This is a genomic window from Yersinia bercovieri ATCC 43970 (assembly GCF_013282745.1).
Taxonomy (GTDB): Bacteria; Pseudomonadota; Gammaproteobacteria; order Enterobacterales; family Enterobacteriaceae; genus Yersinia; species Yersinia bercovieri.
Genome location: NZ_CP054044.1, coordinates 4260744 through 4318414, shown reverse-complemented (window position 1 = coordinate 4318414; position 57671 = coordinate 4260744). Strand labels below are relative to the sequence as shown.

Genomic DNA, 57671 nt, shown 5'->3' with positions numbered 1-57671 from the left:
CAACCTCTCTTACAGAGAAACCATATTGACTTTGAACCGCAGATACATTCAACTTTGAGTATAACTCTGCATCTAGATCTAAATAAACCCCGCCAATATGATATAGAATCAATAAGCGTAATATATCTGATGCTGCGGCATAATTCCTATAGGCGCCAATAGACTCACGTATAAATGCGCTGTAGTTTCTTACGTTTACCTCTTTTAAATACTCGCCAATAACTCTAACTTCTATGTTATTTACAAAGTACAGTTTACTCTCTCTTAAGAAAAAATCCGCATATGAATTTGCATCTACAATTACCGCTTTTAGACGATAATATTCTGAATAACTATCAGTCCAGATAATGAATTTAAATCCAATGGAATTTTTGACAACATGATTAATCACTCTGCAAATTTGATTTGTATTTAATGGTGAACCTAACCAAATATAATGTATGATTGAAGGAACCGTTGTGTTCACTGGCATAATTGGTGGGTTATAAGGTTTTTCATTGGTTTTTTTGTGTTTTACATTCTCAGTCTCACCAAAACTAATACTTATTGGTCTTTTCATTGTAATTTTCCATTCATTGGTTTCTAAAACTAAATTGGCATAGTCCTATTAGTTACACTACAAACGAGAGCATATATTTAATAGGTTAATTGTCTGTGGCGTCAGATTATTTACCAGATTGAGATAATAAAAAAAGGTCTCAGTTGATAAGGTTTAGTCACACATTTTACGCCACTCGTCATTTTCGGGGGCCTCCACTGGAACCTTATTTCAATCATACAGCCAGCGGCTTGCCTTGGCTGATTCGATAAGCATATGGACTGTAAGCGGCTCAGGTTTATGACGGTCTGATTTTAAGCGCTCATGAAGAATACTATTAGGCAAAAAAGGAAAAACCACCTGGGGAAAATAACGCCTCCAGTATATTTTGCTGCAATCGACATTAAACTTTTCAGAATATTTATCCATTAACTCATAGATATCTTCGGGAACTGTTTGATGTTCACCGGTACTGAGCGATGAATCTATCTGTAACTGACAACAACGCAACTCATCTTTGACGAATTGTAGTACCGCCTCATGAGTGTTCATTCCAAACGATCCCTTGACGAAACAATGAGGTTGTAACGGTGAACACTTCTATACCCGATAATACTAATATCATAAGCTGTAATGGCTACACCTAGCCAAGGTATCCACCTACCGATGAGCCCACCCAAACTTGTCGATCTTGCCCAGCCTCCACCAATTAATGTCTTCCATGTTGGTGATCTCCAGCGATTGTTAAGGCGACATGAGATCATGCGACGAAGGGATAAATGATAGAAGGCTAGTGCCGGGGGGGCTGTATGTGGCTTACCGGGGACGGGAATGATGTTCAATCCTCCAAGAATGAAAGCAAAAGCAACGATATCTATCCCGTTGAATTGCTTTTCAACTTCATCAACAGTGACCCAAAAAGCTAATTCACCCTGAGACAGATTGTGCATTTCTTTAAAATAATAACCACTTACTTGCTCAACCGTATCCATAGCCTTCCCTGATTGTTACAGTATTGTTTCAATCATATTGGGTTTTATCTAATTACTCCTAATGATTTAAGCTCCGAATGTTCTGAAAATAGAGTGGTATTATGGACGCAGCCCGAAAGACTGCGTACCAGTTATGTTAATTTCACTAAGGCTGAAACCAATCATCAGCGCTTTCCCACGTCTCCTGCAAAATCTCTTCGACCGTCTTTTTATCCTCGCTAGCCCCGCCCAGCACTGTTAATTCATCGGCACCCGCAAATCTAACCTTCACGTGAATATCGCTAAATTTACGACTGAGGCGTTTTGTTAATTCTTCCGTCAGTGCATTGGTATAGCCAAGAGGAAAACTCTTGGCGTTCAGCTTATCTATCGTCACTTCGACACGCAGCATAAATTCCCCTCAAGTTAAATATCGATAACCAGCCACTGTTCGGCTTCATTAAACATTTCCTCAACCAGTCGATTGATAATAGCTTTAGTGCGGTCCTCTTCTGACATTCTGTGCAATAGTATTCTGAAAATGACAGCAGTCGCTGCATGTGTATTGAGTTACGTAAAATAGACTTACATTTTGAAAGTTCTCATTCGTATAACTAGTGCGGTAGTCTGTGCTAGCTGGGAACTCGTAGCGAAGTAGATTATTCCTATTTTATCCACACTGAATAATGAAAGGACAACATTATGGCGGATAGCAACCTAACACTCACGACTAACCACAGATTACTTAATATTATATCCCGAGATACAAATATTATTTTTTTTAACAATGTAGTTCATTTTATAAATGGATTAGATATCAGACAGTTGGACGTTTTTGTGGGTACTTTAAATTCTTCAGCTCGGACATTCAGATTATTAAAGAAATATGCTGGGGGAAATGCTGATGCACAGAAAATTTTGGATAATATGTATGGCGGGATTATTTCTCACATGTTTGAACCAAGAGGAAGTGCTAACTATAAATATTATATTTACGACCCCATAACAAGTGTTATTTCCTTCTTTTCGCATAATCTTCGGGAATGTTTGCCAAGTTCGATATCAAATGTATTGTTCTATTTTTGCGGTGATATCTATCAAACATACACTAGAATTAATGAAAATACGCTTTTAAATACTTTCCCACAAGCGGTATCCATTGGTTCGGGTTTGGCATCTAATTTACTAGCTACTGTAACACATGATTATAATAAGGATTCTTCTACTGCCACTCCTGCCGCTCCTACGGGTAATACTACCTTCATAATTGATAGTGCTTTTAAAGCAAGCGTAGCCGTTTGGTTCGTCATGTCTGCATTGAGTAATACTGCAAAATCTTATTATACTTATAACGAAACTCGCCTAAAGATGCTTGGTGATATAGCCTCACTAAGGCAGAGTGGTATAAAATTCTTTAATGATATAAATGAAAAATATTCATCAAAAGATGATGTTCTGTTGGACTTAATAAATCATCATAATGATTATATAAATTATAAGGAACCTTTAAGTCGCATACTTAATTCAACATTATATGTCCCCGACAATGCAGGTACTTATCAGTTAGATATGGATAAGGCCTTTTATTTAGGTGGTGTTGATTATACTTATGAGCAAGCCAAGATATGGGAAGCTCTATTGATAATGGCTACGACTCATACAGTACCCACAGCCCGGAACCAAACAAGATCGCAGATCCCCAGACCAGTAGTCATACCACAAAATGTAAGCCCTCACAGGCCTAGGGCAAGCACACTGGGAGTCCGACCCGCCTGGAGATAATTCTGAGTCATTGCCAACTGAACTCGATAATAAAATGACTTATTGCTAGCCACCAGTTATGGGGTGGCATATTCCATTTTTTATGATTTCTTGCCATGCCACCTCCCATTAAGTTGCTGCTTGTATAAACAGTAATTAATTCTTTTTCTGTTGAAAAAGCTTTCTGCAAAACTATTTTTCTTTACTTGATAATCAATAAGTTACAAAGACCACTTTTAAATATTTTTTACGAATAAAAGGGTCAGCATCCATTGATAAATCATATGATTGTTGGCCCTTGGTGTATCTAAGTAATTGGTATATCGATATGTGATTAGGAAATAAGTTTTAATCCCAATAACAAGGGCGTGACCGGCACGCCCATAGATGATTATCGTGATGGTTGAATAAACTGCTCGCGGTAGCGATCAACCCACATTGCTGTGGCACCGCAGACTGCAACTGGCATAATCACCAAATTGAGAAAGGGAATCATGGTGAATAAGCTCACCAGTGCACCAAATTGCAGGTTATCGACTTTATTCTGGCGTAGCGCACTGCGCATCTCCTGGAAACTCACTTTATGGTTATCAAAGGGATAATCGCAATATTGAACTGATAGCATCCAGGCGCTGAATAAGAACCACAGAACCGGGGCCAGTGTTTGACCGATGCCCGGAATAAAGTACAGCAGCAGTAACACTAAGGCTCGTGGCAGGTAGTAGGCCAATTTGCGCCATTCACGCGCCATAATGCGCGGCAGATCTTTCATTATGCCGATGATACCGGTGTCTGGCAGGGGCTTACCGGTTAGGCTAGCCTCCAGTTGCTCGGCCAGTAAACCGTTAAAAGGGGCCGCGATAAAATTGGCAAGGGTACTGAACAGGTAACTGAATACCAGCAATACCGAAATCACCATAATTGGCCACAGCAAATAGCTCAGCCACTGTAACCAGTCGGGCACATGGCTCATCAATTGTGGTACCCAGTCACCTATACGATTGAATAACCACCAGAAAGCGCCTCCCATCAGCAGAATATTCACCAGTAACGGCAAAATAACAAATCTTCGGATGCCCGGACGAGAAATCAGCTGCCATCCCTGGGCAAAATAGTGGACACCACTGACCTTTTTTACCGCTTTTTGCGTATACGCCATGCCATTCAGTTCTCTATTTGCTTATCGACCCGGGTATCATATCGGTATGATTTCCCACTGCATAGTCACATATTGTGCGAAAAGTGAGCGAAACATCTAGCATAATCATCTTTCTTCGAAGAAAATTGAGCACGGACTTGCACTTGTGTTCGTTGGGAAATAGAGTTAAAGGGTGAATGTTTGCCGCGGTGGCAATGTATTGGAACAACAGAGATAGTAATGATGCAGGATTTGCGTCTGATATTAATCGTTGTTGGCGCGATCGCCATAATAGCGTTGTTATTGCATGGTTTATGGACCAGCCGTAAAGAACGCTCATCACTTTTTCGCGATCGCCCAGTTAAACGTCTGAAACAAGAACGTGTTGAAACCCCGATCGAGAGTCTCGATGAAGGGGTAGGAGAGGTGCGCGTCCGCACCGCTCATCCACAGGAGAAGCCTTCGTTTAGTCATACTGATGACGATGATGAAGAAATGCCGGTTATTCAGCATGATGATGCTAAGCCGGCTCAGGTGAAGACAGAATCTCGTCAGCAGCCTTTTGCTTCCGTGCAAACAGAATATGACGACCCTCTTTTGGGTGGGCTATCTGCTGAGCAACCACCGCATGAGTCACAGCGTGATCCTTTGCTTGGATCGGTTGACGAATCCTATTCACAACCGCGACACGTAGAGCCACAACATGCGGCAGAACCGGCACCTCGTACGGTTCCACAGCCCGAACCTGTTGCTCCTGCTCCTGAGGTGAAACCGCAAAAACTGAAAGAGACCGTTTTGGTGCTGCATGTTGCCGCGCATCACGGTGGTGCGCTAGGTGGCGAGTTGCTGCTACAGAGTGTTCTTCAGTCTGGTTTCCAGTTTGGCGAGATGGGCATTTTCCATCGTCATCTTAGCCCCGCAGGCAGTGGCCCAGTACTATTTAGTCTGGCGAATATGGTCAAACCCGGCTCCTTTGACCCCGATACCATGGCTGATTTCTCAACGCCGGGTGTCTCAATGTTTATGATGGTGCCGTCTTATGGCGATGCACATCAGAACTTTAAGCTCATGTTGCAATCAGCCCAACGTATTGCCGATGATGTCGGTGGTGTGGTGTTGGATGATGAACGCCGTATGATGACCCCGCAAAAACTGGAAACGTATAAGGCGCGCATCCGCGAAGTGCTGGAAGCAAACGCAACCGCCTAATCACGTTGCCTCGCAATGAACCGAATTAACCCGAACCCCCGCATGCCGGGGGTTTTTTATCTTTGATGGTGAGCTATGGAATCGATAATTCAGCAAATTAATCAACTAAGAACCTCATTGCGCCATCACGAACATCAATACCATGTGTTGGATGCCCCAGAGATCCCTGATGCTGAATATGACCGCCTGATGCAGCAACTGCGTGATTTGGAAAGCCAACATCCCGAACTGATTACCAGTGACTCACCGACGCAGCGGGTGGGCGCAGCCCCTCTTGATGCGTTTGAGCAAGTTAAGCATGAAGTGCCGATGCTCTCTCTCGATAACGTGTTTGATGAAGAGAGCTATTTGGCGTTTGATAAGCGGGTGCATGATCGCCTGAAACGCACCGAGCCGCTGACCTTTTGCTGCGAGCTGAAGTTAGATGGTCTGGCGGTCAGTTTACTGTATGAAGATGGCGAACTGGTCAGGGCGGCAACCCGTGGTGATGGCACCACCGGTGAAAATATTACCGCCAATGTGCGCACCATTCGTGCTATTCCGCTGCGTTTACACGGGGATAACATCCCACGTCGGGTTGAAGTTCGTGGCGAAGTCTTTATGCCACAGGCCGGTTTTGAGCAACTGAATGACGAGGCGCGCCGTAAAGGTGGCAAGGTTTTCGCTAACCCACGTAATGCCGCCGCGGGATCATTGCGCCAGCTTGATCCTCGCATCACGGCGAAACGGCGATTGGCTTTCTTCTGTTATGGCGTTGGTTTGTTGGATGGCGGCGAGCTGCCACGCAGCCATATTCAGCGCCTGATGCAATTTAAGGCCTGGGGCTTACCGGTCAGTAATCGAGTGCAGCTCTGCACCGGTAGTGAGCAGGTTATTGCTTTTTATCGTCAGGTTGAACAGGATCGCGCCGGTTTAGGCTTTGATATCGATGGTGTGGTTATCAAGGTTGATGATCTCGATTTGCAAGAGCAGTTGGGCTTTGTGGCGCGCGCCCCTCGTTGGGCAACCGCGTTTAAGTTTCCAGCCCAAGAGCAGATAACACAGGTCCGCGAAGTTGAGTTTCAGGTGGGGCGCACGGGGGCTATCACGCCAGTTGCCCGTCTGGAACCGGTGCAGGTGGCGGGTGTGATTGTCAGCAACGCGACCTTGCATAATGCCGATGAAATTGAGCGTCTTGGCTTGCGCATTGGCGATACCGTCATTGTGCGCCGTGCTGGCGATGTGATCCCGCAAGTGGTGGGGGTGGTGATGGAGCAGCGCCCGCAGGATGCGAAAGAGATCACATTCCCAGAGCACTGCCCGGTGTGTGGTTCTGATATCGAGCGGGTAGAAGGCGAGGCGGTTGCCCGCTGTACTGGTGGCCTATTCTGCGCGGCGCAACGCAAAGAGGCGCTTAAGCACTTTGTCTCCCGTCGGGCGCTGGATGTGGACGGCATGGGCGATAAAATTATCGAGCAGTTGGTGGAGAAACAGTATGTCGAGAACCCGGCGGACTTATTCGAGCTGACGGCAGGTAAACTCACCGGGCTGGATCGGATGGGGCCAAAGTCGGCACAAAATCTGATTGTGGCATTAGAGAGAGCAAAACAGACCACCTTTGCTCGCTTCCTGTATGCCTTGGGTATCCGCGAGGTGGGGGAGGCGACGGCAGCTAACCTGGCCGCTCACTTTCGCAATATGGCAAACCTGCGCGCAGCTGATATTGATGAACTGAAAAGTGTGCCAGATGTCGGTGAAGTGGTGGCTAAACACGTGTTGAACTTCCTCGGCGAGGAGCACAATCAGCGAGTGATCGAAGCGCTGGAGAAGGTGATCAGTTGGCCAGAGCCGCAGCAGATTATTGCTGAAGAGATCGACAGTCCATTTGCCGGTAAAACAGTGGTCCTGACTGGCTCACTAACGATCCTCTCGCGGGACGAAGCGAAAGATCGCCTGACTGCCCTAGGGGCAAAAGTGAGTGGCAGTGTCTCCAGGAAAACCGATCTGGTGATAGCCGGTGAGGCTGCGGGGTCAAAATTGGTGAAAGCGCAGGAGCTAGGGATAACAGTTATTGATGAAGCTGAGATGATCCGTTTGCTGGGTGAATAGTTCTAACATCAGAGGACAGTATGGAAAAAGAGAATCTGATTGAGATTGCCAATACTCGGATGCCTTTTGGTAAATATCAGGGGCGAGTATTGATCGATCTGCCCGAAGAGTACTTGCTGTGGTTCGCCCGCAAAGGTGAATTTCCACAAGGTAAGCTGGGGATGCTGATGGAACTGACGCTGACAATTAAGGTGGAAGGGTTAGAGAGCTTAGTTATGCCGCTTAAACGGGGCTAAAACATGGCGGTGGGCGTAATCTGTCCATCGCCATGGATCGGTTTTATCGGGTACAAACAGCTTAAATATAGACGTCAATCTGGTTTTGAGTAGAAGGGCGGTTGACCCCATCACCTGTCGGCGTACTCGCGCTTAGGCTATCGTTTTTACCCTCTTTGGCTTTTTCCGCTTCCTGCGCCTCAATACTGGCGATTTGAGCTTGCAGCGCGACAATTTGATCCTGAATCTGTCGCTGCTGTTTTCGCAACTCATCAGCCGTCAGACCAGAGTCTTTTAAGGTGCTTAATTTCTCGGTCAGCTTTTGGATCTGCTGATAAATAGACTTAATCTGTGCGGCAGCGCTGCTGTCGGAAGAGCTACTGCTGCTTACTGACGCAGATGCTGCTGAAATCGTGTTCGACATCATGACTCCTTAGAAAAACGTGGGTGGAGTAATGCTTATCGACGACAGAGTATTAACCTTTAATCTTCTATGGCTGTTTTACATAATCTTATCACTAACTTATCACTTGGCGTTTTTATGAGCGCCTAAACAGGGTTCTAAGCGGCTAAACCACCAAACGCAACTCAGGCCAATGTTGTTGCCAGCCTTTACTGGTTATTCGTTGGTGATAGGTGTCGATTTCACCGTTTTTAGGATTCAAAGTAATAGTTCGGGTAAATAGCGCATCCAACCCCCACGGAGCCACCAATTCGATATCCCCACACTCTTTGAGCCTGGCACCAATCGCCGTTTCCACTTCAACCCAATAGCTGATGGCATCTTCTGTGCTGCGATAGGGCTGACGACCACTGCGCAGGTGCATTCTGGCCTGGTTTTTTACTGACCAGGGGAAGGAGGCGTGCTGAGACGCGGCGTTTTGCCGTAACTGCGCCTCTAGCTGTAAATCATGCCGCTCGCTGATGTTTTGCTTATCAAAATAGACTAAATCAATATCATTGAGTGGTGTAGGAGAGTGATGACCGTGGAGCTGATCCCACACGAGATTGCGGACAAATCCTGCGGCCAGACACCACTGATTTAGCCCGAGTTCGCGGGCAATAGACAATGCCTGCATACGATAAGAGTCAGCATAGAGCCATTGAATGATTTGTTGCTGCTGATCCATACCCTATTCCTAAAGTCATCAATGCATTTAGAGTGTGCAGGATAACAGGGGTCAATGACAAAACGGAGGTGCATTTAAAACGAGGCGCGTGACAAGGATGGGCGCTGGAAAGCAAAAACCGGCCATGAGCCGGTTTTTTAAAGAGTGGTGGAGCTAGACGGGATCGAACCGTCGACCTCTTGCATGCCATGCAAGCGCTCTCCCAGCTGAGCTATAGCCCCACAAATGTGGTTGTTCGTGCTGATTTATCTCTGTGCCACCCATTTAACCCATCTGATTAGGCGATAAAGCGCACTGATCAAAAAGGTAAAATTTGGTGGAGCTAGACGGGATCGAACCGTCGACCTCTTGCATGCCATGCAAGCGCTCTCCCAGCTGAGCTATAGCCCCAATGCGCACATAATAAATCGTGTGAACGGGGCGCATGATATGAAACCGCTGAAACAGTGTCAACGGCTAATTCTATTTCTCGTGTTAAGCGCTGAAAAAGCCGCCAAATCAGTCAACAAACAGCAGAATAAATGGAATCCTGCTCACAATTAATGATGCTATCCATATAAAAAAGGCGGCTGAGTAGCCGCCTGATCATATTAAGAATGCTCAGTTATTGCTGTTGCGCTTCGCGTTCGCTGATAAAGGCCAGTGCTTTATCAATTCGGGCCAGTGAACGAGCCTGACCGATAGCATGAACGGTCACATCCATACCCGGTGATTGGCCGGCACCAGTGACGGCAACACGCAGCGGCATACCCACTTTGCCCATACCTACAGCTAACTCGTCAGCAGTGCCCTGAATGGCATTGTGCACGTTTTCCGTGGTCCAGTCAGTGATAGCGGCAAGTTTAGCTTTGACTGCTTCAAGCGGCTGGCGGGCAACCGGGCGCAGATGTTTTTTAGCGGCGTCAGCATCGAACTCATCAAATTCTTCATAGAAGTAGCGGCAAGATTCCGCCATCTCTTTCAGTGTCTTGCAGCGCTCACCCAGCAGCTTAACAATTTCAACCAATTCAGGGCCGTTACGGGTATCGAGACCCAACTGCTCGATATGCCACGACAGCTGCACGGCAACATGTTCTGGCGGCAAGCTATTGATATAGTGATGGTTCAACCATTGCAGTTTTTCAGTATTGAAAGCACTGGCTGATTTGCTCACCGCATCCAGTGTGAATAGCTCGGTCATTTCGGCAACCGAGAAAATCTCTTGATCACCATGAGACCAGCCCAAACGCACCAGATAGTTCAGCAGTGCTTCTGGCAGGTAGCCGTCATCACGGTATTGCATGACGCCAACCGCGCCGTGACGTTTAGAGAGTTTTTTGCCGTCATCACCGAGGATCATTGAAACGTGGGCATATTCAGGAACAGGTGCTCCCAATGCTTTTAGAATATTAATCTGGCGCGGGGTGTTGTTGATATGGTCTTCACCACGAATAACATGTGTGATCTCCATATCCCAGTCATCAACTACCACGCAGAAGTTATAGGTTGGTGAACCATCAGTACGGCGGATAATTAAGTCATCCAACTCTTGGTTGCTGAATTCGATCGGCCCACGGATTTTATCGTCGAAAATGACCGAACCTTCCTGCGGGTTACGAAAACGCACTACCGATGGCTCATCAGCACTGTGGGTACAGTGGCTATCGCGGCAGCGGCCATCGTAGCGAGGTTTCTCGCCATTGGCCATTTGAGTCTCACGAAGCTCATCCAGGCGCTCTTTAGAGCAGTAGCAACGATAAGCGGTGCCTTTTTCCAACATTTGGTCAATCACGGCATTGTAGCGATCGAAACGTTTAGTTTGGAAATACGGGCCTTCGTCCCAATCCAGATTCAGCCAGTTCATACCGTCCATAATGGCATCAATAGCTTCCTGGGTTGAGCGCTCAAGATCGGTGTCTTCTATGCGCAGCACAAATTCACCGCCTAAATGACGGGTGAATAACCAGGAGTAGAGCGCGGTACGTGCGCCACCGACATGGAGATAGCCAGTAGGACTGGGTGCAAAACGGGTTTTGATTTTCATTGGGATCGATGCCTTATTACGCTACGCCGACCAGCAGACGCCGGTTGTTGCTCGAAATTCGAAAAAGTAGGCGCCATTCTACCACCCTCAGGTAATTCCTCAACGATGTTACCAGTAGGCAATCGATGATTACTGACAGATATAGCTAAACAAACGTTCATAGCGGCGATAAATATAGCATCCTGTCTAAATTTGCGGCGAACGGTTGTTTTCGTTTTAAAAACCGTTGACTCACTTCGAACTATCCCTATAATGCGACTCCAACAACACGGCGGGGCGATTAGCTCAGTTGGTAGAGCATCTCCTTTACACGGAGGGGGTCATCAGTTCGAATCTGGTATCGCCCACCAAACTCGGCGTGTTGTGAATAGAAGCAGTAAGTGAGATAGATGAGGGCGATTAGCTCAGTTGGTAGAGCATCTCCTTTACACGGAGGGGGTCATCAGTTCGAATCTGGTATCGCCCACCACTCGTCACTCATGGTTTTAAGTATTAGGTTTCAAGTAGTAGAAGTGGGCGATTAGCTCAGTTGGTAGAGCATCTCCTTTACACGGAGGGGGTCATCAGTTCGAATCTGGTATCGCCCACCACTTCTTTTACTCGTATTATCAATATAGTGGGCCGTTAGCTCAGTTGGTAGAGCAGTTGACTTTTAATCAATTTGTTAAAGGTTCGAGCCGAGCGAAGCGAGACAGCAACGCGCTAGCGTTGACCCGAAGGGCGAGTCTGCAGGAGGAGTAATCCCGCACGATGAGCATCGAATTGTCATTAAGCAGTAAATACATAATGGGCCGTTAGCTCAGTTGGTAGAGCAGTTGACTTTTAATCAATTGGTCGCAGGTTCGAATCCCGCACGGCCCACCATTATGTAGCAGTACAAGTTATCCAGCACGACCCATGATTATTTCAAGCACCCAATTATCCCCCCCAAAAAAACACTCCATACCCTCAAACTGCTTCCAACTAATCAATGTTTCCATCAATCCTGACATTAAATTCCTTCAGCACATATTCTCCAGCCTGTCAGTTTCCAAATAAGTCATCACTCAAACAGATTCCTCAGCCCTGAATCGCAGACATAAAAAAAGGCGCCGTAGCGCCTTTTTAGCGAGTTTTTTCTGAAGCTTAGAGCACCAGGCCCGCGATAGAGGCGGACAGCACACTGACCAGTGTAGAGCCGTATAGCAGTTTCAGGCCGAAGCGAGAAACCACGTTGCCTTGATGTTCATTCAGACCCTTAATCGCACCGGCTACAATACCGATAGAGGAGAAGTTAGCGAATGAAACCAGGAATACGGACAAAATACCCACGCTACGTGGTGACAGTGTTGATGCGACTTTCTGCAAATCCATCATTGCCACGAATTCGTTAGAGACCAGTTTGGTTGCCATGATGCCACCGACTTGCAAAGCTTCATGAGTCGGTACGCCCATGACCCAGGCAAACGGGAAGAACACATAGCCCAGAATCCCCTGGAAGCTAATCCCGAACAGCAAGCTGAATAAGGCATTCATTGCGGCAATTAATGCGATGAAACCAATCAACATAGCAGCAACGATAATGGCTACTTTGAAACCAGCCAGGATATATTCACCCAGCATTTCAAAGAAACTTTGGCCTTCATGCAAGTTGCTGAGTTGTAACTCCTCTTCATCTTCCGCTTTATACGGGTTGATCAACGACAACACGATAAAGGTACTGAACATGTTAAGCACCAGTGCTGCGACCACGAATTTCGCGTCCAGCATTGACATATAAGCACCGACAATCGACATAGAGACTGTCGACATTGCGGTCGCCGCCATGGTGTACATGCGTTTTTCAGACATTTTGCCCAAAATGTCTTTATAAGCGATGAAGTTTTCAGACTGGCCCAGAATCAATGAACTGACGGCGTTGAATGATTCCAACTTGCCCATGCCATTAACTTTGGATAATAGAGTCCCGATAATCCGAATAACGATCGGCAGCACTTTGATGTATTGCAAAATACCAATCAGAGCAGAGATAAAGACGATAGGGCATAACACTCTTAGGAAGAAGAATGCGAGACCTTTATCACCCATATTGCCAAAGACAAAATCAGTACCGGTAGCGGCAAATCCAAGTAATTTGTCGAATAGACCGGCGAATCCTTTCACAAAACCTAATCCAGCTTCCGAATGAAGGAAGAAGTACGCCAATAACACTTCAATAACCAGCAATTGAATAACAAACCGAATGCGAATACTTTTACGATCTTTACAGATCGCCAAAGCTAATATGGCCACCACGACTAAGGCCAACGCAAACTGCAGAATATGGGACATGTGTGCTCCAAATTTGAGGCAGGCTAGATTTTGGTGGACATTTTATGTAACGGCTACATTAAAAACGAGATGTAAGTTGCAAATATAGAAATTCGTTTTCATAAATGCAAACAAATTAGTGGGGTTGGTCACAAAAAAAACGCTGTTAATCATTTGCTGTGGCAGTAGGTTAGCTATGCTAGCTTGAATAATTGTAGCGCCTGCCTTGAAAATAGTAATGTCACATTTAGCTCAACTTTTTAGTAGCCAAAAGCCAATGATGACGAGATGGCTGATTAATTGGGATCGCCTATTAAAGAGATAATTTTTGCCGATCTAAATGCGCTTGATAATTATTATCATTTAGATATTATGGATAGCAAGTAAAGAAGGCCTCATTTTCCAAGGGTATTACTGAATGCTAAATAGCCGTGTTGTCGATACCTCCCGCCGTACATCAAGGAGAGTTAAACTTTCCCTGATGGGGCCTGCTTTTATCGCCGCCATTGCTTATATTGATCCCGGTAATTTTGCGACTAATATTCAGGCCGGTGCTTCGTTCGGTTATACCTTGCTGTGGGTGGTGGTGTGGGCCAATGTGATGGCGATGTTAGTTCAGCTGCTCTCCGCCAAACTCGGTATTGCGACGGGCAAGAATCTGGCGGAGCATATCCGCGACCGCTTCCCCCGACCCGTGGTTTGGGCATATTGGGTGCAAGCTGAGATTATTGTGATGGCGACCGATCTGGCTGAGTTTATCGGGGCCGCCATCGGCTTCAAATTGCTGCTGGGCGTCACGCTACTGGAAGGGGCGGTGCTAACCGGGATTGCCACTTTCCTGATTCTGATGCTGCAAAATAGGGGGCAAAAGCCTATCGAGTTAGTGGTCGGCGGCTTGCTATTGTTTGTCGCGGCCGCCTATATCGTAGAGCTGATTTTCTCTCAACCCAATATTGCCGCACTTGGTCGTGGGATGCTCATTCCAAATTTACCCAATGGTAACGCCGTATTTTTAGCCGCCGGTGTGCTGGGGGCGACCATCATGCCGCATGTTATTTATCTGCATTCAGCATTGACTCAGGCGGAAGGGAGCGAGTCCAAAGCTCAGCGCTATGCTTCGACCCGATTTGATGTGGCGATTGCGATGACAATCGCCGGTTTTGTCAATCTGGCGATGATGGCAACTGCCGCTGCGGCTTTCCATTTCAGCGGTTATCAGGACGTCGCTGAGATAGAAGAGGCCTATTTGACCCTACAGCCGCTGCTGGGTAATGCCGCTGCCACTGTTTTTGGTTTGAGCTTAATCGCGGCGGGGCTTTCATCGACGGTGGTGGGTACGATGGCGGGGCAAGTGGTGATGCAGGGTTTTGTGCGGTTTTATATTCCAATGTGGCTGCGCCGCTCGGTGACCATGTTGCCCTCCTTTATTGTCATTTTGGTAGGAATAGATGCAACACAGATATTAGTGATGAGCCAGGTATTACTGAGTTTTGGTATTGCGCTGGCACTGGTGCCACTGCTGGTTTTCACCGGTAATAAAGAGTTGATGGGGGATTTGGTCGATACAAAACTCACCCAAATTCTAGGTAAATTAGTCGTCTTATTTGTGATTGGGCTAAATGCTTATCTGCTGATTAGCTTAATTTAACCTCTGGAAGCTGGCGGGGGGCAACAACGCGCCAGCGCCCCTTTAGTTAATCATCGCCGTGATGACCGTGGCCATGGCCTTTACCCTGATGATGTTTTTTACCTTGATAATGTTTTTTACCGTGTTTGTCATAGTGCTTATCGTATTTCCAGTAGCGCCCTTCACGGTAATAGTAGTTCTTCTTCCACCAGTCTCTACCTTGCCAGCGATGTCCATCCCAGTAGTGTCCATGGCGGTTACGTTCGCCTAAATCCCGCCCTTGATGATCATGCCACCATTGGCGGTCACGCCAGTCATAACCATCCCAATAGTTACCGCTGCGATCTTGCTCGCCAATGTTTAAAGTGACACTGGGTAATAACTCAATGCTCTCAGCATTAGCCATCGGAATGAGTGGTAGCCAGGCTAATATGGTTATCAGCAACAGCGGTTTTACCCTTCTTGGTCTTACGACACTCAGTTTCAGCATTGTCGATTGAAACGCGGCCACTTTTAACATGATTGATCCTTACTAGGCCTTATTGGCTATGACGTTATCTTAAACAGTTCGCCAACCTCTGGGATTCGGATAAAACTGTAAAATATATATTTAGGATTTATCTGTGGGAGTGATGGGGGCGAATGGAGCAGGGGTCGTGAGTACCCCTGCCAATGTTTTAAAAAGAGAGCGTTTACACCAAAATGGCTTCGATTATGCTGATCTCTTCAGCGCTGAATTCACTATTCGCCAACATCCCCATGGCGTCATCAATCTGGCTGGTTTTGCTGGCACCAATTAGTGCTGAGGTCACCCGCCCATCACGTAATACCCAGGCTAAAGACATCTGCGACAGTTTCTGCCCACGGGCAAGCGCCAGCTCATTGAGTCGACGAACTTTAGTCAGTTTTTCTGCCGTAAGCTGCTCAGGATTAAGGAATTTACTGTTGCTGGCGGCCCGAGAGTCCTGCGGGATACCCGCTAAATAGCGATCCGTCAATAACCCGCCAGCCAGTGGGGAGAAGGCTATCGACCCCACGCCGTATTCGTCCAGCACATTTTGCAGATCGGCTTCAATCCAGCGTTCAAACAGGGAGTATTTAGGTTGGTGGATCAGACAAGGTGTACCCAGATCCGCCAGAATCTCAAATGCCTGACGCGCTTGCTCAGCAGGATAGTTAGACAAGCCGATATAGAGTGCTTTCCCCTGGCGCACCAGCAGATCTAAGGCGGCCATGGTCTCTTCCAATGGGGTATTAGGGTCGGGACGGTGATGATAGAAGATATCAACATAATCCAGCCCCATACGTTGTAAGCTCTGATTGATGCTAGCGACCAGATATTTCTTCGAACCCCAGTCACCGTAAGGGCCGGGCCACATGGTGTAACCCGCTTTGGAGGAGATAATCAACTGATCACGATAAGGGCGCAGATCCTGCTGTAGGATTCGACCAAAGTTCAGCTCAGCAGAGCCGGGAGGTGGGCCATAGTTATTCGCTAAGTCGAAATGAGTGATGCCACTATCAAAAGCACGGTGAATGAGATTACGGCTATTTTCGTACAGCGTGCTGTCACCAAAGTTATGCCACAGGCCCAGAGAGATGGCGGGGAGCATTAGCCCACTACGACCACAACGATGATACTTCATCTCCTGATAGCGGGAGGACGCTGCTTGATAGACCATGATGCCCCTGATTGAAGAGAGTAAATGACACTTTAGTGTATGCGCTTTCACTCATTGATGAAGTTGGCAGGATCACAGAGTTGATCAGCAGTGCTGCGCCCCAGAATAGGGAGGGCAGTAAATGATGACGCTGTTAGCTAATCAAAGTGCTTGCGGCTCGGAATGGGGCTATCTGATATCACCGGTTAACTGCTCCAACAACCAATAGCCTGCCGGGCCGGGTGGGCTTTTTTTCGACCAAACGGCATCAATAGAGATCATTTTTGGCCAACCAAGGGTCGATAATGCCACCAGTTTTCTGTGGCTGTATTGCTCAACCAACCAGCGAGGCAAAATAGCCCAACCGAAGCCCTGCTCAGCCATTTCCAGCAACATTAAATAACTGGGGGCCGACCAGATTAATCCCTGTGGCTGATTGCGTTCAGTGCGATTGTAGGTGTTGAGGCAGAGTTGGCGGGTGGTGGCCAACTGCTCACGGTGAACCTGGGGCAGCTGTGCCAGCGGGTGATCAGCTTGCACAAATATCGCCATTTCAGTTTGAGCGGATAAGCGGCGAGCCGCAATGTCCGGCGGATAGCTGTTTTGCACCTCCACCACACCAATGTGCGCGCGTCTGAGCTGTAATAGATCAATCACGTCGGCATCTTCGGCGATCAGGCACTCAAATTCGATATCAGGGTAGCGCTGCTCAAAACGGCGCAGCAGATCTTCATGATGTGTCGGCTGGTAGGTGTCGGAGAGCACAAAGGTCAGGCGGGTTTCAACCTGGCCTGCCAGACGAATTGATAGCGAATCCAGCCGTTCGCTGGCGGCCAGAATCTCTTGCACGTGGGACAGCACTCGGCGGCCATGATCCGTCAGCACTGGCTGACGCGCCTGCCTATCAAATAGCGTCAACCCCAGATCTGCCTCCAGATTGGCGATGGCGGTGCTGATCGTCGACTGACTTTTGCGTAGCTTACGGGCGGCGGCCGAAAACGAGCCGAGTGCGGCGGCTTCAACAAAGGCAATCAAAGCTTCAGGAGAATAGTGCATAAACTATCTATTTTATCGATGGGTTCTAATTTCAATCTATCTTAAAAAACGATGATAATCACCCTCGATAATCAGTTATCAGTTAATTAAATAGGTGTTTTATGCAAGTTCATCACAAATCTCTCTCTGAACGGTTTATCCATGCTATTGGTTTTGAAGTGATCGCCATCGCGATTTGTGCCCCGGTTGGGGCATGGCTGTTGGATCGTTCAATACTGCAAATGGGAACCTTGACCATCATGCTCTCTTCCGTGGCGATGCTGTGGAATATTGTTTACAACAGTTTGTTCGACTACTTCTGGCCCGTCAGTCGGGTCGCCAAAACCCTGGGGGTGCGAGCGCTCCATGCCCTGGGCTTTGAAAGTGGCTTTATCCTGATTGGCTTGCCGATTGCGGCTTATATATTGGGTGTTTCGTTGCTACAGGCATTTATGTTGGAGATCGGTTTCTTCCTGTTCTTCCTGCCTTACACCATTTGCTATAACTGGGCCTATGACGGTTTACGGATGCGAATTATCCGTGCCCGCCAGCCTGCGATGTTGGCTCCCGCAGCAGAAAAAGGTCAAGACACATCTGAGCGTTAATCACCTTTTTTCCCCTTCAGCAGCGGTATTTTGCCGTGGCTGAAACGTTTTTATGTGATCGTCATCGCAAAGCGAAAGGGTTTACAGCTTTGAGATTGTTGTTTCTCCAACCTAATTTTACAGTGGTAAAAGTAGAAGTTAAGCATCCCTGTAACGGAGAAGTTTCTGATGACGAGCTATGCCCTGGTGGGTGACGTTGGCGGCACTAATGCCCGTTTGGCGCTTTGCGCTGTGGCGACGGGCGAAATATCACAAGCAAAAACATATTCAGGGCTGGAATACGACAGTTTGGAAGATGTTATCCGGCAATACTTGTCAGAGCATACCGCGACGATAACCGATGCCTGTATCGCCATTGCTTGCCCGATTACTGACGATTGGGTGGCGATGACCAACCATACTTGGGCATTTTCGATTGCCGCCATGAAGCAGAATTTGGGGCTGAATCATTTAGAAGTGATCAATGATTTCACCGCGGTATCGATGGCAATCCCGGTGCTGTCCGAGCAAGATGTGCTGCAATTTGGCGGTACTGCACCCCAGCCGGGTAAACCGATAGCAGTGTATGGTGCAGGTACTGGGTTGGGGGTGGCGCATTTAGTTAATGTCGATCGCCGCTGGATAAGCCTGCCGGGTGAGGGCGGGCATGTCGATTTCGCGCCAAATAGCGAAGAAGAGGACCGGATCCTGGCAGTATTGCGTCAGGAACTGGGCCATGTCTCTGCCGAGCGGGTACTCTCTGGGCCGGGGTTGGTTAATCTCTATCGGGCGATCGTTATCTCTGATGCCCGCCTGCCAGAGAATCTGGCACCGAAAGATGTGACAGAGCGGGCGCTGGCGGATAGCTGCACTGACTGTCGCCGCGCATTGTCGCTGTTCTGCGTCATCATGGGGCGTTTTGGCGGCAATTTGGCGTTGAATCTCAGCACCTTTGGCGGCGTATATATCGCGGGCGGTATCGTGCCGCGCTTTATGGAGTTCTTTAAAGCCTCCGGTTTCCGTGGTGCTTTTGAAGATAAAGGCCGCTTCAAAGATTTCCTGCATGACATTCCGGTTTATATGATTACCCATCAGCAGCCGGGATTATTGGGGGCGGGGGCTTATCTGCGCCAGACGCTAGGTCATACCCTTCGTCCTTGAAGCCGCAGGGGTATTAGCTACGCTCGCTTACCCGAATCACTGACTTGGGTCAGCTCATCGGGATGCGTTCGCTTGCTGCCTACCTGCAACTCCAATGACTTTGGGTATCTTTTGTCCTTGAAGCCGCAGGGGTGTTAGCTTTCGTGTTACCCGTTGAAGCAAGCAAAGCTTTGGATCTGCTTCAGACTGATAACAAATCTCGACGACTCGATCTCAAGAGGTGAGGGCAGATAGAAGAGTAAAGCGTCCGCGCCAGGGAGGGCGCGGTTCGAGCCTCCATGGATGGATTTACGGCGTCTTTACGATCTACCTGCCCTCTCCGCCGCTGGCACTTTGTCAATAACCTCAAGCAGAGCTAAGGCTCTGCTTTTTTATGCCGCCGACTTAAACTATACTCAAGTTGAGCATAGTCATGTGAAAGGTTATGGATAGACGAGGAGATAGAATGGATGCTGTATTTATAGAACTACCGCCATTCGAGCGCTTTAGAGTGGGCTATTTATCGGACGATGAATATAGAACTTTGCAGATTACGTTAATGAATAATCCAACTGCTGGGGATGTTATCCAACAGACCGGCGGTTTGCGCAAAATGCGATTCAGTGATGCAAAAGCGGGTAAAGGCAAACGTGGCGGTGTCAGAGTCATTTATTATTGGTGGGTAGAGCGTTTTCAATTTTTACTCTTCGCCATTTATAGCAAAGGTGAGATGTCTGATTTAACCAATGCACAACGGAAAATACTTAGTAATCTTCTTAAATGCCGTAAATCTGAATGATATCTATCGAGGTAATATATGGAAAAAAGAGATTTATTTTCAGAGTTGGTTGAGGGAATGGATGCATGGGAAGAGGCCAATACGGGTAAAAAAACACTGAAAACGCACAAGGTCTCAACTGAAAGTAGCCTAACACTGACCTCTGAGGAGCTACGTCACATTCGCGAGACTTTGAATATTTCACAAGCGCTGTTTGCTCACTATTTACAGGCGGGAACTGCAACCTACCAGAACTGGGAGCAAGGCCGCGCTAAGCCAAATAAGCAGGCTATTTTGCTGATTAGAATGGTACAAAAAGACCCCCATACCTTGCACACTCTGGCTGAGTTGTACTCGTGATGAGGGCCTTTTCAGTCAATGATTATCAAGCATGGCTACTGGCGGTGGGGCCGGCAGGGGCGGGAATAGTGCTTTCTGCCTCGGTGGCGGCACCTTTTGGTGGCTTGATAATGAGAGTCAGCAGCAAGGAGAGCACTGATAGCACCGCGATGACGATAAAGGTGGCGTGATATCCCCCCAGCCGCGCGGCAATAAATGAACCTGCCAATGCGCCCAAACCAAAGCCCTGATAGATGACCCCGTAGTTTTTGCTGTGGTTTTTCAGGCCAAAGAAGTCGCCGACGATGGCGGGGAACACAGTGATATTGCCGCCGAAACAGAAAGCAATGGCCCCAACGCACAGGAAGAATAGGGCGTGAGTTAGCGGCACAAAGGTCAACACGGAGACCGCCAGGGTGGTGACTAGCAAGGTGAAACTAATCACCCGCAGGCGGCCCACTTTATCTGATAGCGCCCCCAAAATAATTCGTCCGGCGGTGTTAAAGATGGCGATAGCTGAAACAGTATTCGCCGCTGTAGCTAAATCCATCCCTGCCAGTTGCACACCTAAGTCTTTCACGATACCAATCAGATATAGGCCACTCATACAGGCGGTGAAGAAGATGATAAACAGGAAGTAGGACTCTTTGACCGCCAGCATCTCACCAACACTAAAATCACGGCCCGCGTTAGCGGTTGGCTGGCTGTTGGCAACGGGTGGCGTGGCCACTTTCTCCCGCAGCAGGAGAGAGCCGGCCCCAACCAATAGCATCACAATAATGCCCCAGTAGAAGAATGCCAATGACACGCCCTGATTGGCAATTAAGCTGGCATTCACATATTTAAATAGCAGGCTACCGGTGCCAAATGCCCCGACGGAGATACCTGAAATCAGCCCCTTGCGTTCCGGGAACCACTTAATCAGATTCGACAGCGTGGTGATGTAGGCGGTGCCATCGGCAAAACCAACCACAATCCCCGCCAGCAGATAGATCATCCCCAGCGAGGTGGCAAAGGAGCTGGCAATCAACCCCAAACCGAGGATGATGCCGGAAATCAGTGTCAGCTTGCGGATACCAATACGCTCTTGCAGGCGGCCAGCGAAGAGTGTCGCAATAGCCAGAGAGAAACTGGTGATAGAGAAGGTGGTGGCTACCGCCGCCAATGACCAACTGAACTTCTCCCCCAAGGGCTGATTAAATAAGCTCCAAGTATAGATTGTGCCCAGACCCATCTGAACAATGATAGTACCTACAACGATTAGCCAACGATTTACCGGTTTACTGCTCATGCCGGACTCCTTAAACATCAATGCAATGTGGCCCGAATATGGCTATTGATAGCGATAAATAGCGTCGGAAGCCTAAAAGTTACGCGCTGATGGAGCACCGGAAATCTTGTGTTGAGGTGTTATCAGCCCGCCGAATGAAACCAGTATACGGGCGGGCTAATAGCTATAGATCGAAAGGGGAATGAGCTGCACTCCAGCTGGAGTGAAATGCATTTAAAGGCGCATCAGTTGCCTAAACTCTTTTATCTTGCTGCGGCTGACCGGGACTTCAAAGTCCAACTCACTGAGCCGCAGGATGTAAGTGTTGTTAAACCAAGGGACGATTTCACGGATTTTGGCTAAATTGACGCAATAAGAGCGGTGACAGCGGAAGAAATACTCCTCCGGCAAGCGGCTACAAAACTCAGTGATATTCATCGGCATGATGAATTCTTCGCGGCGGGTGTAGACCAGCGTGACCTTCTCCTGCGCCGCCGCATAGTAGATATCATTGATGTCAGTGACGATGATGCGTTCGTCTTTCATCAGATTGATGGTATGCGCTGCTGCACGGGGGGTGGGGCTGCTAGTTTGCTCTCTATTTTGACCATCACGCTGATGCAGTGCTTCCAACTTTTGCAGCATGGTGACGATACGTGACTCATGGTAGGGCTTCAAAATATAGTCGAATGCTTCAATCTCAAATGCTTCAACCGCATGCTCTTTATAGGCGGTGATAAAGATAATATAGGGTTTATGGGTAAATTTGCTAATGTTCTGAGCCAGTAATACGCCATCTAGTGACGGGATATTAATATCGAGAAAAATAGCATCAACCTGATGATTTTGCAGATATTTAAGCACATCCAACCCATCGTCAAAAGTGGCCTCAATGGTGATGTGGCTGTGCTGGTGAATCAGGTAGCTCAACTCTTCCTGAGCCAGAAACTCATCTTCAACAATGATTGCTTTCACGGGTTAAACTCCGGCTGAAATGCTGGGTTCTGCATGGATTTTGCCGCCATTTTTGCTGATATAAAAAGAGATTTCAGTGCCCGGTTCCATGCGGCGGATCTGTAAACCCTCGCCATAGAGTAATTTCACCCGATGATGCACATTCAGTAAACCGATTTTATTGCCCGGCATTTCATTATTAGCGACGCGCTCAATGGTTTCTGGATTAATACCATTGCCGGTATCTTTCACTGAAATCTTAATTTGATCACCATGCTCTTTGACCGCAATGACCACCACGCCTTTGCCACGATAGGGCTGAATGCCATGCACAATGGCATTTTCCACCAAAGGTTGAATCAGTAGGCTAGGGATTTTCAGCGCAATATCGTCGTCAATATCATAAATCACGGTCAACTTGCTGCCGAACCGGGCCTGCTCAATGGCGATATAGTCCTGAATTTGATGGAGTTCTTTGCGGATGTCGATTTGCTCATCATTCAGCTCAAGGTTATAGCGCAAGTAGCGAGATAAATTGATGATCAATTGACGGGCGGTGTCTGGATTAATACGGATTGACGACGAAATCGCATTCAAAGCATTAAATAAGAAGTGCGGGTTAATTTTGCTTTGCAGTGCGCGCATTTCCGCTTTATTCGCCATTTCACGCAGTTGCTCGATGCGGGAAACCTCAATTTGTGTTGAGATAATCTGCGATAAACCCACCGCCATGACTTTCAGCGAATAGGTGATTTTATGGGCATGGCAGTAATAGATTTTCAGCGAACCGGTGACTTCACCTTTTTCCCATAACGGGATAATAATCAGCGAGTGAATTTGCGGTGTACGGTGAACTTCATCGTTATTGCGGATGGTAATTTTACCGCGCTGAATACTCTCTTTGGTAATATCACTGATAATCTCATAGCCGATATCGTAGGTTTCGACCCCGACTCCCACATAAGCCAAAATATTCTGGGTATCGGTGATAGCGACTGCATCCGCCTTGATATCGTTGCGAATAATTTCGCATACGCTACGTAAGGATTCGCCATTAATATTGCGGAAATAGGGCAAGGTTTTATTGGCGATATCCAGGGCGAGTTTGGCCTGCCGTGCCGCAATCACCTCTTTTTCATCCTCAACACTCTGCACTAGCAGCACAATCAGCCCGATACACACCGCCCCTAAAATCATCGGAATGGCAATTTTAGAGACAATATCGATGCCTAATGCTGTCGGTTTGGCCCAGATGACCACCAATAGCATGGTCAGTGATTCGCAAATCATGCCCGCTAAAATACCGACCCGCCATTGCCGCTCTTTCTTCACTTTCAGATTGATATAGCCCGACATCAGGCCAGCAATAATACTGGTAATCAGGCAGGGAACTGAGGTAATACCATCAATATCAATTAAGTAGCGGTGAGATCCGGCGATCAATCCGGTAATGATCCCGACCCATGGGCCAAAGAGAATTCCGCCAGACATGACGGCAATAACACGGACATTGACCAACGAACCTTCGACATTAATACCGGAATAAGTACCGAAAATTGCGAATAGTGAGAAAATTGCCGTCACGGCAGCCAGTTCCAGCGGGGTGTGCTTCTCTTTTTGCAGCAACTGACGGAACAGGCGGGTGCGGGTCAGGAAGAACAGGCAAATTAGCATTAGCGCGGCGCGATCAAACACCGCCAGTAGCATTTCAAATATCTGGTGCACGCAATTTTCTCTTGGCTACGGCCTGGGATCTTAGGTCGAAGATAATCAGATCTTGAGGTGAATAAGCGGCTAACTATAAGGAAAAGGGCGGTTGACTGCTACTTTATCCGTGCTATCGAGGGGCTGCCGGAGGTCAGGCTCCGGCAGGGAGAGTGGCGGGATACAATTATTCAGTCATTCCCAGTTGCTGCTTGCCTATCGGGGTCAGGTTTTCGGCCGTCGCTCTGCCTGAGAAATCGACTTCAAAATCATCGGCGGCGAAGTCTGGTGGCGAGCGGCCATCAATAAAGCTGGCTAACTGGCGCGGCAAGTAGGCGGCGTTTTTTTCGCACCATGGGGCGGCGGCGATGTACATCACGTTGCTGTCAAACTCACCATTATGCTCGTTTTCTACTGAGTGAATCACATCGCAATGCCAAAATACGGTGTCGCCCGCCTCCAAATCAGGAATAGGGGAAATCGCTTCGATTAAAAGAGGATGCCACTGTTCGGAAGCTGACAGTGCGCGACCTGGCGCGGCACCACAGAGGTCATCGTCGGCAACATCATCCTGAATGGCCCGCAACAAGATATAGGCCATGGCATTGGCGATTGGAATAACGTTTAACGTCCCCGCATGGGTACGTTGAGGTGTCAGCGCGGTCCAGCCCTGGAAGGTGCGGAACATTGAGCATACCGCCGGTGACGGGAACTCGCGCACTTCTGGGCGGCCCTCTGCCGCGAATGGATCATACTTCTGCCATTCACCAGAGAATACGTGGCGATAGACATGGCGGAAATTTTCATCCAGCCAGCGCTCAATGGAGCCGCCATCCACATGGGGTGACAAGCCCAGAGAGGAGGATTTTGGCGGGCGGCGACGTGTGCGGTCAGCATAGGTCACGACGCGGTTAGCATCAAAATGCTGCTTGCCGTTGCTCTCGGTGTGCCACAGATTATTCAAGAATATCTGTACCGCATTCATGCGCTGATCCTGACGAGCTTCAACTTGCGGTGTTGACCAATAAATGCCGTAAATTTGTGGCTTGCTGGCAGCCAGAGTGCCAAAGTAATTATCTTCGGCGGCATTTTTCAGCCGCTCGACAAAATTATTACGATCCAGATAGTTACCGATTTCACGGTTCCAGGCGGCGGCTTTTTCTATCGGAAAAACACCAAGAATGGCACAACATCCCCGCTGCTTTATTTGTGCTTTTTGTTCATCAGTCACTTTGCCGTTGATAATATCATCAGCATGAATGCGTGGGACGGGGTTTTCCCCCTGCGCCAGAGTGCGGCGAATTTCGGTAACTTGCTGGCGAATGTTCTCTTCAACGGCTTGAAACACCTGCTGGTAATCCGGTAGCGCCTGACGTAATTGCTGTTTCACCGCTTTGATTGCTGCGGGAATATCGTCTATTTGTAATGAAGCCATAATGCTGATTCTCCGATAGCTGTAGGGTTGAGGCGGTGGCATGGGTCGGCTGGTACTGACCATTTGTTTGTTTTTTGTTACTTTGGAGTAAACATTATTCAAGTAAAATGGAGAAGAATAAAGGGATGAGGTTATGACAAAATTTCCCCTTTAATTTTCGATCCTCTTTTTCTGGCTAACATCTTAATTTGAGAGAAAAATGGCACCTGTGATTCAAATGTTCAGTCGTTCTCCCATTTCACTAAAAACACCACGGCTGCTGCTCGATAGCCTTAACGAGCAGGATTGGCCGCTGTTTTTAGGTCTATATCAAGACCCGGAGATTCAGCGTTTTATTGCTGATCCGATGGATTTAGCTGAGATTCGTGCGCGGTTTGAGTCACGTCTGATGCCATGGGAAAAGAGTGCCAACCATTGGCTCTGCCTGGTTATTCGCGAAAAGAGAAGCGGGCAACCTGTGGGATTGACCGGATTTTTAGCTGAATGGTCGCCATTACAGCAAGCTGAGGTGGGCTATGCCATGTTGCCCTCTTATCAAGGCAAAGGTTTTGCCAAAGAGTCGCTAATGGCCGTATTGGCGTTTGGCTTCCAGCACTGTTTGTTCCATAAAATGAAAGCAACAGTCACGGTGGGAAATCATGCTTCTCGGGGGCTGCTAGAGCGCTGTGGTTTTCAGTTGGAGGGCACTTTGCGGGATAACTATCAGTTGGCTGGGCAGTGGTGTGATGATTGGGTTTTGGGGATGCTTAACCACGAATTTCAGCCGTAGTCACTTCTCCGATGAGTGAGATATTTATGAGCCGCCACTCGACACCTATGCGGCGCTGGGATATGTTCATAAATAGACCATTTGCTGGTCTGCGTCGCTCGGATGGTCCGGGCGCTCACGTATCCCGAGGAAATTATGGCTGAATACCCTTCCAAACGTCGTTTTACCCGAATTGAACGTCTTCCCCCTTATGTTTTCAATATCACCTCTGAGTTAAAAATGGCGGCGCGCCGTCGTGGTGAAGATATTATTGATTTCAGTATGGGTAATCCGGATGGCCCGACACCGCCACATATCGTTGAGAAAATGTGCAGTGTTGCGCAACGTGAAGACACCCACGGCTATTCAACCTCCCGTGGGATCCCCCGCCTACGCAGGGCCATTTCCCGCTGGTATGCCGATCGCTACCAGGTGGAGATTGACCCGGAAAGCGAAGCGATTGTCACTATCGGCTCGAAAGAGGGGCTGGCGCATTTGATGCTGGCAACACTGGATCACGGTGATACCGTACTAGTACCGAACCCGAGCTACCCGATTCATATTTATGGTGCGGTCATTGCTGGTGCACAAGTGCGTTCGGTGCCACTGACCGAGGGCATTGATTTTTTTGGTGAGCTAGAGCGCGCGATCCGCGAAACCATTCCTAAACCAAAAATGATGATCCTCGGCTTCCCCTCTAACCCGACGGCACAGTGTGTCGAGCTGGACTTTTTTGAGCGGGTGGTGGCGCTGGCGAAGCAATATGATGTGCTGGTGGTGCATGATCTGGCCTATGCCGACATCGTCTATGATGGCTGGAAAGCGCCCTCAATCATGCAAGTTCCCGGCGCAAAAGAGATTGCGGTTGAGTTTTTCACCCTATCCAAAAGTTACAATATGGCCGGTTGGCGCATTGGTTTTATGGTGGGCAATCCTGAACTGGTCAATGCGCTGGCGCGTATTAAGAGCTATCACGATTACGGCACTTTTACCCCACTACAGGTTGCGGCTATTGCGGCGCTGGAGGGGGATCAGCAGTGTGTGCGGGATATCGCCGAGCAGTATCGCCAACGCCGTAACGCTTTGGTGCGCGGGCTGCATGAAGCGGGTTGGATGGTCGAAAACCCGAAAGCCTCAATGTATGTTTGGGCTAAAATTCCAGAACAATACGCGCATTTAGGGTCGCTCGAGTTTGCTAAACGTCTGCTCTCTGAAGCGAAAGTTTGTGTCTCGCCGGGGATTGGATTTGGCGATTACGGTGATACCCATGTTCGTTTTGCGCTAATTGAGAACCAAGACCGGATCCGTCAGGCGGTGCGCGGCATTAAAAGTATGTTCCGCGCTGATGGCTTGCTGAAACCAAGTAAACCGACATCAGAAGAAACGGCGTAACTTAGCCATGTAATCACTATTCTGGCTGATTGCTCATGGTGATCAGTCAGAATAACCGTGCTCTTCTGCCGAATGACGCAAATAACACCTTAATGTTCTCTTCAGCTGTGATACACCATACTCATCATTAATGAATCAATTTATTGTGACATATTGGAGTGGGCGGCTATGAGAGAACGCTATTCGTTACCCCAAATAACCCTGCATTGGCTAACCCTATTGATGCTGATTTTGACCTATGCGGCCATGTTGCTCAGTGACAGCGTGCCTGACGAAGATCGAACATTAGTGAAAAACCTGCATTTCAATTTTGGTATTTCTGTCTGGCTATTGATGCTGATGCGCCTTTGGTTGCGCCATCGAAATGTGACACCCGCTATCACCCCGAAATTACCGGATTGGCAGCTGTTAGCTGCTCATATTTTGCATTGGGGGCTGTATCTGCTGTTCTTATCCTTGCCGATACTCGGCGTACTGGCGCAAGCTTACGGCGGGAAAACCTGGTTTTTACTGGGCTGGCAGGTGCCGCAGTGGGTGACACCAAATGATGAAGCGCGATCCTACCTTAAGCAGACCCACGAGCTAATCGCCAATTTGGGCTATTTTATGATTGGAGCTCACGTTCTGGCGGCTCTCTATCATCACTATATTCGCCGTGATGATACATTGCGCAGAATGATGCCAGGTAAATGAGTAGCTAAAAATCAGAATGATAAAGGGCGCGAATGCGCCCTTTATACGATGTCAGATGGTGGATGGTTCGAGCCAATCTTACTCGACCATCATCATGAAGGTGCCAATCCAAACCACCAACATGATTGAGATACCCATAAAGAAATATTTCACTGAACAACTCCCCTTGGAGCTACCTCGCCAGTAACGATCCCAATTGCTGTGCTGAGTATCAAATGGATAAATAGGATCGCGCTAATGTAATCCCAACAAGGAGAGACTTACAATACTGTAATTTTATGCATTAGATCACAATTTCACACATAAATGGCAAATATTGTTAGCCAATGTATTGAAGTGTGAAGCTATTAACGTTTTTTTTAATTATCTATAGATAACAATTTGTTACTTTGTTGGCTGAATTTTAAGCCACCTAACGGCGTGTTAGGCCATCAACTGATCTTTCTGACCGCGACATCTGCCTCAAAGCCCAGTAGATACAGGGCTTGCTCCAGTGCTTCAACTTTAGAGGCGTAATAGACATCCAACAGGCGATCCATCTGTGCCGCATTCAAACCGAGCTTGCGAGCCATATCGGCTTTGCGGGTATGGGTGGTGAGCATGGCATTGTGCAATTCAGCTTTCAGTCGCACCAAAATTGGCACGTGGACGGATATATCACCAGCTTGCAGCGCCGACGGAGCAGGGACTGGGCGATGCTCTTCCATCTCTGCGGCGATGCCATTTTTAATGCCATCCTGTGCTTCCAGCTCAATATCTTCCAGGGAGTAGGTCACTGAGGCCAATTCAGGGAAGTCGCGATACTGAATGTGGTATTCGCCGCTGGCTTCATCAAGGGTATAACTGGCGGGGTAGTGGAACACGGTGTTACTCCTGTGGGGGAAGGTGGTACTCAAAGTACTGGCATTGTACTGACATCAGCCACCCAAGGTTACTTATTTAACGTATTGATCCAAATGATGGCGATTTATCAGCATTAGCCGAAATTTATTATTCTACCCGCTAATTATCTTGTTTTTCAGGCGGCGCAGTAACGAAAAAACAACATCCATTATAACTATACCCATACAATTGCTTATTGCATAACCAGCGATAATAATAAGTGATAAACTAATTTCGCTTTAAATAAAATGCGGTTTTTAAACCTTAAGTAAAATTTAGATACATAGATTGGGTTTAATATTTCAAAATATATTTTATATCTGTTATTATTCGCTCGCGAAAATCCTTTTTAAATCAATGATAAATATATGTGTATTTATCAATAATAACTCTTTGTTATTATTACTGTTCTATGTTAGTTAATAGGCTGATGGTTTAACTTAAGTTAAATTATCACTATTTATTTCTTCCAGTTATGGCGTTTAATCTTTTATTGAGAATATTGCTTTTATGATGAAAAAAATATTTTTAGCTTCCACGTTAATAACCGCGTTCTTATTAAGTGGATGCGCCTCTGAGTCCTCCCGTTCGTTAGAAGTGGCGAAAGTTGCCTCTTACGGCACGCAATATAACGGCCCCCGCAGCCCTATTTCTGTGGGTAAATTCGACAACCGTTCAAGCTATATGAGCGGGATATTCTCCGATGGCGTCGACCGTTTGGGGAACCAGTCAAAAACCATTCTGGTGACGCACTTACAACAAACTGGCCGCTTTAACGTATTAGAGCGCACCAATATGGAAGAGCTGAAAACAGAAGCGGCGATTTCAGGGCAAAACCAGCAATTGAAAGGTGCGACCTATGTCGTGACCGGCGATGTGACCGAGTTTGGCCGCAAAGAGACTGGCGATCGTCAGCTATTTGGCATTTTGGGCCGGGGTAAATCTCAGATTGCCTACGCCAAAGTCAATCTGAATATCGTCAATGTGAAGACCTCTGAAGTGGTCTTCTCCTCACAGGGTGCTGGTGAGTATGAACTCTCCAACCGCGAAGTGATCGGTTTTGGTGGGACGGCAAGTTACGACTCAACCTTAAATGGCAAGGTGCTGGACTTAGCTATCCGTGAAGCTGTCAACAATCTGGTAGCTGGCATTGAATCGGGTGCATGGCAACCGGCGAAATAGACATTAATAGCAAAATAATTCCTCATCACGAGTATGGATACCGCAACATGAAATTAGTGAAAAAGCTCTCCCTGCTGCTGGCTGCCGCTGTATTGGCGGGTTGTGCCACGGCCCCGAAACCTATTTACAACTGGGATAACTACCAAACGACGATTTATGATTACTATAAATCTGATGCCAGCCCTGAACAGCAAATTGCTGCTTTAAAAGAGAATATCGAAAAATCACGTGCGAAGAACATGCCAGTCCCTCCGGGCTTACATGCTCATTTGGGTATGCTGTATGGCAATACCGGGCATACAGATTTAGCGATGGCTGAATTTAATACCGAGAAAACGGCATTCCCTGAGTCTGCTCCGTTTATGGATTTTTTGATGAGCAAGGATAAAGGGGCGTTTAAATGAGATCTATTTTCGCAATATGCGCAGTCATGATGGCACTGCTGTTGACTGGCTGTGCCAAGCCGGTACAGCAGGACTACTCTGCATTTAAGCAAAGCAAACCAAAAAGTATTTTGGTGCTGCTGCCACAGAATCAATCGCCAGAAGTGGCTGCCAGCCATGGTATGTTGTCTCAGGTCACTTACCCATTATCTGAAGCGGGCTATTACGTGCTGCCAGTGGCTGTAGTGGAAGAGACATTTAAGCAAAATGGCATGACAAATGCGGGCGACATCAGTGCTGCCAGCCCAGCCAAACTGCATAAAATCTTTGGTGCAGATGCGGTGTTGTACATCACCGTGGTGCAATACGGCACCTCTTATCAGGTCATCACCAGTGATACTCGGGTTACGGCGAATGCCAAACTGGTTGATTTGAGAAGCGGAAAATTGTTGTGGAGCGGCAGTGCGACTGCATCCAGCAATGAAGGCGATAACTCCTCTGGTGGTGTCATCGGCATGTTGGTTCAAGCTGCGGTAACTCAGATCAGCAACACACTTACTGATCGTAGCCATGATATTGCCGGTGTTACCAGTGCACGTATGCTGACCGCCGGAACGCCTAACGGTATTCTCTACGGGCCGCGTTCACCTAATTACGGTAAAGATGCGCAGTAACTCTCTTTAGTGCCGATGCCCCCTGAAGTTGCAGGGGGCATCTGTTACTCTCCCCGCTGTGTTTGATTTAATCGCTGACTTTCCGGTGAGTTAACCCATCCCTCGTAAACTGCTATTCTCTATCTCTACTCTTCATTGTATTACCACGCAGGGAATCAGCGCGATGTTGAATATGAGAAACCGATTTGAGCGTAATAATCTCTTTGGGGAAAAGAGTATCCATGCTGTTTTTGAAATCAGTCTGCTGCTAAAAGCCATACTGGCGGCCCTGGAGATCATCGCCGGTATTTTAACGTATTTTATCACGCCGCAATTTTTACTGAATTTGCTGCATCGCATTACGCAAGTTGAGTTTATCGAAGAGCGTGGGGATGTCGTGGCTAATTATTTGCTGCATGCCGCACAAAGTCTCTCTATCAGCAGTTTACATTTCGCTGCTTTTTATCTGGTGGCCCATGGCGTAATTAAGCTGTGGATCATTATTGGATTATGGCGCAAAAAGTTGGGTTATTACCCCATGGCCATGGTGATTTTTAGCTTATTTATTGTTTATCAACTCTATCGCTATACCTTTACCCACTCGCCACTGCTGATTTTGATAACCATTCTGGATGCGGTGGTGATTGTGTTGACCTTGCTGGAATACCGGCAACTGCGGCGTCAACTGCGACCTGCTGGCTGAACATCTACCCTCAGCAGGTGAGTTAGCACTTTAATCAGCACTTTTAATCACTAAAGAGATGCGCCTGACCAATAATCGTCAGGTCAACCATTGAGCCGATACGAATACCTTCTCGACTGATAGTTTTGATCTCGACACTCTCTTCGCTAGCGACGAGATATAATGTGACTGTCGAGATAAAGCCGGCAAAATCAATATTGGTAATTTTCGCCAGGCAGTGAGTCGGGTAGTGATGATCGGCGGGCAGTGGAGTGATGGTAATTTGCTCGGGGCGCAACATAATCCGCGTCAGGCCATGGCGTTTCGCATCGTCAACCTTGACCCGACCCAATGCACAATCGGCCCATCCGTTGGCGATATTGGCAGAAAGAATCAGTGTTTCCCCCAGAAAGGTCGCTGTCGGTTCATCAATCGGCCGCAGGTAAAGCTCTTGTGGCGGGCCAACATGGGCCAGTTTACCGGCGCGCATGACCGCGACCTGATCGGCAAATGACAGCGCTTCAGTTTGATCATGGGTCACTAAAATAGAGGCAATATTCGCCTGTGCCAGTAGTTCGGCGACCGCTTTGCGGGTTGAGGCGCGCAATGCGGTATCCAGCGCAGAAAATGGCTCATCCAGCAGCATCAGCACCGGGCGCTGCGCGAGTGCTCTGGCGAGAGCTACCCGCTGTTGTTGCCCACCGGAGATCTCATGGGGCCAAAGTTGGGACAATCTGCGGTCTAGCGCGACCATCTCCATCAACTCATCAATCCGGCGAGTTTTCTCCTGCCGGGTGCCTTTTAGCCCATAACCGATGTTGCCCGCCACGGTGAAGTGTGGGAACAGCGCACCATCTTGCGGCACAAAACCAATTCCTCTTTTATGTGCGGGTACTTGAGTTTGGCTATCAAATAGCGGTTCCCCTTGCAGGATAACTGTGCCGTGATCGGGCGTTTCGAAACCGGCAATGATTCGCAGCAGTGTGGTTTTGCCTGAGCCAGAAGGGCCGACAATGGCGGTGCGACTACCCGAGGTAACCTGTAAGTCAATGCGATCTAACACGGTAACCGATTGATAAGACTTGCCGATTTGCTGAAGTTCAAGCGTGCTCATAGTCCTGCCGTACGTTGAGATTGAGAATAAAGCAGCCAGGTTAGCGGCAGGGAAAGCGCCACCATCAGCAGTGCATAAGGTGATGCTGCAACATAATCGATTTCGCTGGTCAATGCCCAGAAACCTGTTGCTAGTGTGCGGGTGCCATTGGGAGCCAGTAATAGCGTGGCGGTTAACTCATTGGAGATGGCGAGGAACACCAATGCCGCTCCGGCGGCAGCCCCCGGTGCCGCGAGGCGCATGGTGGTGCTCCAGAGGGCTTGAGTCGGCGTTTTGCCCAAGCTACGCGCCACGTTTTCTAATTCAACCGGCGCTTGGGCAATCCCGGCCCGCAAACTGATCAATGCCCGTGGCGTAAACATCAATAAATAGGCCAGCAAAATAGTGAATTCGGTTTGATACAGCGGGCGTGCAATGCGGATAGTGATGGTCACCAGTGCCAGCGCGACCACGATACCGGGCAGGGAGCTGGTGACATAATTACAGCCCTCCATTAGCCGATGCAAACGCCCTGGGTAACGTACTGATAACCATGCCATAGGGACGGCGCATAGTGTGATAATCACCGCACCACTCAGTGCTAATGCCAGTGTTTGTTTCAAGGCAGGGAGCAATTCAGGGTTCAACCACACATCGATGCCACCAATATAGAGCCAGCGGGCGAGAGTGATAAAGGGCACGCCCAGCGAGAGGGCGGTGAGCACCAGCGGCAATAACAGGCAAAATAGGGTAAGCGCCGAACCCATAGCGTAAGCGGTTTGGCTTCTAGCGCTACCGGAACCGACTCGTGCATAGCGATTATAGCCGCGGCTGGTGGCCTCAATTAACAGTAATCCCAGGCAACATAGTGCCAGCACTCCGGCCAGCATATTAGCTGCCGGGCCATTAAAGGTGGACTGGAACTGGTCAAAAATGGCGGTGGTAAAGGTATCGAAGCGGATCATGGCATACAGCCCATATTCGGCCAATAAATGTAGTGCAATCAGTATCGAACCGCCCCAAATGGCTAGTTTTAGCTGTGGTAGCACCACTTTAAAAAATACCGCAGTGGGGGGGCTGCCCAGTGACGCGGCGGCGTCTTCAAGGCCGGGATCAAGACGACGTAATACCGCTGATGCGGGCAGATAGATAAAGGGAAAATAGGCGATAACAGAGATAAAGACTCCTGCGCCAAGCCCGTGCATGGCGGGCACCAGACTAATCCAGGCATAACTTTGCACAAACGCGGGTACTGCTAATGGCGCGATAGCCAGCAGTGACCAAATCCGCCTACCGGGTAGGGCGGTGCGTTCGGTCAGCCACGCCAGTGCGACACCAATAATGGTACAAAGGGGTAGGGTAAAAACTACCAGTAGCGCGGTGTTGATCAGGAGTTCACCCACGCGAGGGCGAAAAACCAGTGCTTTGACGGTTGACCAGCCAGTATCGATGGCAATACCGATAACAAACCCCAATGGCAGCAGGGATAGCAGCGAAAGCATAATCGCGATAGCCACAATCCCAGAGCCTGGGCGGCGGTTATACTGCCGTGTTGCTGCCCTATTCAGTGCAACCGGTGCAACATCGGTACTTATATTGGCCATAATCGTCAAGGCACTCAGCATGTTAAATGCCCGCCGGGCTAGAGACGCGGCGGGCTAAAAAATCAGTCGATTGACTCTATTACAGCAGGCCTGCTTCTGTCATCAATTCAACCACTTTCTTGCTATTTAGTTTGGATGGTTCGACTTTCGGTGCTTGCAGATCTTTCAGTGGCACCAATTTAGGATTTGAAGCTGCATCAACACCGACGGCATACTCAAATGCATCGTTGGTGCGCAGGATATCCTGGCCGGATTTACTGGTGATCCATTTGACGAACTCTTGTGCTTCTTTCTGATGCTTGCTAGAGGCTAACACGCCGCCGCCAGAGATACTCACAAACGCGCCTGGATCTTCATTTTTGAAGTAGTACAGCTTGGTGTTGCCGCTGTTCTCGCCAGTTTTTGCCTGATCAACAAAGCGGTAATAGTGATAGATAACCCCACCATCGATCTGTCCCGCATTCACGGCTTTCATCACGGTGCTATTGCCTTTATAGGCGGTAAAGTTGGTTTTCATGGCTTTGAGCCACTCTAACGTCGCTTTTTCGCCTTTTAGCTCCAGCATAGCACTGACAATGGCCTGGAAATCTGCGCCGGATGGTGAGGCTGCCCAGCGGCCTTTCCACTCAGGTTTAGCCAGATCCATAATGGATTTAGGCAGCTGTGCTTCGCTGATTTTTTCCGGATTATAGACAAACACGGTGCTACGGGCGGCAATGCCGCTCCAGCGGCCATGCTCAGGGCGGTACTCTTTAGCAACCTGAGCTTGTGTCTCCGCATCCAGTGGTGCGAACAGTTTGGCATTATCAACCAGCACCATGGCTGGCGAGTTCTCGGTCAGGAAAACATCTGCTGGCGATGCGCTACCCTCCTGAACCAACTGGTTACCTAACTCGCTATCCCCGCCATTACGCAGGGTGACTTTGATGCCGGTATCCTTGGTAAAGCCATCAACCCAGGATTTCACCAGGTTTTCATGTTGAGCGTTATAAATCACAATGCTTTTATCATTTGATGCGGCATGAGCAGAGAACGCCAGCATCATTAAGGAAGCCAGTATAGAAGAGGAGAGCAGTGCGACAGAGCCAAGTGCGGGGAAACGTAACTTCATAGCGACATCCTTTTTAAAAGGTCAGAAGAAGAAAGCGGTTGGTCTGATAGTGGCGAAACAAAATGATTGTATAGAAAGAAAATGGTAATCATAGTGAAAATCATTCGCAATATATGCTACAAGATGTTTCATTTTCAACGCTATTTTTTGTATGGATAACGCCTCCTGCCCCTTGTATTAAGCTCTCCTGCGCATTTATCTGTTTGTTGGCAACAGACAATGACTTAACATAGCTATCACTTTTTTGCATGGTTCATGGATATTCGATGCGCTATCTGGCTGTTATTCTTCCCTTACTCACGTTGCTCTCTGCCTGTAGTAGCAAGCCGACGCCTCCCACCACCGCCACACCATCCGATGGCTTGATACAGAGCGGATTTTTACTTGAACCGGAGCATCAGGGGCATCTGCAAAACGGTGATTTTGCTTATAACGCCGACACTGCCCGCTTTGTCGACAAAATGGTGCGTGAGCACGGTTTTGAGCGCCAACAACTGCATGATGTATTGGCCCAGACCCAAAAGCTGGACTGGGTTATCCGCCTGATGGATAAGCAAGCGCCCACTTCAGGTCGCCCTTCCGGGCCAAATGGGGCTTGGAACCGCTACCGCAACCAATTTATTACGCCGGATAATGTGCAAAATGGCGTGAATTTCTGGAATCAGCATGAAGAGGCGCTGCAACGCGCTTATGAGATCTATGGGGTTCCGCCAGAGATTATCGTCGGTATCATCGGCGTTGAAACTCGCTGGGGCCGAGTGATGGGCAAGACCCGCATTATTGATGCATTGGCGACACTCTCTTTTGCCTATCCGCGCCGCGCCGCGTACTTTACTGGCGAGCTGGAGACCTTCTTGCTGATGGCACGTGCTGAGGGCAATGACCCGCTCAGTCTGCGTGGCTCTTACGCGGGTGCGATGGGTTATGGTCAATTTATGCCATCGTCATTTAAGAGCTATGCAGTTGATTTTAATGGTAATGGCCATATCAATTTGTGGGACCCGGAGGATGCGATTGGTAGTGTTGCCAACTACTTCAAATCTCACGGCTGGACGAAAGGGGCGGCAGTCGCGATACCGGCGAATGGTCAGGCACCCAATCTCGAAAATGGTTTTAAGACCAAATATCCGCTATCGACCCTATCTGCGGCGGGGCTAAGCCCAACAGCGCCACTGGGCGACTATCAGGAGGCTAGCCTATTGCGCCTTGATGTCGGCACGGGTTATCAATACTGGTACGGTTTACCTAACTTCTACACCATTACCCGTTACAACCACAGCACCCACTACGCCATGGCGGTGTGGCAATTGGGTGAGGCGGTCGGCAGGGCGCGTAGAGGTTATTGAAATAGCTGCTGACAAAGCTGAACCAAGGGGAAACGTGCCGTTGGGGTCGTAAGCGGCGTAAGCCGCCGAAGTGCCCCTAGGTGCGCTCCCCCCTTGGCTCACAACTGTTTTCATCATACTGAGGGCCACATCAGTGGCCCTTTTTACCACTAAACTAGCGGCTTACAGCAGATGTGAAATATCATCCGGATTCACTGATGGCGGGGATTTACGCCAACCACGGGTGAGCCACAGCAGATAGATAAAGCCTGCCAGCAACCACAGTAAACCCACCTCCAGAGCGCGCTGCTCTAAATGCACCCACAGCCAGACTGACATCACAAATCCCATCATGGGTAACAGCCCATACTTGAACATGGCCGACGCGCCACGGAGCTTCTCATTGATCAGGAAATGCTTTATCACACTCAGGTTGACAAAGGTAAAAGCGCCCAGCGCGCCAAAGCTAATCATCGACACCACTAAGTTCAGATCAAGGAACAGCGCCAGCAGCGAAATTGTCGCGACGAACAAAATGGCCCGCCATGGCGTATGGAACTTGCGATGCAGATGGAAGAACACTTTACGTGGTAATACCCCTTCACGGCCCATGGCATAGAAGATGCGCGATACACTGGTCTGCGCGGTCATTGCCGAGGCATACACGCCCGTCAGGTAGGTCGCCATAAAGAAGTTATACATCCATTTACCGCCGACATGCTCGGAGATAATCAGGCTGGCGGTATCTTGATGCGGGATCAGCGACTGCCAATCGGGATAGGCCAGATGAGCTGCATAGGAGACGGCGATAAAAATAGCTCCGGCACTGATGACGGTAAACAAAATAGCGCGCGGTAGAGTGCGCTTGGCGTCGTGGGCCTCTTCAGCCATGGTGGCGATGGCATCAAAACCGAGGAATGCCAGACAGAGCACCGCAGCACCGGATAACAAACCAGAGAGATCACCGGCATTCACCAGCAGCGGCTTCATCAGCGCTGCCGGGCTTAGATCTGCCTGACTGAATGAAAGGGCGATAAATAGCACGATAAACACCATCTGTGCGGCGATCAGCGAGAAATTCACCGAAGTGAGCAGTCGCACACCGAGGATATTGAGTAAGCTGACACTGACAATAGAGGCAATGATAAAGAGCGGTGCGGGAACAGCCGGGAATGCCTCGTGCAGGAAAATACCTAAAACCAAATAGTTCAGGATCGGCAGGAACAGATAATCCAGAATTTGCGCCCAGCCCACCAGAAAACCGGTTTTTCCGCCAAAACTGCGCTGAACATAAGAGTAGGCCGAACCTGATAGCGGCATGGCGCTGGTCATCCGGCAATAACTGAGGGCGGTAAACAAAATGGTGGCAACTGTCACCAGATAAGCAATGGGCAAGTGGCCCTGGCTTAATACGGTCACCTGTCCATAGGTGGTAAATACGCCTAATGGCACCATGTAGGCAAGGCCGAAAGCGACCAGCGCGGGGGTTTTAAGCACTCTGCGCAACTGAATATTTTGTGGCATTACCCTATCATCTCCTGGTGTAAACGAGCACCGTTGAGCTGCATTTTTATGCAGCTGTAAAATATAAAGGAGCGGATTTTGACACAAGGGGGGCAGCTTTGAAAGTCCATCACTACCTGACTCGGTAACGGGTGCCATTAAGCGCAATTATTTACCTGAATCACTGACGTAACTCAGTGATTCAGTTTGTCATCTCTTGCGTTTATCTATCCGAATCAGCAGCTTGATAGACTAATTTACCGCCAATCAGTGTGCTCTCCACCTCAGTTTGATAAATCCTCTCTGGCGACTGCTCAAATAGGTTATTTTTCAGAATAGTGATATCGGCGAATTTACCAGCTTCCAGTGAGCCGATGTACTGCTCTTTAGCAATCATATAAGCGGCATCAATGGTGGCAGATCGCAGCGTTTCGATCAGGGTCAGATCCCGGTCAGTATCCAGACGCGGGCCTGCCGGATGACCATCAAGATCCCATGCGCGGCGGGTCATGCCCACTTGCAGGTTGTACCACTCATCCAGGCGATCAATAGGCCAGTCACTGCCATAAGCGATTCGTGCACCAGCATCGAGAAAACGGGCGGCTGGCTCCATATGCTGAAAACGGGTCTCGCCCAGCATGGCGCGCTCTTCATCAATTAGCACGCCCGGTAAACCGGCCCACTGGAAGGAGAGCACTGCCGTGGCACCCAGTTTGGCAAAACGCTCATATTGATGAGCGGCAACCAGCTCATTGTGCGCCAATCCCGGCCGGATATCCTTGCCTGGCAGTGCCGCACGCATCTGCTCCACCGCATCTAACACCATCTCGATGGCGCCATCCCCTACGGTGTGAGTATGGGGATGCAGGCCGGCGCGGGCGCACTCCAGAATCACGGCATTGACCATCGGTGCGGTAAAGTAGAGATCGCCATAGTGCTCGGTATTTTGCCAATCTGGCTGCTGCGCGGTGCCATGGTTTGCCCGGTAGGGTTCGAGCAAGGCGGCAGTCATGGTCGGCGGTTGTAACACCCCGTCGATAAAGAGTTTCAGGTGATCGACAGCAAAGCCCGGCGCAGGGCTCCATTCGCGGCTGCCCCATTCACGACCAAACTCCACCACCTCCTGCACCACGCGCGCGGCGTCCTCTGGCCCTTGCAGGCTATCGGGGGTGACCTCTTTAGCTCCCAGCACTCGCAGGGTCAATTCATTACGTTCATGTAACCGACGAAACGCTAGCAACTGCTCGGCAAATACACGGGTATCCATCACGGTCGTCACGCCCTGAGCATTCAAGACCTGCTGCACATGGGCGGCGATTTGCACATTTTTTTCTGCTGTCGCCGATGGGATGCTATCAAAGGCGCGCATGGCGGGTGCATCTTCCAAAATACCGGTCAGTTTGCCATTCGCGTCACAGGCAATTTTGCCGTCTGGCGGCACCGGGGTATTTTCATCAATGCCCAGCAGCTCCAGCGCGCGGCTGTTGGCCGCCAGGGTGTGGCAGTCATTGGAGAATAGCGCCACTGGGCGGCGGGTATTGAGGGAGTCCAGTGCCGCGCGGCTCATATCGGCACCCACTGGCGTCATCGCCTGACGTTGCCAGGCGCGGACAGTCAGCCACTCATTCTCGCCTTTAAAAGGGTCATTATCGAGGTGCTGCTGGATGATATCTAACGTCTGCTCAACACTTAGCGCAGCATAATTAAGGTTACAGCCAATCAGCTGTTTTCCGCCCCAAAACGGGTGCATATGGCTGTCAATCAGGCCGGGCATCATAAACTTGCCGGCCAGATCGATAAGTTGGGTTTTCGCGCCGGAAAACTGGGGGATAAGTTCATCGCCGCCAGTGGCCAGAATATAGCCCTGGCCCAGTGCGATGGCGCTGCAAATGGTGTTATCGGTGTCAGCCGTATAAATCGTGCCGTTGTAATAGATAACATCGGCTACTAACGTCTGTTTAGTCATGTTATGTACTCAATAAATCCCCTTTTAACTGGGGATAGGGATCATTAAATAGCGATTATAGCCTGTTATTGATGGCAAAGCCGCCACAGTGAGCGACGGGCTAATATCAAGAGTTGAGTATCGATTTTTTAGCGATTAATTTTTCAATAGCTCGGTTGCCATCATGGCATTCAGATGGCGCAGGATTTCAGCTTCTGAAAAGGCTAATTCGGTAAACTGGATTAGGCCATCCAGACCACAGACCAGCCCAATTAAGCGCCATGCAACATCACTGGCGTTAATATCTGAGCGGAATTCATCATTGGCAATGCCGGCATTAATGACCGCTAGCGTCGCCTGGTGCCAGTCTGACATTGAGGCGGCATAGGCGGCTTTAATCAGCTCATCTCGCTCCGCCAAAATCGAAACTTCATTCCACAAACGTGTCTCTCTTTGTCCCATCTCATCTTGCGGATAGCCCAGTACTTGTTGCAGCCGTTCAATGGTGGGTAAATTTTGGCACTCTATCGTAAAAGCGGCTAACGACTGTTTCACCAAGAGCAGAAAAGCATCGGCCCGCAGACGTGAAACTGACGCGAAGTGGTGGTGAACCTGCCCAACTGCCACCCCAGCTTCATTGGCAACACGGCGCACGGTGGTAGCGGCCATCCCCTCGGTTATGGCGACACGCATCGCCGCGTGCAAAATGGTGTTGTGGCGCTCTTCGCGGTTCAAATAGGCCAAAAATGGCTCCTTATCTGGTCCATCACTGTTTGGGTCATTATGTGATGAATTGGACGCTAGTTCAACTTTCCGCTATTATTGCGATATTGAACAGGTGTTCAACATTAACTTATGCCCTATTTGAGTGCTGTTTGTATGTCTAAAAAGTGGATGATTTTTTACGTTATTATTCTGATGTATCTCCCCGTTTCGATTGATGCAACCGTATTGCATGTGGCGGCTCCTCGGCTGGGTATTGCCCTGTCGGCGACCGGCAGCGAATTGCTGTGGATCATCGATATTTACTCGCTGGTGATGGCGTGTTTGTTGCTGCCGATGGGGGCGCTGGGGGATCGTATTGGCTTCAAACGGCTGGCTTTAATGGGGTCGGTACTGTTCGGCTTGGCATCACTGGCGGCAGCCCTTGCGCCCTCGGTTGCAGCACTTATTGTGGCGCGCGCGTTTCTGGCGATCGGCGCGGCGATGATCCTGCCAGCCACTTTATCCGCCGTGCGCCATATTTTTACCGACGAGCGCGAGCGGGCGCTGGCGCTGGGGGTATGGGTAGCGATTGGCACTATGGGGGCCGCGATGGGGCCGCTGGTGGGCGGAATATTGCTGGAGCACTTCTATTGGGGTTCGGTTTTTCTGATTAATATTCCCATTATCATCGCCGTGGTGATTGCGACCTTGGTGGTGATCCCCAGCCAACCCATGCGCACTGAGCAGACATGGAAATTGGCTCCGGCACTGGTATTGATTACCGCGATCCTGATGCTGGTCTATGCCGCGAAAACCGGGCTACGTGGTGGTGGCGATATGGTTGTCACCTCTCTGACGGCGCTGTTTGGTGGTGTGATGCTGTTTGCATTTGTTCGCCATCAGCTATCCACGTCGGCCCCAATGATTGATTTTCGTCTGATTAGCCAGCGGGTGATCGCGGTGGGTATGGTGATGGCGATGACCGCCATGATCACGCTGGTGGGTTTTGAGTTGCTGCTGACACAGGAATTGCAGTTTGTCTTGGGCAAAAGTCCGCTCGACGCGGGCATATTTCTACTGCCGCTAATGATTGCTAGTGGGGTGAGCGGGCCGCTATCCGGTTGGCTGGTTGCCAGATTGGGGCTGCGCACCGTCGCCAGTGCTGGTATTGCATTAAGCTCACTGAGCTTTCTGGGGCTAGCCTGGACTGATTTTGCCACTCAAACTTATCTGGCATGGGGATGGATGATATTGCTCGGTTTCAGTATTGAAGCTTCGTTGCTGGCCTCAACGGCGGCCATTATGAGCGCAGCCCCCCCTGAAAAAGCGGGCGCGGCGGGCGCGGTAGAGGGGATGGCTTATGAGTTGGGGGCCGGGTTAGGGGTCGCCATATTTGGTTTGATGCTCTCGCGGGCTTATAGCGCCTCGATTGTGTTACCGGCAGATTTACCGACTGACTTAGTTGCTCAGGCAACGGCATCTATCAGTGAAACCATCCAGGTGGTAAATAGCCTCGGTGGGAATGAACCGCTGCTTGCCAGTGCTAAGCTAGCTTTTTCAGCCTCGCACAGCTTGGTATTAGGTACTGCCAGTGGATTGTTGATGCTACTGGCGCTGGCCGTTGGGTTCACCATGCCGGGGAAACGCGTCCTGCAACTGGCGCACTGATCGTGGGGCTGAAAGGTCGCCAATGATCTTTCAACTATTACTCATTACTCTTACTAAAGTGTGTGATATATCTACTTAAGGCAGTGACCTTTGGTATGCTGATGATGTCATAACCCTATCTTAATAAAGAGTAAGGCTTTCTCTATGACCGAGCGGCAGTTCACAGCACAACTCGATATCGACAGCTCGGCTCAGCCGGTCCGCGTTGCGGCTAAAGGGGATTGGGTCTTGGCACACTACCGTGCCTTGGAGCCGGAGGTGACCCAATTGCGGGCGAATTTACCTGCGGCCGTGGTATTTGATCTCAGCCAATTGGGCGCGTTGGATACTGCGGGGGCGACGCTGCTGGTACTGCTCCTCGGCGAGGAGCGTGTCAAGCAATTACGCAAGCTGGCTCCCACATTACCTGATGAGCGCCGAGTCTTACTGGAAACGGTTAGCCACGTTTTACCCGATTTAACGCCGGAACCCGCCACCAAAGCCCCCCCGTTCTGGCTGGAGTTATTGTCCAATATTGGCCGTTCAATGGACAATTTATGGCAAGATATCAAATCCTTACTGGGCTTTGTCGGCCTAACACTCGAAGCTCTGCTGAGCACAATATTTCGCCCCTCCCGCTGGCGAATGACCTCGCTTATCGCCAATATTCAGCAAATTGGCCTGAATGCTGTACCTATCATTATGCTGCTGACCTTTCTGGTCGGGGCTGTCATCGCCTTTCTCGGTGCCACCGTGTTGACCACCTTCGGCGCGGGCATCTTCACCGTTGATTTGGTGGTGTTCTCTTTCCTGCGCGAGTTTGCGGTATTGCTCACCGCCATCCTGATGGCAGGGCGCACCGCCAGTGCCTTCACCGCTGAAATCGGCCTGATGAAAGCCAACGAAGAGATCGACGCCATCCAAACACTGGGGCTTAATCCGGTTGAACTGCTGGTGCTGCCCCGGGTATTGGCGCTATTGATTTCGCTGCCGATGCTGACATTTATCGGCATGATTTGCGGTATTTTTGGTGGCATGGTGGTGTGCGCCTTAACGCTGGATATTTCGCCGACCATGTTTTTGTCGATCATGCAAAACAGCAACGGATTGCAGCACTTTCTGGTGGGGATAAGTAAAGCGCCAGTTTTCGCTTTCCTGATTGCTATCATTGGCTGTCTGGAGGGGTTCAAAGTCACGGGCAGCGCGGAGTCAGTGGGGGTTCATACCACCACCAGTGTGGTGCACTCTATCTTTGTGGTCATCCTGCTTGATGCTGTCGCCGCGCTATTTTTCATGGAGATGGGGTGGTGAGCCAAATGAAGCAAGATGCAATCATTCAAATCCGTGGTTTGGTGAACAGCTTCGGCAAACAGACGGTGCACCAAGACCTGAACCTTGATGTTCAGCGCGGCGAAATTCTCGGCGTGGTCGGGGGGTCGGGAACCGGAAAGTCGGTACTATTGCGCAGTATCGTCGGGTTGCGCCGCCCCACTGGTGGGCAGATCCACGTCTTTGGTCAGGATTTAATGGCGCTGTCGGGGATGGCACGCTCTATGGTCGAACGCCGATTTGGCGTGCTGTTTCAACGGGGTGCGCTGTTTAGCTCTCTGACGGTGACTGAAAACGTGGCGTTGCCGTTAATCGAAAATGCCGGTTTGCCACGGGCGGAAGCGGAGCGCCTGGCGCAGGTCAAATTGGCGCTGGCGGGGTTACCGCCGGGTGCTGGCAGTAAATATCCGGCATCTTTGTCGGGCGGTATGGTCAAACGGGTGGCTTTAGCCCGTGCGCTGGCGCTGGACCCCGACATTTTGTTTCTTGATGAGCCGACGGCGGGTCTTGATCCCATTGGTGCGGCGGCCTTCGACAGTTTGATTCGTACACTGCGCGATGCCCTCAATCTGACGGTGTTTTTGGTGACTCACGATCTGGATACGCTCTATACGCTGTGTGATCGTGTGGCGGTGCTTTCGCAAAAGAGAGTGCTGGTGGTGGATACATTGGATAACGTCGCTGCGACCCATGATGACTGGATTCAGGCGTATTTTCATGGCCCACGTGGCCGGGCTGCCTATCAGGCAGCCACCAATAGTGGAGAGAGGTGGTAATATGGAAACCCGTGCTCATCATGTTGTCATTGGTTTGTTCACTCTCATTGTGGTCAGTGCCGCGCTGTTATTTTGCCTATGGCTGACCAATGCTGGCGCTAATCGGCAGTTCAAACTGTACGATATTGTCTTCAATGAACCGGTGAGTGGCCTCTCTCAGGGCAGCACCGTGCAGTACAGCGGGATCCGCGTCGGCGAAGTGATTCAGTTACGTCTGGATAGCGAAAATCCCAATAAAGTTTGGGCGCGGATTCGGGTATCGGCATCAACGCCCATCCGCCAGGACACCCAAGCGCGGCTAACAGTCGCCGGGATTACTGGCACCTCAAATATTCAATTTAGCAGCAGTAACCAATCAAGCCCACTGCTGGAGGGGCAAGATGGTGAGATCCCCATCATCATTGCTACCCCGTCGCCGATGAGCCAACTATTGGCTAACGGTGAGAATTTCATGAGCAACGCCAATGAAGTGCTGGTGCGCCTCAATCAACTCTTGGAACCCGATAATCAGCAGCGCCTCATTAGGACGCTGGATAATCTGGCGCTGATTACCCAGACCGTGGCTGACCAACGTGGCGATATCCGCACCATGTTGCAGCAGTTGGCGCAGGCCAGCAAACAGGCCAATGAGACACTGGCACAGACCAATCGTTTACTGCGTAATGCCAACGGATTAATGGATGGGCAGGGCAAACAGCTGGTCAGTGATGCCGCTAAGACTATGGCGTCGTTGCAAAAAACCAGTACCATCCTCAATCAATTGGTGAGTGAAAATAAAACCTCGCTCAGTAATGGTATGCAAGGGATGAGTGAGTTGGGGCCAGCGGTTGATGAGCTGCGCAGAACATTAGCCACATTACGTGCGGCGGTTTCCCGCCTGGAAGAGAACCCAGCGGCCTTGCTGCGTGGCCGTGAAAGAACACAGGAGTTTACGCCTCGATGATATTTCTTAAGGTAATGCGCTATTTAGGCCGCCGCACTTGGTTATTGATGTTATCAATGCTGGCTATGTTGCTATCAGCCTGCACCATTTTACCCACCGCGCCGGTCTCACAGGTCTATCTTCTGCCGGTGCCGCCAGCGACGAATGCCCCGCGAGCGCAGAGTGTCAATTGGTCGCTACGGGTTTCTCAACCGGCAACCAGCCAGTTCTTGAACAGTTCACGTATCGCTGTGCAGCCGCAGGGGCAGGAGATTGCGGTCTATCAAAACTCACGCTGGAGTGACCCCGCGCCGATTTTGGTGCGTAATCGCTTGATTCAGGAGTTCCGCGCAGATGGCCGTATTCGTGCCGTCAGTAGTGATGATGACAGTTTGCAGGCTGATGTTGAGTTGAGCGGTGATCTCTCTGCATTTCAGGGCGTCTATCTAACGGATAAGAGTGAAGTGCTGATCCGCTTTGATGCCCGACTGGTCAGAATTTCGGATCGTCGGATTATTGCCACCCGCCATTTTGAGATCCGCCAGCCGATAAAAGGCACGGAGATGAATGAGGTGGTTCAGGCGTTTGGTCTGGCGAGCGATCAGTTAGCCACTCAAGTGCTTAACTGGATGTTGCAGCACTCTATTACGTCATCTTAAAGCCTATCTCCCCCGATCAGACGGATGTCATCACTCTGGTCGGGGTACTTATTGCCACGTCTCGCGCTATTTATCCTGCGCAAACCAATATTAGCGGCATGGAGATGAAATACCGGGTGCGCGCAATAAACACACATAATCTTATTTTTTATGCTGACTGCGAGGCGCTAGGGCTAATATAACCTCTTTTATATTTCTCTATATTTGTTATCTCACTGTCAAGTTAAGTAAAGTCAGCCAATTAAACTGACAAACTCCTGTTCGACTCCGGCAAAATAACTGAAAGCGGTTAGAGAAGTATATTTAATATCAAATAAGTGTTGATTTTATGTTTCATAATGTTTGACTATTGCACAATAAATTGAGCAAAAGGGAATCATTATGCTTTGGAAAAATACCAGGGAGCAGTTTGGTCGCATCACTATTGGCATCCACTGGCTGGTGGCATTAACCGTCTATGGGCTATTTGCTCTGGGGTTGTGGATGGTGACACTGGGCTACTACGATGGTTGGTATCATCAGGCACCTGAAATACATAAAAGCATCGGCTGTATATTATTTGCTGTAATGATATTCCGGGTTATTTGGCGCTTTATTTCACCGCCACCAAAGCCCTTATCCAGCTATAGCTGTTTCACGCGAGTTAGCGCGATATTGGCTCATCTGACTTTATATATTGTTCTATTTTGTATTATGTTCAGTGGATATTTGATCTCGACGGCTGATGGACAACCTATCAATGTATTTGGCTGGTTTACTCTACCTGCGACATTAACCGGCTTACCTGATCAGGCTGATACCGCTGGCACTGTACACCTTTATCTGGCTTGGGCCGTGGTAGTGCTTTCACTATTACATGGGCTGGCCGCGATCAAGCACCACTTTATTGATGGTGATATTACCCTTAAACGGATGCTGGGACGTAGCACCGATTAACCAACTCTATTATGGAGAATGAACATGTTTAATAAGACCCTATTGGGCCTGACTGTAGGTGCACTGATGTTTACCGCAGGCAGCGCCGTAGCCGCCGAATATAAAATCGATAAAGAGGGGCAACACGCTTTTATCGAATTCCGGATTAAACATTTAGGCTATAGCTGGTTATACGGTAGCTTTAACGATTTTGATGGCTCTTTCACTTTTGATGAGAAAAATCCGACTGCCGATAAAGTGAATGTGGTGATCAATACCAATAGTGTTGATACCAACCATGCTGAGCGTGATAAACATCTGCGCAGCAAAGAGTTCCTAAACGTCAGTAAATTCCCACAGGCGACATTTGAGTCAACTGAAGTGAAGAAGAGTGGCGAAGGTTATTCCGTGGTGGGTAACCTGACACTGAATGGCGTCACTAAGCCAGTCACACTGGAAAGTAAATTGACTGGCCAAGGTAATGACCCATGGGGCGGGTACCGCGCTGGTTTTGAAGCGAACGGCAATATTAAGTTGAAAGACTTTAATATCACCACCGATTTAGGCCCGGCCTCACAAGAAGTCGAGCTGATTTTATCCGTCGAAGGTGTTCGCGCTAAATAGTTTTATTCAGGCTAGATAGTTTTGTTTAGGTTAACTGGTTTTTGGGCTAAAGAAAGGCCCATAACTGACCGAGTCTCTGAGCATGAGGTCAGACTGAAACCTATTTTCGTTTGATAAATAGCCCCCGTCCAGCATGGATATTAACCGGTTGATAACTTCATTTATCATGCTGCTGACGGGGTCTTTAATGCTGGATAATGACGGGCTAAGAAAAGGGGCAAGTGGAATATTATCAAAGCCGATGATAGATATTTCCTCTGGTACCCGAATGCCCACTTCAGTTAATTTTTTCATCGCGCCAATCGCCATATCATCATTACTGGCGATGATTGCGCTAAAAGGCAACTGACTGGCGAGTAATGACTCAACCGCCGCAAAACCACTCTGTGGTGTCCATCTTCCTGGTGCAATAAGTGTTTCTCGCACAATCAATGAGTTGGCCATTAATGCGGCTTTGTAGCCGGAAAGGCGCTCAATAGCGGTGGGTGAATCTAGTGAGCCGGTAATAAAGGCGATATCCCGATGCCCCTGCTCGATAAGGTAATTTGTGGCGTTATAGCTGGAGCCTTTATGATCGCAGAAAATAGAGTGGCTATGATTTTTTCTTAATTTCCTGTTGACCACCATAATCGGCTGCTTATGTTTATCAATAATCAGATCCATGGCATCAACAGTTAAAAATCGCGGATAGATGATAATGGCATCACAGCGGAGATCTAGCAGAAACTGAATTGCCGCTTGTTCCTCTTCTGCGCTATGTTTCCCGTCTACCAATACCAACTGACGGCCACTGTCTTCTAATTTTTTGGCCGCCTGAGAGAGAATTTCATTAAAGTAATTCCCATTGTAAAGTGTATTGGTCACCACGAAACCGATGCATTCTGATTTATTGGTTGCCAGATTTCGCGCTAATAAATTTGGCCGATACCCCGCCTCTTCGATCGCTTTATAAACCTGCTCTTTTGTCGCTTCGCTGACATAACCTTTGCCTGACAGAACCCGTGAAACAGTGGCTTTCGATACGCCCGCTTTCTTTGCCACTTCCTGCATCGTAGACATAGGCCCTTCCTGGCTTTTAAATAATAATGACTATTCTACAGGTTACGACAGGCAAGCAACATGCTGTTGAGCAGAATAAATCACCGCACTTATGCTGATCGCTATCACAAAACGTAAATTGTATTCGCCCATCTATTGAATTCCATCTCGTAATTAACGATTCTCATGTGGAACCGGTTACCTATCTGTTTGGAAAGAACAAAATAGGCTGATTACCGGCAGGTGGTTAATTATAACTATATGAATATAATGGCTAATTGCGCATTTATGCTGATGAGGGCAGTTTCCCTTCGGCCGCAAATGGTTCGCTTAGTCCGGCGTGCGTCGTTACGGGGAGTTGTTACTCATGTCTAAGAATTATGCCGTAGTATCTCAACAGATAGTCGATGCCATTGGTGGTGTCGGTAACATTAAAGCTGTGACCCACTGTATGACGCGGTTACGCTTTGTGCTCAATGATGATAGCGTGGTCGATCTGGCTAAGTTAAAGGCCATCCGTGGTGTCCTGGGCGTGGTGCGCAATGAAAACCAGTGTCAGGTCATCATTGGTAATAGCGTCTCCTATGCCTATGCAGAAGTTCTGAAACTGCTGCCAGAAGGCGCATTGTCTGAAAGTAGTGCACCGCAAAAAAATAGCATCACTTTAAGGCGAATAGGGGCAGGGATCCTTGATGCGCTGATTGGTACTATGTCACCGCTGATACCGGCGATCATTGGTGGGTCGATGGTCAAATTGCTGGCGATGATACTGGATATGACCGGCATCTTCGGCAAAGGCTCCTCAACACTGATCATTTTGAATGTCATTGGCGACGGCGCTTTCTTCTTCCTGCCAGTGATGGTGGCGGCTTCCGCCGCAATCAAATTCAAAACCAACATGTCGCTGGCCATCGCCATTGCCGGGGTGTTGGTACACCCGACCTTTATTGATCTGATGGCGAAGGCCGCGCAAGGCCAACAGGTTGAATTTATGGGGTTATCCGTCACCGCAGTGAAGTACACCTATACCGTGATCCCGGCGCTATGCATGACCTGGCTGCTCTCTTATATTGAACGTTGGGTTGACCGTATCACCCCTGCGGTGACCAAAAACTTCCTTAAGCCGATGCTGATTGTGCTCATTTCCGCCCCCATTGCCATTATGTTTATCGGCCCGTTGGGGATCTGGATCGGCAGCGGCATCTCCTCTTTGGTCTATACCGTTCATGATTATCTGGGCTGGCTCTCTGTCGCGATTATGGGGGCACTCTGGCCATTACTGGTGATGACCGGGATGCACCGCGTCTTTACCCCGACGATTATTCAGACCATTGCCGAAACCGGGAAAGAGGGCATGGTTATGCCGTCCGAAATTGGTGCTAACCTTTCGCTCGGTGGCTCCTCACTGGCGGTGGCATGGCGAACTAAGAACCCAGAACTGCGCCAGACAGCACTGGCGGCGGCGGCATCCGCGATTGTGGCGGGTATTTCGGAACCCGCGCTTTATGGTGTCGCTTTACGGCTCAAGCGCCCGCTGATCGCCAGCTTAATCAGTGGATTTATTTGTGGTGCTGTTGCCGGGATCGGCGGATTGGCCAGCCATTCGATGGCCTCCCCTGGGCTATTTACCAGTGTTCAGTTCTTCGATCCAGCCAATCCAATGAGTATCGTCTGGGTGTTTGGCGTGATGGTGTTGGCGATAGTGATTTCATTCGTCACCACACTATTGCTGGGGTTTGAGGATATTCCCGTCGAGAGCAGTGAAGGTGATAACACCGCTCCTGGCGACGAGGTGGCTGTTGCGCAGAATGCAGTGAAAATTAACTAAATAACGAGGTATTTCATGGCGGTATCAACATTTCCTGACGGTTTTTTATGGGGTGGCGCATTAGCTGCAAACCAGGCCGAAGGTGCATGTTTTGAAGGTGGTAAAGGGCTGACGACAGTTGACATGATCCCCCATGGGCCGCACCGCCTGGCGGTGAAACTGGGGCAGGAGAAGCGGTTCGCATTGCGGGATAATGAGTTTTATCCCAGCCATCAGGCCATTGATTTTTACCATCGATACAAAGACGATATCGCATTAATGGCTGAAATGGGATTCACCGTATTTCGCACATCAATAGCGTGGAGCCGAATTTATCCGAATGGCGATGAAATGACGCCGAATGCGGAAGGTATCGCCTTTTACTGCGATCTGTTTCGCGAATGCAAAAAGTACAATATTGAACCCTTAGTCACTTTGTGCCACTTTGATGTCCCGATGCATCTGGTCACGGAGTATGGTTCGTGGCGCAACCGGAAAATGGTCGAGTTCTTCACGCGCTATGCGCGCACCTGTTTCGAGGAGTTTGATGGCTTGGTGAAATATTGGCTCACTTTTAATGAGATCAATATTCTGCTGCATAGCCCGTTCTCCGGTGCAGGATTGGTATTTGAGCCAAATGAGGATCAGGAGCAGGTCAAATATCAGGCCGCCCATCACGAACTGCTTGCCAGCGCACTGGCGACCAAAATTGCCCATGAGGTCAATCCGGATAATCTGGTGGGGTGTATGCTGGCTGGCGGGAATTTCTACCCGCGCACCTGTAAGCCAGAAGATGTCTGGGCGGCGCTGGAAAAAGACCGCGAGAATCTGTTTTTCATTGATGTACAGGCGCGGGGCGCTTATCCGGCCTACACCAAACGTCTCTTCAGAGATAAGGCAATTGCCATTGTCACTGAAGCTGGGGACGATGATATCCTGAAAGATACCGTGGATTTCGTCTCCTTTAGTTATTACGCCTCCCGTTGTGCTTCGGCGGAGATGAACGACCATAACAGCAGTGCGGCTAATATCGTAAAATCCCTGAAAAATCCTCATATTGCGGCTAGTGAATGGGGCTGGGGCATTGATCCCTTAGGTTTGCGCATCACCATGAACATGATGTATGACCGCTATCAGAAACCACTATTTCTGGTTGAAAATGGGCTAGGTGCGAAAGATGAAATTAACCCACAGGGTGAAATTGAGGATGATTACCGCATTAGCTATTTGCGCGAGCACATTAAAGCCATGGGTGAGGCTATTGATGACGGTATTCCGGTTATCGGCTACACCTCATGGGGCTGTATCGATTTAGTTTCCGCCTCGACCGGGGAGATGAGCAAGCGCTACGGCTTTATCTATGTTGACCGCGATGACCAGGGAAACGGCTCTTTAGCACGTCGGAGAAAGAGATCTTTTTATTGGTATAAAAAGGTTATTGCCAGTAATGGTGCTGATTTGGGGTAAAAATGTGGGGAATATCGCCGATAATTGATATTCCCGCGAAATAACGCATATATGGCCTTATTCTGCTTTACTGCTCGCTATCCTGCTGCTGGCAGCGAGGTGAACCTTTTTTCAGCAGAGTCATAAACTCCATAAATGCCGTGCGCAACGGGGCAAACAGCGGATGTTTGCGGTTCTCCATCATGGTTTCTGAAAACAGTTTCAGACCCACAGCAAATGCCGCTGTTTTATCTTTGCCGAACGCCAGATCTTCGCGCGCTTGCAGCCGGTCGATGATGCCGAGGATCTCATCATGATTCTCGACTTCAAAGGTGACCGGTGCTTTATCCATTGGCTCACCTTTACGATCGGTGAGCGGCTCAACAGTAATGCGATAACGATAGCCGGACATCAGTTCTTCTCCTGTGCATCCGCATCAGTCGCCACAGAGGCGGGCGTTAACTCTTTCTCGATAGCTTCTACTGCGGTCATTAAAGCGGCATTTATGCGGACAACCTGCTCTGGTGTGACATCTGATCGCACCATGTTGCTGCGCAAAATATGACGTAAACGATGCATTACATCGGAAATACCTTCTGCCAGATTCCCCTCTGGGCGACGATTGACCTGCGCCAGTCGAGAGAAAATCACATCGACCATCTCTTGATTTTGCTGTAATTCAACCTTACCCGCTTCGGTGATTTGGTAGCTTTTGCGGCCATTCCCGGTTGCCACTGGTGTGACAAAATCTTGCTCCTCCAGCAGGGTTAGCGTTGGGTAGATAACCCCTGGACTTGGCACATAAAGCCCGGATGACGCCTCTTCAATAGCCTTAATCAGCTCATAGCCATGGCTGGGTTTTTTATCAACCAGAGCCAGCAAAACAACACGTAAATCACCGTGTTCGAACAGGCGATGCATTTTGTCACCACGCCCACCTCTGCCACCCGCCATCGGGTGGCGACCACCACGATGCATTCTCTCGCCGCCACGGCGCTGCCCTTCATGATGCTCTTGGCCATGGCAATGACCACGTTTTGAAAATCCAAACATAACAACTCTCCTTTAGATATATCGAAACAATTTCGATATATCTAATCTAGATCGATATATCGAAGTTAGCAAGGGGATGATGCAAAAAAGATATATCTAAATGAAAGATTCATCGGGATGGGGAGGTGAGTGAGCTTAAGGCAGAGGGTAGAGTGGGGACTAGGTGGCACAATAGATATTGCTATAAATCATCCCCTTGCTCAGCAGAACTACACCGAGCAAGGGGGAAAATAGTTGGTTACAGTATTAATTTTTCTTAACAAACTCAGATTTTAGCTTCATCTGACCAAATCCATCGATTTTACAATCGATATTGTGGTCGCCTTCAACCAGACGGATACCTTTCACTTTGGTGCCAATTTTCAAGGTTGAAGAGCTGCCTTTTACTTTCAGATCCTTAATAACGGTGACCGAATCGCCGTCAACCAGCAAGTTGCCATTGGCATCACGCACCACCAGACCCTCTTCGTCTGCTGCTGAAGCACCACTTTCTGACCACTCATGACCACACTCTGGGCAATTCAGTTGTTCCCCCTCCTGCCATGTAAATTCAGAACTACATTTTGGACAGTTTGGTAAACTCATCTCGCTAACTCCTTGAAATTAAATTTAATAAATATAAAAAAGTGATAAATAATCGGTTACTGTCTTGATAATCAACTATTTTACACTTTTTATCAGGTTATTGACTAGTCAGATGCGGAGTAAAGAGCGTAAAGGGGGGCTACCTACTTTTTGTCTCATGTTTTTATCGCGATAATCTTATGGGGAGAAACCCCTTTTCTAGGATAAATAAAAGTAAATCATCACTCTATATTCAACCCTGTTTCAGGCACTAGAATTAACATGTATTGAGGAGGGCTTGTTTTAACCAATTGTTTTATATTAATATAATTCTCACGTATGTTTTTTGGCATCACGCTGAAATTAAAGTTAATTCCCTAATTCTAACGTGTTATTTATAATGGGCCGCATAAACTTTGATTAACGCTATATATAGTTATAGCGAATTTAAAAATAATAACTTGGACATATATTGGCGTCAAACCCTGCTAATTAATAGCAGGTCATTACGGGATCTACAGGCGGCTAAATGGTACATACCGACAGCCAGCGCCGGATATTTTAGTAATATGGAAACAGTAATATTTCCATATGGTAGAAAGCCAACATGTTCTGTGATCTTCGGCGATTCAACGACTATCGCCGAACAGCTTGTACTGAATGAGGATTATCTATTTGTCGGGCCAAAAGCGATGTTGGCAATACCTTATTTACAAAATATTGTCACTAGCATCCCAATCAAAGAAAAACTGCCTGATGGCAAATATAGTTTAATTTACCGGCAACAGCAGGTGTTACCCCCATTGGCAAAACACCTGATAGATGAGATTCGTTTCGCTTATTGGGAGTTAATGAGCCGCCAGATAACATGATATTTTTACATCCCCAGAGAAATATCTCTTTATGGGTTATCGCCTCACATTGTTGATCAAACATAATGGGAGAATGGCTGTGAATTAGTTTTTGGTGTGTCGCGAGGTAATGCGGTTATGGTGTCCCCGACTGGAATCGAACCAGTAACTAGCCCTTAGGAGGGGCTTGTTATATCCGTTTAACTACGGGGACCCGGTCATCGGCAAGTTGCCGGTGAAGTGTGCTGCTGGAGCATTATACGCATTTTGACCCAGATAATAAGCAGTTAGCTGTCCGTTTGGTCACTCTGTCGCCAATTTAGGGTGAATAAGTGCTGTCTGCTATCCAAAAGCAGCCGTTGACAGTGGCTAAATGCATGCAGTTATTTCTGTGATGACGATGATTTTTTATCTACTTTATCGCCGTTTTTAGGTTGATGAGTCATATCGCTGCGGATCTGGGCGTGACTTATCAGGGCGAAGATAAAGGTGCCACCAATGATGTTGCCCGCCAGTGTCGGGATAGCGAAAGGGTAAATAAATTGCTGCCAGGGTAGTGAGCCATTGAACACCAGATAGAAGATCTCCACCGAGCCGACCACAATGTGAGTCAGGTCGCATAAAGCGACTAAATAGGTCATCAGGAAAATGACCCAAATCTTGGCAGCGCCAGCCGCAGGGATCATCCATACCATAGTGGCAATTATCCAACCGGAAAATATACCTTTAGCAAACATCTCTCCCGGTGAGCTATCCATGACACCTTGCGCTATGCTGACAAACGCCGCGCGCGTGGCATCATCAAATACCGGCATATGAATAAAGGCGTAGGCGGCTATCCCAGTCCCCAGCAGGTTGCCCAATAGCACCAGCCCCCACAGACGAAATAACAGAATAAAGTTCTGGCCGCTGGGTTTCTGCATTATCGGTAGTACGGGCGTGACGGTATTTTCGGTAAACAGCTGTTGGCGCGCCATAATGACAATAATAAAACCGAAAGTATAACCGATGTTTTCCAGCAGAAAACTGGCTGGCGTGTCGGGCAGTTTGGCATGGAAAATACCTTTGGCAATCAGTGAGGCCCCCATGGAAAGGCCCGCCGCAATTGCCGACCACAGTAGTGCAAAACTGTCACGCTCTAACTCTTTTTCGCCGTCGACACGGATAAGTTCATGAATTGCCGCCGCTTTGGAGGGCAGGTTCTTCTCATTGATTTCAATTTCTTTTCCCTGCTTTTGTTCTTCGCTCTCCACTTTCAGTTCACTCTCTTCCTTAGGCGGTTTTTTATCACTCATCGGGGATTTCCTGATTGACAGAAAAAATTATTGTGGACGCTCGGCGGCAATAAAATAAGGGAATAGTAAAATAATAAGCATAGATGCTAATTTTTGTTCGCGAGGTTTTACCGATAATTGTTGTGTTAAATAGGGCGAGATTGACGAAATCATGCTCAGTTTTGCTGGAAAGAAGTAACCAAATTTTAACACTGTCGATTTTTTCTACAGAAATTTGATCTTATCCCGAATATTACCTCTATAAGGGTAGGGATAGCGTTAGACCCATGCTACGTAAGGTTTAAGCCTTATGTTATCATTCGGTTTTCCTGAACTAACAATCCTACGGTGGAAGAGAATCCTTCATGCTGGAAGCTAAAGAACTGACCTGCATTCGAGATGAACGGCACTTATTCCAACGGTTAAGTTTTTGTGTGGCTGCGGGCGAAATTGTGCAGGTTGAGGGGCAAAACGGCGCGGGTAAAACCAGCTTGCTGCGTATTCTCGCCGGACTTGCCGATGCCGATGAGGGGCAGGTGAGCTGGCAGGGTAAGAATATCCGCAGTGATCGCCCTCGCTATCATCAGGATCTACTATTTTTAGGTCATCAGCCGGGTATCAAATCGGTGCTGACACCTTTTGAAAATCTGGCGTTTTATCAGTCAGTGTTTCAAAAGGTGGATAGCGCTGCAATTTGGCTGGCGCTGGCTCAGGTCGGGCTGGTGGGGTACGAAGATCTACCGGTCTCTCAGTTATCGGCAGGCCAGCAACGGCGGGTGGCGCTGGCCCGTTTGTGGTTGAGTCAGTCGCCGTTATGGATTTTGGATGAGCCGCTGACTGCTATTGACCAGCAAGGTGTTGGCACACTGTTGGCGCTGTTTGTCGAACATGCCGCTAGCGGGGGAATGGTACTGCTCACCACCCATCAGGAGTTGGATGCGCTCGGTCAGCAGGTGCGAAAAATCCGTCTCACCAA

57 protein-coding genes, 7 tRNA genes and 1 other RNA gene (2 of these 65 cut by a window edge) are annotated in these 57671 nt (G+C 48.8%); 33 read left to right on the top strand and 32 right to left on the bottom strand.

Features of this window, described 5'->3' with window-relative positions:
* From HRK25_RS19610 to HRK25_RS19595, 4 genes are all read right to left on the bottom strand, one after another.
* A protein-coding gene (locus HRK25_RS19610) for a glycosyltransferase family 32 protein (RefSeq protein ID WP_099460449.1) crosses the window boundary here: on the bottom strand, positions 1-559 show its 5' portion. Its footprint begins 380 nt before the window's first position; the window shows 559 of its 939 coding nt (coding positions 1-559); its start codon is at positions 557-559; its stop codon lies off the left edge, out of view.
* A 210-nt stretch (positions 560-769) separates the two neighbouring features.
* Complete coding sequence (locus HRK25_RS19605; protein ID WP_032898586.1) at positions 770-1090, bottom strand: DUF1493 family protein; 321 nt, start codon at positions 1088-1090, stop codon at positions 770-772.
* Positions 1087-1530 (bottom strand): STM2901 family protein, encoded by a 444-nt coding sequence (locus HRK25_RS19600; RefSeq protein WP_032898584.1) that lies wholly within the window; start codon positions 1528-1530, stop codon positions 1087-1089. Before HRK25_RS19600 ends, HRK25_RS19605 begins: the two co-directional genes overlap by 4 nt.
* A 145-nt stretch (positions 1531-1675) precedes the next feature.
* Positions 1676-1918 carry a DinI-like family protein gene (locus HRK25_RS19595; protein ID WP_032898592.1) on the bottom strand — a complete coding sequence of 81 codons (243 nt, stop codon included), beginning with the start codon at positions 1916-1918 and terminating at the stop codon, positions 1676-1678.
* Positions 1919-2211: 293 nt separating this feature from the next.
* Between HRK25_RS19595 and HRK25_RS19590 the strand changes: the two genes are divergently transcribed.
* On the top strand, positions 2212-3291 hold the full coding sequence (locus HRK25_RS19590; protein WP_005277615.1) for a hypothetical protein: 1080 nt from the start codon (positions 2212-2214) through the stop codon (positions 3289-3291).
* A 370-nt stretch (positions 3292-3661) separates the two neighbouring features.
* Here the strand turns inward: HRK25_RS19590 and cysZ are convergent, their stop codons facing one another.
* Positions 3662-4429, bottom strand: coding sequence for a sulfate transporter CysZ (gene cysZ / locus HRK25_RS19585; RefSeq protein ID WP_005277613.1), 768 nt, complete (start codon positions 4427-4429; stop codon positions 3662-3664).
* A gap of 219 nt (positions 4430-4648) precedes the next feature.
* Between cysZ and zipA the strand changes: the two genes are divergently transcribed.
* The 3 genes from zipA to HRK25_RS19570 all read left to right on the top strand — a co-directional run bounded on the left by zipA (position 4649) and on the right by HRK25_RS19570 (position 7941).
* A complete protein-coding gene (gene zipA / locus HRK25_RS19580; protein ID WP_005277611.1) occupies positions 4649-5617 on the top strand; it encodes a cell division protein ZipA in 969 nt (322 codons plus the stop codon).
* A gap of 75 nt (positions 5618-5692) precedes the next feature.
* Positions 5693-7705, top strand: a complete 2013-nt coding sequence (ligA, locus tag HRK25_RS19575) for an NAD-dependent DNA ligase LigA (protein WP_005277609.1) — start codon at positions 5693-5695, stop codon at positions 7703-7705.
* 20 nt (positions 7706-7725) lie between these two features.
* Entirely contained in the window at positions 7726-7941 is a 216-nt protein-coding gene (locus HRK25_RS19570; protein WP_005277607.1) for a DUF3820 family protein, read from the top strand.
* Positions 7942-8002: 61 nt separating this feature from the next.
* On the opposite strand, the gene HRK25_RS19565 is transcribed toward HRK25_RS19570, so the two are convergent.
* From HRK25_RS19565 to gltX, 5 genes are all read right to left on the bottom strand, one after another.
* A complete protein-coding gene (locus tag HRK25_RS19565) occupies positions 8003-8344 on the bottom strand; it encodes a FlxA-like family protein (protein ID WP_032898582.1) in 342 nt (113 codons plus the stop codon).
* A 145-nt stretch (positions 8345-8489) separates the two neighbouring features.
* The gene (locus HRK25_RS19560; RefSeq protein ID WP_005277602.1) at positions 8490-9050 is read right to left on the bottom strand and encodes a nucleotidyltransferase family protein; all 561 of its coding nucleotides are present in this window, start codon (positions 9048-9050) and stop codon (positions 8490-8492) included.
* 145 nt (positions 9051-9195) lie between these two features.
* Positions 9196-9271: transfer RNA gene (locus HRK25_RS19555), tRNA-Ala, on the bottom strand.
* A 93-nt stretch (positions 9272-9364) separates the two neighbouring features.
* A tRNA-Ala gene (locus HRK25_RS19550) sits at positions 9365-9440 on the bottom strand.
* Positions 9441-9654: 214 nt separating this feature from the next.
* A complete protein-coding gene (gene gltX, locus HRK25_RS19545; protein WP_005279974.1) occupies positions 9655-11073 on the bottom strand; it encodes a glutamate--tRNA ligase in 1419 nt (472 codons plus the stop codon).
* Positions 11074-11347: 274 nt separating this feature from the next.
* Here gltX and HRK25_RS19540 point away from each other — a divergent pair.
* The 5 genes from HRK25_RS19540 (at position 11348) to HRK25_RS19520 (ending at position 11937) form a co-directional block, all read left to right on the top strand.
* A tRNA-Val gene (locus tag HRK25_RS19540) sits at positions 11348-11423 on the top strand.
* 43 nt (positions 11424-11466) lie between these two features.
* Positions 11467-11542 (top strand) — tRNA-Val (locus tag HRK25_RS19535).
* 45 nt (positions 11543-11587) lie between these two features.
* Positions 11588-11663: transfer RNA gene (locus HRK25_RS19530), tRNA-Val, on the top strand.
* A gap of 35 nt (positions 11664-11698) precedes the next feature.
* A non-coding RNA gene (locus tag HRK25_RS19525) (RtT sRNA) lies at positions 11699-11831 on the top strand.
* A gap of 30 nt (positions 11832-11861) precedes the next feature.
* Positions 11862-11937, top strand: a tRNA-Lys gene (locus HRK25_RS19520).
* 261 nt (positions 11938-12198) lie between these two features.
* Here the strand turns inward: HRK25_RS19520 and HRK25_RS19515 are convergent.
* Positions 12199-13383, bottom strand: a complete 1185-nt coding sequence (locus tag HRK25_RS19515; RefSeq protein WP_005279685.1) for a NupC/NupG family nucleoside CNT transporter — start codon at positions 13381-13383, stop codon at positions 12199-12201.
* Positions 13384-13780: 397 nt separating this feature from the next.
* Here HRK25_RS19515 and HRK25_RS19510 point away from each other — a divergent pair, with 397 nt between their 5' ends.
* Complete coding sequence (locus tag HRK25_RS19510; protein ID WP_005279687.1) at positions 13781-15010, top strand: Nramp family divalent metal transporter; 1230 nt, start codon at positions 13781-13783, stop codon at positions 15008-15010.
* Between the two features lie 46 nt (positions 15011-15056).
* Here HRK25_RS19510 and HRK25_RS19505 read toward each other — a convergent pair whose 3' ends face one another.
* The 3 genes from HRK25_RS19505 to HRK25_RS19495 form a co-directional block, all read right to left on the bottom strand.
* The gene (locus HRK25_RS19505; protein ID WP_005279688.1) at positions 15057-15509 is read right to left on the bottom strand and encodes a DUF2502 domain-containing protein; all 453 of its coding nucleotides are present in this window, start codon (positions 15507-15509) and stop codon (positions 15057-15059) included.
* Positions 15510-15681: 172 nt separating this feature from the next.
* Positions 15682-16671: an aldo/keto reductase gene (locus HRK25_RS19500; protein WP_005279690.1), complete on the bottom strand. Its 990-nt coding sequence runs from the start codon at positions 16669-16671 to the stop codon at positions 15682-15684.
* Positions 16672-16839: 168 nt separating this feature from the next.
* Positions 16840-17706: a LysR family transcriptional regulator gene (locus HRK25_RS19495; protein ID WP_005279692.1), complete on the bottom strand. Its 867-nt coding sequence runs from the start codon at positions 17704-17706 to the stop codon at positions 16840-16842.
* Positions 17707-17807: 101 nt separating this feature from the next.
* On the opposite strand from HRK25_RS19495, the gene HRK25_RS19490 reads away from it, so the two are divergent.
* The 4 genes from HRK25_RS19490 to HRK25_RS19475 all read left to right on the top strand — a co-directional run bounded on the left by HRK25_RS19490 (position 17808) and on the right by HRK25_RS19475 (position 20547).
* The gene (locus tag HRK25_RS19490; RefSeq protein WP_005279694.1) at positions 17808-18290 is read left to right on the top strand and encodes a multidrug/biocide efflux PACE transporter; all 483 of its coding nucleotides are present in this window, start codon (positions 17808-17810) and stop codon (positions 18288-18290) included.
* Between the two features lie 168 nt (positions 18291-18458).
* Positions 18459-19430, top strand: a complete 972-nt coding sequence (gene glk, locus HRK25_RS19485) for a glucokinase (RefSeq protein ID WP_005279696.1) — start codon at positions 18459-18461, stop codon at positions 19428-19430.
* A gap of 445 nt (positions 19431-19875) precedes the next feature.
* The gene (locus HRK25_RS19480) at positions 19876-20208 is read left to right on the top strand and encodes a hypothetical protein (protein ID WP_005275415.1); all 333 of its coding nucleotides are present in this window, start codon (positions 19876-19878) and stop codon (positions 20206-20208) included.
* An 18-nt stretch (positions 20209-20226) separates the two neighbouring features.
* Entirely contained in the window at positions 20227-20547 is a 321-nt protein-coding gene (locus HRK25_RS19475; protein WP_005275417.1) for a helix-turn-helix domain-containing protein, read from the top strand.
* Between the two features lie 25 nt (positions 20548-20572).
* On the opposite strand, the gene HRK25_RS19470 is transcribed toward HRK25_RS19475, so the two are convergent.
* The 4 genes from HRK25_RS19470 to HRK25_RS19455 form a co-directional block, all read right to left on the bottom strand.
* A complete protein-coding gene (locus HRK25_RS19470; RefSeq protein ID WP_032898112.1) occupies positions 20573-21817 on the bottom strand; it encodes an L-lactate MFS transporter in 1245 nt (414 codons plus the stop codon).
* Between the two features lie 213 nt (positions 21818-22030).
* On the bottom strand, positions 22031-22771 hold the full coding sequence (locus HRK25_RS19465; protein WP_005275421.1) for a LytR/AlgR family response regulator transcription factor: 741 nt from the start codon (positions 22769-22771) through the stop codon (positions 22031-22033).
* Positions 22772-22774: 3 nt separating this feature from the next.
* Positions 22775-24475, bottom strand: coding sequence for a sensor histidine kinase (locus HRK25_RS19460; protein ID WP_005275423.1), 1701 nt, complete (start codon positions 24473-24475; stop codon positions 22775-22777).
* Between the two features lie 166 nt (positions 24476-24641).
* Positions 24642-25889, bottom strand: coding sequence for a DUF1479 domain-containing protein (locus HRK25_RS19455; protein WP_005275424.1), 1248 nt, complete (start codon positions 25887-25889; stop codon positions 24642-24644).
* A gap of 259 nt (positions 25890-26148) precedes the next feature.
* Between HRK25_RS19455 and HRK25_RS19450 the strand changes: the two genes are divergently transcribed.
* The 3 genes from HRK25_RS19450 to HRK25_RS19440 all read left to right on the top strand — a co-directional run bounded on the left by HRK25_RS19450 (position 26149) and on the right by HRK25_RS19440 (position 28722).
* Complete coding sequence (locus HRK25_RS19450) at positions 26149-26658, top strand: GNAT family N-acetyltransferase (protein WP_032898133.1); 510 nt, start codon at positions 26149-26151, stop codon at positions 26656-26658.
* Between the two features lie 135 nt (positions 26659-26793).
* Positions 26794-28029: an alanine transaminase gene (gene alaC / locus HRK25_RS19445; RefSeq protein ID WP_005275430.1), complete on the top strand. Its 1236-nt coding sequence runs from the start codon at positions 26794-26796 to the stop codon at positions 28027-28029.
* 168 nt (positions 28030-28197) lie between these two features.
* Entirely contained in the window at positions 28198-28722 is a 525-nt protein-coding gene (locus HRK25_RS19440) for a cytochrome b (RefSeq protein WP_005275432.1), read from the top strand.
* Between the two features lie 78 nt (positions 28723-28800).
* On the opposite strand, the gene ypdK is transcribed toward HRK25_RS19440, so the two are convergent.
* Both ypdK and HRK25_RS19430 read right to left on the bottom strand, forming a co-directional pair.
* Complete coding sequence (gene ypdK / locus HRK25_RS19435; RefSeq protein ID WP_099460453.1) at positions 28801-28875, bottom strand: membrane protein YpdK; 75 nt, start codon at positions 28873-28875, stop codon at positions 28801-28803.
* Between the two features lie 278 nt (positions 28876-29153).
* Positions 29154-29585 (bottom strand): type II toxin-antitoxin system HicB family antitoxin, encoded by a 432-nt coding sequence (locus HRK25_RS19430; protein ID WP_057647361.1) that lies wholly within the window; start codon positions 29583-29585, stop codon positions 29154-29156.
* Positions 29586-30114: 529 nt separating this feature from the next.
* Here HRK25_RS19430 and HRK25_RS19425 point away from each other — a divergent pair.
* The 4 genes from HRK25_RS19425 to HRK25_RS19410 all read left to right on the top strand — a co-directional run bounded on the left by HRK25_RS19425 (position 30115) and on the right by HRK25_RS19410 (position 32525).
* Positions 30115-30786 (top strand): CsgG/HfaB family protein, encoded by a 672-nt coding sequence (locus tag HRK25_RS19425; protein WP_005275442.1) that lies wholly within the window; start codon positions 30115-30117, stop codon positions 30784-30786.
* Between the two features lie 47 nt (positions 30787-30833).
* Complete coding sequence (locus tag HRK25_RS19420; protein WP_005275447.1) at positions 30834-31190, top strand: DUF4810 domain-containing protein; 357 nt, start codon at positions 30834-30836, stop codon at positions 31188-31190.
* Positions 31187-31843 (top strand): DUF799 domain-containing protein, encoded by a 657-nt coding sequence (locus tag HRK25_RS19415; protein WP_032898113.1) that lies wholly within the window; start codon positions 31187-31189, stop codon positions 31841-31843. The genes HRK25_RS19420 and HRK25_RS19415 overlap by 4 nt, the downstream gene beginning before the upstream one ends.
* Before the next feature lie 163 nt (positions 31844-32006).
* A complete protein-coding gene (locus tag HRK25_RS19410; RefSeq protein ID WP_005275451.1) occupies positions 32007-32525 on the top strand; it encodes a DUF2127 domain-containing protein in 519 nt (172 codons plus the stop codon).
* Positions 32526-32568: 43 nt separating this feature from the next.
* On the opposite strand, the gene HRK25_RS19405 is transcribed toward HRK25_RS19410, so the two are convergent.
* The 3 genes from HRK25_RS19405 to HRK25_RS19395 form a co-directional block, all read right to left on the bottom strand.
* Positions 32569-33618, bottom strand: a complete 1050-nt coding sequence (locus tag HRK25_RS19405; RefSeq protein ID WP_032898114.1) for an ABC transporter ATP-binding protein — start codon at positions 33616-33618, stop codon at positions 32569-32571.
* Positions 33615-35201 (bottom strand): ABC transporter permease, encoded by a 1587-nt coding sequence (locus HRK25_RS19400; RefSeq protein ID WP_032898135.1) that lies wholly within the window; start codon positions 35199-35201, stop codon positions 33615-33617. The genes HRK25_RS19405 and HRK25_RS19400 overlap by 4 nt, the downstream gene beginning before the upstream one ends.
* A gap of 79 nt (positions 35202-35280) precedes the next feature.
* The gene (locus HRK25_RS19395) at positions 35281-36312 is read right to left on the bottom strand and encodes an iron ABC transporter substrate-binding protein (protein WP_005275456.1); all 1032 of its coding nucleotides are present in this window, start codon (positions 36310-36312) and stop codon (positions 35281-35283) included.
* Between the two features lie 266 nt (positions 36313-36578).
* Between HRK25_RS19395 and mltB the strand changes: the two genes are divergently transcribed.
* A complete protein-coding gene (gene mltB / locus HRK25_RS19390; protein ID WP_005275462.1) occupies positions 36579-37658 on the top strand; it encodes a lytic murein transglycosylase B in 1080 nt (359 codons plus the stop codon).
* Positions 37659-37820: 162 nt separating this feature from the next.
* On the opposite strand, the gene HRK25_RS19385 is transcribed toward mltB, so the two are convergent.
* The 3 genes from HRK25_RS19385 to HRK25_RS19375 form a co-directional block, all read right to left on the bottom strand.
* The gene (locus HRK25_RS19385) at positions 37821-39161 is read right to left on the bottom strand and encodes an APC family permease (RefSeq protein WP_005275464.1); all 1341 of its coding nucleotides are present in this window, start codon (positions 39159-39161) and stop codon (positions 37821-37823) included.
* 202 nt (positions 39162-39363) lie between these two features.
* Entirely contained in the window at positions 39364-41106 is a 1743-nt protein-coding gene (locus HRK25_RS19380; RefSeq protein WP_005275466.1) for an amidohydrolase, read from the bottom strand.
* Positions 41107-41241: 135 nt separating this feature from the next.
* Complete coding sequence (locus HRK25_RS19375) at positions 41242-41829, bottom strand: TetR family transcriptional regulator (RefSeq protein WP_005275468.1); 588 nt, start codon at positions 41827-41829, stop codon at positions 41242-41244.
* A 135-nt stretch (positions 41830-41964) separates the two neighbouring features.
* Between HRK25_RS19375 and HRK25_RS19370 the strand changes: the two genes are divergently transcribed.
* From HRK25_RS19370 to HRK25_RS19340, 7 genes are all read left to right on the top strand, one after another.
* On the top strand, positions 41965-43458 hold the full coding sequence (locus HRK25_RS19370) for a SmvA family efflux MFS transporter (RefSeq protein WP_032898116.1): 1494 nt from the start codon (positions 41965-41967) through the stop codon (positions 43456-43458).
* Positions 43459-43602: 144 nt separating this feature from the next.
* On the top strand, positions 43603-44748 hold the full coding sequence (locus HRK25_RS19365; protein ID WP_005275473.1) for an MlaE family ABC transporter permease: 1146 nt from the start codon (positions 43603-43605) through the stop codon (positions 44746-44748).
* Between the two features lie 5 nt (positions 44749-44753).
* Positions 44754-45542, top strand: a complete 789-nt coding sequence (locus HRK25_RS19360; protein ID WP_005275476.1) for an ABC transporter ATP-binding protein — start codon at positions 44754-44756, stop codon at positions 45540-45542.
* Position 45543: 1 nt separating this feature from the next.
* Positions 45544-46485 carry an MlaD family protein gene (locus tag HRK25_RS19355; RefSeq protein ID WP_005275478.1) on the top strand — a complete coding sequence of 314 codons (942 nt, stop codon included), beginning with the start codon at positions 45544-45546 and terminating at the stop codon, positions 46483-46485.
* Between the two features lie 14 nt (positions 46486-46499).
* Positions 46500-47123 (top strand): ABC-type transport auxiliary lipoprotein family protein, encoded by a 624-nt coding sequence (locus HRK25_RS19350; RefSeq protein ID WP_005275481.1) that lies wholly within the window; start codon positions 46500-46502, stop codon positions 47121-47123.
* Between the two features lie 381 nt (positions 47124-47504).
* Entirely contained in the window at positions 47505-48059 is a 555-nt protein-coding gene (locus HRK25_RS19345) for a cytochrome b (RefSeq protein ID WP_005275482.1), read from the top strand.
* Positions 48060-48083: 24 nt separating this feature from the next.
* Positions 48084-48662 (top strand): YceI family protein, encoded by a 579-nt coding sequence (locus HRK25_RS19340; protein ID WP_005275484.1) that lies wholly within the window; start codon positions 48084-48086, stop codon positions 48660-48662.
* A 30-nt stretch (positions 48663-48692) separates the two neighbouring features.
* On the opposite strand, the gene HRK25_RS19335 is transcribed toward HRK25_RS19340, so the two are convergent.
* On the bottom strand, positions 48693-49721 hold the full coding sequence (locus HRK25_RS19335) for a LacI family DNA-binding transcriptional regulator (protein ID WP_032898122.1): 1029 nt from the start codon (positions 49719-49721) through the stop codon (positions 48693-48695).
* A gap of 346 nt (positions 49722-50067) precedes the next feature.
* Between HRK25_RS19335 and ascF the strand changes: the two genes are divergently transcribed.
* Entirely contained in the window at positions 50068-51528 is a 1461-nt protein-coding gene (ascF, locus tag HRK25_RS19330; RefSeq protein WP_005275487.1) for a PTS cellobiose/arbutin/salicin transporter subunit IIBC, read from the top strand.
* A 15-nt stretch (positions 51529-51543) separates the two neighbouring features.
* The gene (locus HRK25_RS19325; RefSeq protein WP_005275490.1) at positions 51544-52974 is read left to right on the top strand and encodes a 6-phospho-beta-glucosidase; all 1431 of its coding nucleotides are present in this window, start codon (positions 51544-51546) and stop codon (positions 52972-52974) included.
* Between the two features lie 67 nt (positions 52975-53041).
* Here the strand turns inward: HRK25_RS19325 and HRK25_RS19320 are convergent, their stop codons facing one another.
* The 3 genes from HRK25_RS19320 to HRK25_RS19310 all read right to left on the bottom strand — a co-directional run bounded on the left by HRK25_RS19320 (position 53042) and on the right by HRK25_RS19310 (position 54591).
* Positions 53042-53365 carry a DUF3861 domain-containing protein gene (locus HRK25_RS19320; RefSeq protein WP_032898124.1) on the bottom strand — a complete coding sequence of 108 codons (324 nt, stop codon included), beginning with the start codon at positions 53363-53365 and terminating at the stop codon, positions 53042-53044.
* Entirely contained in the window at positions 53365-54006 is a 642-nt protein-coding gene (locus tag HRK25_RS19315; protein WP_005275491.1) for a PadR family transcriptional regulator, read from the bottom strand. Before HRK25_RS19315 ends, HRK25_RS19320 begins: the two co-directional genes overlap by 1 nt.
* Before the next feature lie 246 nt (positions 54007-54252).
* Positions 54253-54591 carry a zinc ribbon domain-containing protein YjdM gene (locus HRK25_RS19310; RefSeq protein ID WP_005275493.1) on the bottom strand — a complete coding sequence of 113 codons (339 nt, stop codon included), beginning with the start codon at positions 54589-54591 and terminating at the stop codon, positions 54253-54255.
* 395 nt (positions 54592-54986) lie between these two features.
* Here HRK25_RS19310 and HRK25_RS19305 point away from each other — a divergent pair, with 395 nt between their 5' ends.
* On the top strand, positions 54987-55442 hold the full coding sequence (locus tag HRK25_RS19305) for a LysR substrate-binding domain-containing protein (RefSeq protein WP_071984911.1): 456 nt from the start codon (positions 54987-54989) through the stop codon (positions 55440-55442).
* A 118-nt stretch (positions 55443-55560) separates the two neighbouring features.
* Here HRK25_RS19305 and HRK25_RS19300 read toward each other — a convergent pair.
* Both HRK25_RS19300 and HRK25_RS19295 read right to left on the bottom strand, forming a co-directional pair.
* Positions 55561-55635, bottom strand: a tRNA-Arg gene (locus HRK25_RS19300).
* A gap of 169 nt (positions 55636-55804) precedes the next feature.
* The gene (locus HRK25_RS19295; protein ID WP_005275496.1) at positions 55805-56716 is read right to left on the bottom strand and encodes a formate/nitrite transporter family protein; all 912 of its coding nucleotides are present in this window, start codon (positions 56714-56716) and stop codon (positions 55805-55807) included.
* A gap of 344 nt (positions 56717-57060) precedes the next feature.
* Between HRK25_RS19295 and ccmA the strand changes: the two genes are divergently transcribed.
* Positions 57061-57671 carry the 5' portion of a cytochrome c biogenesis heme-transporting ATPase CcmA gene (gene ccmA, locus HRK25_RS19290; protein WP_032898125.1) on the top strand. The gene runs 16 nt beyond the window's last position, so only the first 611 of its 627 coding nucleotides appear in the window; its start codon is at positions 57061-57063; its stop codon lies beyond the right edge, outside the window.

Coding starts and splice junctions, on each gene's coding strand:
- HRK25_RS19605 (WP_032898586.1), bottom strand. CDS start 1,090: ATGAACACTCATGAGGCGGTACTACAATTCGTCAAAGATGAGTTGCGT.
- HRK25_RS19600 (WP_032898584.1), bottom strand. CDS start 1,530: ATGGATACGGTTGAGCAAGTAAGTGGTTATTATTTTAAAGAAATGCAC.
- HRK25_RS19590 (WP_005277615.1), top strand. CDS start 2,212: ATGGCGGATAGCAACCTAACACTCACGACTAACCACAGATTACTTAAT.
- cysZ (WP_005277613.1), bottom strand. CDS start 4,429: ATGGCGTATACGCAAAAAGCGGTAAAAAAGGTCAGTGGTGTCCACTAT.
- zipA (WP_005277611.1), top strand. CDS start 4,649: ATGATGCAGGATTTGCGTCTGATATTAATCGTTGTTGGCGCGATCGCC.
- ligA (WP_005277609.1), top strand. CDS start 5,693: ATGGAATCGATAATTCAGCAAATTAATCAACTAAGAACCTCATTGCGC.
- HRK25_RS19570 (WP_005277607.1), top strand. CDS start 7,726: ATGGAAAAAGAGAATCTGATTGAGATTGCCAATACTCGGATGCCTTTT.
- HRK25_RS19565 (WP_032898582.1), bottom strand. CDS start 8,344: ATGTCGAACACGATTTCAGCAGCATCTGCGTCAGTAAGCAGCAGTAGC.
- HRK25_RS19560 (WP_005277602.1), bottom strand. CDS start 9,050: ATGGATCAGCAGCAACAAATCATTCAATGGCTCTATGCTGACTCTTAT.
- gltX (WP_005279974.1), bottom strand. CDS start 11,073: ATGAAAATCAAAACCCGTTTTGCACCCAGTCCTACTGGCTATCTCCAT.
- HRK25_RS19515 (WP_005279685.1), bottom strand. CDS start 13,383: ATGTCCCATATTCTGCAGTTTGCGTTGGCCTTAGTCGTGGTGGCCATA.
- HRK25_RS19510 (WP_005279687.1), top strand. CDS start 13,781: ATGCTAAATAGCCGTGTTGTCGATACCTCCCGCCGTACATCAAGGAGA.
- HRK25_RS19505 (WP_005279688.1), bottom strand. CDS start 15,509: ATGTTAAAAGTGGCCGCGTTTCAATCGACAATGCTGAAACTGAGTGTC.
- HRK25_RS19500 (WP_005279690.1), bottom strand. CDS start 16,671: ATGGTCTATCAAGCAGCGTCCTCCCGCTATCAGGAGATGAAGTATCAT.
- HRK25_RS19495 (WP_005279692.1), bottom strand. CDS start 17,706: ATGCACTATTCTCCTGAAGCTTTGATTGCCTTTGTTGAAGCCGCCGCA.
- HRK25_RS19490 (WP_005279694.1), top strand. CDS start 17,808: ATGCAAGTTCATCACAAATCTCTCTCTGAACGGTTTATCCATGCTATT.
- glk (WP_005279696.1), top strand. CDS start 18,459: ATGACGAGCTATGCCCTGGTGGGTGACGTTGGCGGCACTAATGCCCGT.
- HRK25_RS19480 (WP_005275415.1), top strand. CDS start 19,876: ATGGATGCTGTATTTATAGAACTACCGCCATTCGAGCGCTTTAGAGTG.
- HRK25_RS19475 (WP_005275417.1), top strand. CDS start 20,227: ATGGAAAAAAGAGATTTATTTTCAGAGTTGGTTGAGGGAATGGATGCA.
- HRK25_RS19470 (WP_032898112.1), bottom strand. CDS start 21,817: ATGAGCAGTAAACCGGTAAATCGTTGGCTAATCGTTGTAGGTACTATC.
- HRK25_RS19455 (WP_005275424.1), bottom strand. CDS start 25,889: ATGGCTTCATTACAAATAGACGATATTCCCGCAGCAATCAAAGCGGTG.
- alaC (WP_005275430.1), top strand. CDS start 26,794: ATGGCTGAATACCCTTCCAAACGTCGTTTTACCCGAATTGAACGTCTT.
- HRK25_RS19440 (WP_005275432.1), top strand. CDS start 28,198: ATGAGAGAACGCTATTCGTTACCCCAAATAACCCTGCATTGGCTAACC.
- HRK25_RS19425 (WP_005275442.1), top strand. CDS start 30,115: ATGATGAAAAAAATATTTTTAGCTTCCACGTTAATAACCGCGTTCTTA.
- HRK25_RS19420 (WP_005275447.1), top strand. CDS start 30,834: ATGAAATTAGTGAAAAAGCTCTCCCTGCTGCTGGCTGCCGCTGTATTG.
- HRK25_RS19415 (WP_032898113.1), top strand. CDS start 31,187: ATGAGATCTATTTTCGCAATATGCGCAGTCATGATGGCACTGCTGTTG.
- HRK25_RS19410 (WP_005275451.1), top strand. CDS start 32,007: ATGTTGAATATGAGAAACCGATTTGAGCGTAATAATCTCTTTGGGGAA.
- HRK25_RS19405 (WP_032898114.1), bottom strand. CDS start 33,618: ATGAGCACGCTTGAACTTCAGCAAATCGGCAAGTCTTATCAATCGGTT.
- HRK25_RS19400 (WP_032898135.1), bottom strand. CDS start 35,201: ATGGCCAATATAAGTACCGATGTTGCACCGGTTGCACTGAATAGGGCA.
- HRK25_RS19395 (WP_005275456.1), bottom strand. CDS start 36,312: ATGAAGTTACGTTTCCCCGCACTTGGCTCTGTCGCACTGCTCTCCTCT.
- mltB (WP_005275462.1), top strand. CDS start 36,579: ATGCGCTATCTGGCTGTTATTCTTCCCTTACTCACGTTGCTCTCTGCC.
- HRK25_RS19385 (WP_005275464.1), bottom strand. CDS start 39,161: ATGCCACAAAATATTCAGTTGCGCAGAGTGCTTAAAACCCCCGCGCTG.
- HRK25_RS19380 (WP_005275466.1), bottom strand. CDS start 41,106: ATGACTAAACAGACGTTAGTAGCCGATGTTATCTATTACAACGGCACG.
- HRK25_RS19370 (WP_032898116.1), top strand. CDS start 41,965: ATGTCTAAAAAGTGGATGATTTTTTACGTTATTATTCTGATGTATCTC.
- HRK25_RS19365 (WP_005275473.1), top strand. CDS start 43,603: ATGACCGAGCGGCAGTTCACAGCACAACTCGATATCGACAGCTCGGCT.
- HRK25_RS19360 (WP_005275476.1), top strand. CDS start 44,754: ATGAAGCAAGATGCAATCATTCAAATCCGTGGTTTGGTGAACAGCTTC.
- HRK25_RS19355 (WP_005275478.1), top strand. CDS start 45,544: ATGGAAACCCGTGCTCATCATGTTGTCATTGGTTTGTTCACTCTCATT.
- HRK25_RS19350 (WP_005275481.1), top strand. CDS start 46,500: ATGCGCTATTTAGGCCGCCGCACTTGGTTATTGATGTTATCAATGCTG.
- HRK25_RS19345 (WP_005275482.1), top strand. CDS start 47,505: ATGCTTTGGAAAAATACCAGGGAGCAGTTTGGTCGCATCACTATTGGC.
- HRK25_RS19340 (WP_005275484.1), top strand. CDS start 48,084: ATGTTTAATAAGACCCTATTGGGCCTGACTGTAGGTGCACTGATGTTT.
- HRK25_RS19335 (WP_032898122.1), bottom strand. CDS start 49,721: ATGTCTACGATGCAGGAAGTGGCAAAGAAAGCGGGCGTATCGAAAGCC.
- ascF (WP_005275487.1), top strand. CDS start 50,068: ATGTCTAAGAATTATGCCGTAGTATCTCAACAGATAGTCGATGCCATT.
- HRK25_RS19325 (WP_005275490.1), top strand. CDS start 51,544: ATGGCGGTATCAACATTTCCTGACGGTTTTTTATGGGGTGGCGCATTA.
- HRK25_RS19320 (WP_032898124.1), bottom strand. CDS start 53,365: ATGTCCGGCTATCGTTATCGCATTACTGTTGAGCCGCTCACCGATCGT.
- HRK25_RS19315 (WP_005275491.1), bottom strand. CDS start 54,006: ATGTTTGGATTTTCAAAACGTGGTCATTGCCATGGCCAAGAGCATCAT.
- HRK25_RS19310 (WP_005275493.1), bottom strand. CDS start 54,591: ATGAGTTTACCAAACTGTCCAAAATGTAGTTCTGAATTTACATGGCAG.
- HRK25_RS19295 (WP_005275496.1), bottom strand. CDS start 56,716: ATGAGTGATAAAAAACCGCCTAAGGAAGAGAGTGAACTGAAAGTGGAG.